The sequence below is a fragment of the Rhizobium sp. Root1204 genome, assembly GCF_001424965.1.
Lineage (GTDB): Bacteria > Pseudomonadota > Alphaproteobacteria > Rhizobiales > Rhizobiaceae > Pararhizobium.
This window is the reverse complement of the sequence record NZ_LMCZ01000007.1, coordinates 1-55,081: the sequence shown is the minus strand read 5'-3', so window position 1 is coordinate 55,081 and position 55,081 is coordinate 1. Positions and strand designations below refer to the sequence as shown.

The 55,081-nt window shown below is 59.9% G+C and carries 57 protein-coding genes (1 of these 57 cut by a window edge); 30 read left to right on the top strand and 27 right to left on the bottom strand.

The features are described from left to right. Positions 1-24: the 5' portion of an isochorismatase family protein gene (locus ASC96_RS10220; protein WP_060502936.1), read on the bottom strand. The gene continues 666 nt to the left of window position 1, outside the view; the window shows 24 of its 690 coding nt (coding positions 1-24); it begins with the start codon at positions 22-24; the stop codon falls past the left edge of the window. A gap of 221 nt (positions 25-245) precedes the next feature. Next, positions 246-1,112, bottom strand: a complete 867-nt coding sequence (locus ASC96_RS10210) for a pirin family protein (RefSeq protein WP_060502934.1) — start codon at positions 1,110-1,112, stop codon at positions 246-248. Between the two features lie 121 nt (positions 1,113-1,233). Between ASC96_RS10210 and ASC96_RS10205 the strand changes: the two genes are divergently transcribed. The 5 genes from ASC96_RS10205 (at position 1,234) to ASC96_RS10185 (ending at position 7,635) form a co-directional block, all read left to right on the top strand. Further along, positions 1,234-2,178, top strand: coding sequence for a LysR family transcriptional regulator (locus tag ASC96_RS10205; RefSeq protein ID WP_060502933.1), 945 nt, complete (start codon positions 1,234-1,236; stop codon positions 2,176-2,178). Positions 2,179-2,484: 306 nt separating this feature from the next. Next, positions 2,485-4,158, top strand: coding sequence for an aspartate-alanine antiporter (gene aspT / locus ASC96_RS10200; RefSeq protein WP_060502932.1), 1,674 nt, complete (start codon positions 2,485-2,487; stop codon positions 4,156-4,158). A 483-nt stretch (positions 4,159-4,641) separates the two neighbouring features. Further along, the gene (locus ASC96_RS10195) at positions 4,642-5,073 is read left to right on the top strand and encodes a MarR family transcriptional regulator (RefSeq protein ID WP_060502931.1); all 432 of its coding nucleotides are present in this window, start codon (positions 4,642-4,644) and stop codon (positions 5,071-5,073) included. Between the two features lie 105 nt (positions 5,074-5,178). Continuing rightward, a complete protein-coding gene (locus ASC96_RS10190; protein ID WP_060502982.1) occupies positions 5,179-6,567 on the top strand; it encodes a dipeptidase in 1,389 nt (462 codons plus the stop codon). Positions 6,568-6,672: 105 nt separating this feature from the next. After that, positions 6,673-7,635, top strand: a complete 963-nt coding sequence (locus ASC96_RS10185) for a lysylphosphatidylglycerol synthase domain-containing protein (protein WP_060502930.1) — start codon at positions 6,673-6,675, stop codon at positions 7,633-7,635. A gap of 13 nt (positions 7,636-7,648) precedes the next feature. On the opposite strand, the gene ASC96_RS10180 is transcribed toward ASC96_RS10185, so the two are convergent. From ASC96_RS10180 to ASC96_RS32555, 3 genes are all read right to left on the bottom strand, one after another. Then, positions 7,649-8,137: a hypothetical protein gene (locus tag ASC96_RS10180; protein ID WP_060502929.1), complete on the bottom strand. Its 489-nt coding sequence runs from the start codon at positions 8,135-8,137 to the stop codon at positions 7,649-7,651. A 244-nt stretch (positions 8,138-8,381) separates the two neighbouring features. Then, a complete protein-coding gene (locus ASC96_RS10175) occupies positions 8,382-8,591 on the bottom strand; it encodes a cold-shock protein (RefSeq protein ID WP_037103743.1) in 210 nt (69 codons plus the stop codon). 14 nt (positions 8,592-8,605) lie between these two features. Then, entirely contained in the window at positions 8,606-8,953 is a 348-nt protein-coding gene (locus ASC96_RS32555; protein ID WP_156393814.1) for a hypothetical protein, read from the bottom strand. 41 nt (positions 8,954-8,994) lie between these two features. Between ASC96_RS32555 and ASC96_RS10170 the strand changes: the two genes are divergently transcribed. Further along, positions 8,995-9,147, top strand: a complete 153-nt coding sequence (locus ASC96_RS10170) for a hypothetical protein (protein ID WP_060502928.1) — start codon at positions 8,995-8,997, stop codon at positions 9,145-9,147. 56 nt (positions 9,148-9,203) lie between these two features. Here the strand turns inward: ASC96_RS10170 and ASC96_RS10165 are convergent, their stop codons facing one another. Continuing rightward, positions 9,204-9,473 (bottom strand): DUF2934 domain-containing protein, encoded by a 270-nt coding sequence (locus ASC96_RS10165; protein ID WP_082512006.1) that lies wholly within the window; start codon positions 9,471-9,473, stop codon positions 9,204-9,206. 346 nt (positions 9,474-9,819) lie between these two features. Then, a complete protein-coding gene (locus ASC96_RS10160; protein ID WP_244481975.1) occupies positions 9,820-10,146 on the bottom strand; it encodes a hypothetical protein in 327 nt (108 codons plus the stop codon). Positions 10,147-10,806: 660 nt separating this feature from the next. On the opposite strand from ASC96_RS10160, the gene ASC96_RS10155 reads away from it, so the two are divergent. After that, positions 10,807-13,050, top strand: a complete 2,244-nt coding sequence (locus ASC96_RS10155) for a transglycosylase domain-containing protein (RefSeq protein ID WP_060502925.1) — start codon at positions 10,807-10,809, stop codon at positions 13,048-13,050. A 67-nt stretch (positions 13,051-13,117) separates the two neighbouring features. Here the strand turns inward: ASC96_RS10155 and ASC96_RS10150 are convergent, their stop codons facing one another. Continuing rightward, on the bottom strand, positions 13,118-13,486 hold the full coding sequence (locus ASC96_RS10150) for a hypothetical protein (protein WP_060502924.1): 369 nt from the start codon (positions 13,484-13,486) through the stop codon (positions 13,118-13,120). 1,164 nt (positions 13,487-14,650) lie between these two features. On the opposite strand from ASC96_RS10150, the gene dnaK reads away from it, so the two are divergent. From dnaK to ASC96_RS10135, 3 genes are all read left to right on the top strand, one after another. Further along, positions 14,651-16,573 carry a molecular chaperone DnaK gene (gene dnaK / locus ASC96_RS10145; RefSeq protein WP_060502923.1) on the top strand — a complete coding sequence of 641 codons (1,923 nt, stop codon included), beginning with the start codon at positions 14,651-14,653 and terminating at the stop codon, positions 16,571-16,573. Between the two features lie 321 nt (positions 16,574-16,894). Then, entirely contained in the window at positions 16,895-18,022 is a 1,128-nt protein-coding gene (gene dnaJ / locus ASC96_RS10140) for a molecular chaperone DnaJ (RefSeq protein ID WP_060502922.1), read from the top strand. 129 nt (positions 18,023-18,151) lie between these two features. Further along, positions 18,152-18,871, top strand: a complete 720-nt coding sequence (locus ASC96_RS10135) for a glutathione S-transferase (RefSeq protein WP_060502921.1) — start codon at positions 18,152-18,154, stop codon at positions 18,869-18,871. 6 nt (positions 18,872-18,877) lie between these two features. Here ASC96_RS10135 and ASC96_RS10130 read toward each other — a convergent pair whose 3' ends face one another. From ASC96_RS10130 to ASC96_RS10120, 3 genes are read right to left on the bottom strand one after another with little or no spacing between them, the layout of a single operon-like run. Further along, a complete protein-coding gene (locus ASC96_RS10130) occupies positions 18,878-20,419 on the bottom strand; it encodes a DHA2 family efflux MFS transporter permease subunit (protein ID WP_060502920.1) in 1,542 nt (513 codons plus the stop codon). Positions 20,420-20,424: 5 nt separating this feature from the next. Continuing rightward, positions 20,425-21,627 carry an HlyD family secretion protein gene (locus ASC96_RS10125; RefSeq protein WP_060502919.1) on the bottom strand — a complete coding sequence of 401 codons (1,203 nt, stop codon included), beginning with the start codon at positions 21,625-21,627 and terminating at the stop codon, positions 20,425-20,427. Next, on the bottom strand, positions 21,620-22,081 hold the full coding sequence (locus ASC96_RS10120) for a MarR family transcriptional regulator (protein ID WP_060502918.1): 462 nt from the start codon (positions 22,079-22,081) through the stop codon (positions 21,620-21,622). Before ASC96_RS10120 ends, ASC96_RS10125 begins: the two co-directional genes overlap by 8 nt. A 216-nt stretch (positions 22,082-22,297) precedes the next feature. Here ASC96_RS10120 and recF point away from each other — a divergent pair, with 216 nt between their 5' ends. From recF to ASC96_RS10105, 3 genes are read left to right on the top strand one after another with little or no spacing between them, the layout of a single operon-like run. Further along, positions 22,298-23,422, top strand: a complete 1,125-nt coding sequence (gene recF / locus ASC96_RS10115) for a DNA replication/repair protein RecF (RefSeq protein WP_060502917.1) — start codon at positions 22,298-22,300, stop codon at positions 23,420-23,422. A 12-nt stretch (positions 23,423-23,434) separates the two neighbouring features. Further along, positions 23,435-24,196, top strand: coding sequence for a molybdopterin-synthase adenylyltransferase MoeB (gene moeB, locus ASC96_RS10110; RefSeq protein ID WP_060502916.1), 762 nt, complete (start codon positions 23,435-23,437; stop codon positions 24,194-24,196). Further along, on the top strand, positions 24,193-24,663 hold the full coding sequence (locus ASC96_RS10105; RefSeq protein WP_060502915.1) for a GNAT family N-acetyltransferase: 471 nt from the start codon (positions 24,193-24,195) through the stop codon (positions 24,661-24,663). Before moeB ends, ASC96_RS10105 begins: the two co-directional genes overlap by 4 nt. A gap of 4 nt (positions 24,664-24,667) precedes the next feature. Here ASC96_RS10105 and ASC96_RS10100 read toward each other — a convergent pair whose 3' ends face one another. Beyond that, complete coding sequence (locus tag ASC96_RS10100) at positions 24,668-25,672, bottom strand: D-glycerate dehydrogenase (protein WP_060502914.1); 1,005 nt, start codon at positions 25,670-25,672, stop codon at positions 24,668-24,670. 197 nt (positions 25,673-25,869) lie between these two features. On the opposite strand from ASC96_RS10100, the gene ASC96_RS10095 reads away from it, so the two are divergent. Then, positions 25,870-26,409, top strand: a complete 540-nt coding sequence (locus ASC96_RS10095) for an SH3 domain-containing protein (RefSeq protein ID WP_244481973.1) — start codon at positions 25,870-25,872, stop codon at positions 26,407-26,409. A 22-nt stretch (positions 26,410-26,431) separates the two neighbouring features. Here the strand turns inward: ASC96_RS10095 and ASC96_RS10090 are convergent, their stop codons facing one another. Continuing rightward, entirely contained in the window at positions 26,432-27,424 is a 993-nt protein-coding gene (locus ASC96_RS10090; protein WP_060502912.1) for an adenosine kinase, read from the bottom strand. 117 nt (positions 27,425-27,541) lie between these two features. Here ASC96_RS10090 and ASC96_RS10085 point away from each other — a divergent pair, with 117 nt between their 5' ends. Next, positions 27,542-28,186: a TetR/AcrR family transcriptional regulator gene (locus tag ASC96_RS10085; RefSeq protein ID WP_060502911.1), complete on the top strand. Its 645-nt coding sequence runs from the start codon at positions 27,542-27,544 to the stop codon at positions 28,184-28,186. Positions 28,187-28,317: 131 nt separating this feature from the next. After that, positions 28,318-29,481 (top strand): MFS transporter, encoded by a 1,164-nt coding sequence (locus tag ASC96_RS10080; protein WP_060502981.1) that lies wholly within the window; start codon positions 28,318-28,320, stop codon positions 29,479-29,481. Between the two features lie 6 nt (positions 29,482-29,487). On the opposite strand, the gene ASC96_RS10075 is transcribed toward ASC96_RS10080, so the two are convergent. Then, positions 29,488-29,913, bottom strand: a complete 426-nt coding sequence (locus ASC96_RS10075) for a VOC family protein (protein WP_060502910.1) — start codon at positions 29,911-29,913, stop codon at positions 29,488-29,490. Positions 29,914-29,996: 83 nt separating this feature from the next. Here ASC96_RS10075 and ASC96_RS10070 point away from each other — a divergent pair, with 83 nt between their 5' ends. Next, positions 29,997-30,575, top strand: coding sequence for a TetR family transcriptional regulator (locus ASC96_RS10070; protein ID WP_060502909.1), 579 nt, complete (start codon positions 29,997-29,999; stop codon positions 30,573-30,575). Here ASC96_RS10070 and nth read toward each other — a convergent pair. Then, entirely contained in the window at positions 30,568-31,332 is a 765-nt protein-coding gene (gene nth, locus ASC96_RS10065) for an endonuclease III (RefSeq protein ID WP_060502908.1), read from the bottom strand. The two genes, ASC96_RS10070 and nth, sit on opposite strands and share 8 nt — an antisense overlap. A 22-nt stretch (positions 31,333-31,354) precedes the next feature. Between nth and ASC96_RS10060 the strand changes: the two genes are divergently transcribed. The 3 genes from ASC96_RS10060 (at position 31,355) to ASC96_RS10050 (ending at position 33,611) form a co-directional block, all read left to right on the top strand. After that, positions 31,355-31,852: a DUF2244 domain-containing protein gene (locus ASC96_RS10060; protein WP_060502907.1), complete on the top strand. Its 498-nt coding sequence runs from the start codon at positions 31,355-31,357 to the stop codon at positions 31,850-31,852. 64 nt (positions 31,853-31,916) lie between these two features. Beyond that, entirely contained in the window at positions 31,917-32,789 is an 873-nt protein-coding gene (locus ASC96_RS10055; RefSeq protein WP_060502906.1) for a bifunctional helix-turn-helix domain-containing protein/methylated-DNA--[protein]-cysteine S-methyltransferase, read from the top strand. A 225-nt stretch (positions 32,790-33,014) separates the two neighbouring features. Continuing rightward, positions 33,015-33,611: a DUF1629 domain-containing protein gene (locus ASC96_RS10050; RefSeq protein ID WP_060502905.1), complete on the top strand. Its 597-nt coding sequence runs from the start codon at positions 33,015-33,017 to the stop codon at positions 33,609-33,611. Between the two features lie 204 nt (positions 33,612-33,815). Here ASC96_RS10050 and ASC96_RS10045 read toward each other — a convergent pair whose 3' ends face one another. The 6 genes from ASC96_RS10045 to mepA form a co-directional block, all read right to left on the bottom strand. Next, entirely contained in the window at positions 33,816-34,451 is a 636-nt protein-coding gene (locus tag ASC96_RS10045) for a 2,3-bisphosphoglycerate-dependent phosphoglycerate mutase (RefSeq protein ID WP_037103805.1), read from the bottom strand. Between the two features lie 28 nt (positions 34,452-34,479). Then, a complete protein-coding gene (gene dapB / locus ASC96_RS10040) occupies positions 34,480-35,298 on the bottom strand; it encodes a 4-hydroxy-tetrahydrodipicolinate reductase (RefSeq protein ID WP_060502904.1) in 819 nt (272 codons plus the stop codon). A gap of 15 nt (positions 35,299-35,313) precedes the next feature. Beyond that, the gene (locus ASC96_RS10035; protein WP_060502903.1) at positions 35,314-37,125 is read right to left on the bottom strand and encodes an ABC transporter ATP-binding protein; all 1,812 of its coding nucleotides are present in this window, start codon (positions 37,123-37,125) and stop codon (positions 35,314-35,316) included. A gap of 102 nt (positions 37,126-37,227) precedes the next feature. Beyond that, positions 37,228-38,253, bottom strand: coding sequence for a glucokinase (locus tag ASC96_RS10030; protein ID WP_060502902.1), 1,026 nt, complete (start codon positions 38,251-38,253; stop codon positions 37,228-37,230). Between the two features lie 49 nt (positions 38,254-38,302). Next, entirely contained in the window at positions 38,303-38,683 is a 381-nt protein-coding gene (locus ASC96_RS10025) for a methylglyoxal synthase (protein WP_060502901.1), read from the bottom strand. A 114-nt stretch (positions 38,684-38,797) separates the two neighbouring features. Then, on the bottom strand, positions 38,798-39,862 hold the full coding sequence (gene mepA / locus ASC96_RS10020; RefSeq protein ID WP_060502900.1) for a penicillin-insensitive murein endopeptidase: 1,065 nt from the start codon (positions 39,860-39,862) through the stop codon (positions 38,798-38,800). 224 nt (positions 39,863-40,086) lie between these two features. Here mepA and ASC96_RS10015 point away from each other — a divergent pair, with 224 nt between their 5' ends. The 6 genes from ASC96_RS10015 to ASC96_RS09995 all read left to right on the top strand — a co-directional run bounded on the left by ASC96_RS10015 (position 40,087) and on the right by ASC96_RS09995 (position 47,010). Beyond that, positions 40,087-41,916 (top strand): extracellular solute-binding protein, encoded by a 1,830-nt coding sequence (locus tag ASC96_RS10015; RefSeq protein ID WP_060502899.1) that lies wholly within the window; start codon positions 40,087-40,089, stop codon positions 41,914-41,916. A gap of 124 nt (positions 41,917-42,040) precedes the next feature. After that, on the top strand, positions 42,041-42,163 hold the full coding sequence (locus tag ASC96_RS34245) for a hypothetical protein (RefSeq protein WP_277995987.1): 123 nt from the start codon (positions 42,041-42,043) through the stop codon (positions 42,161-42,163). After that, the gene (locus ASC96_RS10010) at positions 42,163-43,248 is read left to right on the top strand and encodes a microcin C ABC transporter permease YejB (protein WP_060502898.1); all 1,086 of its coding nucleotides are present in this window, start codon (positions 42,163-42,165) and stop codon (positions 43,246-43,248) included. Before ASC96_RS34245 ends, ASC96_RS10010 begins: the two co-directional genes overlap by 1 nt. Continuing rightward, the gene (locus ASC96_RS10005) at positions 43,248-44,402 is read left to right on the top strand and encodes an ABC transporter permease (RefSeq protein ID WP_060502897.1); all 1,155 of its coding nucleotides are present in this window, start codon (positions 43,248-43,250) and stop codon (positions 44,400-44,402) included. The genes ASC96_RS10010 and ASC96_RS10005 overlap by 1 nt, the downstream gene beginning before the upstream one ends. An 8-nt stretch (positions 44,403-44,410) precedes the next feature. Continuing rightward, positions 44,411-46,039 (top strand): ABC transporter ATP-binding protein, encoded by a 1,629-nt coding sequence (locus tag ASC96_RS10000; protein WP_060502980.1) that lies wholly within the window; start codon positions 44,411-44,413, stop codon positions 46,037-46,039. A gap of 11 nt (positions 46,040-46,050) precedes the next feature. Continuing rightward, on the top strand, positions 46,051-47,010 hold the full coding sequence (locus tag ASC96_RS09995; RefSeq protein WP_060502896.1) for a glyoxylate/hydroxypyruvate reductase A: 960 nt from the start codon (positions 46,051-46,053) through the stop codon (positions 47,008-47,010). 10 nt (positions 47,011-47,020) lie between these two features. Here the strand turns inward: ASC96_RS09995 and ASC96_RS09990 are convergent, their stop codons facing one another. From ASC96_RS09990 to xseA, 4 genes are all read right to left on the bottom strand, one after another. Beyond that, positions 47,021-47,875: an NlpC/P60 family protein gene (locus ASC96_RS09990; protein ID WP_060502895.1), complete on the bottom strand. Its 855-nt coding sequence runs from the start codon at positions 47,873-47,875 to the stop codon at positions 47,021-47,023. Positions 47,876-47,881: 6 nt separating this feature from the next. Then, positions 47,882-48,232: a MarR family winged helix-turn-helix transcriptional regulator gene (locus ASC96_RS09985; RefSeq protein WP_060502894.1), complete on the bottom strand. Its 351-nt coding sequence runs from the start codon at positions 48,230-48,232 to the stop codon at positions 47,882-47,884. Positions 48,233-48,303: 71 nt separating this feature from the next. Continuing rightward, positions 48,304-48,894 carry an NAD(P)H-dependent oxidoreductase gene (locus ASC96_RS09980; protein WP_060502893.1) on the bottom strand — a complete coding sequence of 197 codons (591 nt, stop codon included), beginning with the start codon at positions 48,892-48,894 and terminating at the stop codon, positions 48,304-48,306. 1 nt (position 48,895) lies between these two features. Continuing rightward, positions 48,896-50,488 (bottom strand): exodeoxyribonuclease VII large subunit, encoded by a 1,593-nt coding sequence (gene xseA, locus ASC96_RS09975; RefSeq protein WP_060502892.1) that lies wholly within the window; start codon positions 50,486-50,488, stop codon positions 48,896-48,898. Positions 50,489-50,674: 186 nt separating this feature from the next. On the opposite strand from xseA, the gene ASC96_RS09970 reads away from it, so the two are divergent. Continuing rightward, positions 50,675-50,905: a hypothetical protein gene (locus ASC96_RS09970; protein WP_060502891.1), complete on the top strand. Its 231-nt coding sequence runs from the start codon at positions 50,675-50,677 to the stop codon at positions 50,903-50,905. A 75-nt stretch (positions 50,906-50,980) separates the two neighbouring features. Here ASC96_RS09970 and ASC96_RS09965 read toward each other — a convergent pair whose 3' ends face one another. Further along, positions 50,981-51,967: a Gfo/Idh/MocA family oxidoreductase gene (locus tag ASC96_RS09965; RefSeq protein ID WP_060502890.1), complete on the bottom strand. Its 987-nt coding sequence runs from the start codon at positions 51,965-51,967 to the stop codon at positions 50,981-50,983. Between the two features lie 173 nt (positions 51,968-52,140). Here ASC96_RS09965 and ASC96_RS09960 point away from each other — a divergent pair, with 173 nt between their 5' ends. Next, on the top strand, positions 52,141-53,085 hold the full coding sequence (locus ASC96_RS09960) for an aldo/keto reductase (RefSeq protein WP_060502889.1): 945 nt from the start codon (positions 52,141-52,143) through the stop codon (positions 53,083-53,085). 126 nt (positions 53,086-53,211) lie between these two features. Then, positions 53,212-53,685: a GNAT family N-acetyltransferase gene (locus ASC96_RS09955; protein ID WP_060502888.1), complete on the top strand. Its 474-nt coding sequence runs from the start codon at positions 53,212-53,214 to the stop codon at positions 53,683-53,685. Here ASC96_RS09955 and ASC96_RS09950 read toward each other — a convergent pair. Next, on the bottom strand, positions 53,637-54,272 hold the full coding sequence (locus tag ASC96_RS09950; RefSeq protein ID WP_060502887.1) for a hypothetical protein: 636 nt from the start codon (positions 54,270-54,272) through the stop codon (positions 53,637-53,639). The two genes, ASC96_RS09955 and ASC96_RS09950, sit on opposite strands and share 49 nt — an antisense overlap. 149 nt (positions 54,273-54,421) lie before the next feature. On the opposite strand from ASC96_RS09950, the gene ASC96_RS09945 reads away from it, so the two are divergent. Beyond that, a complete protein-coding gene (locus tag ASC96_RS09945; RefSeq protein WP_037103863.1) occupies positions 54,422-54,781 on the top strand; it encodes a nuclear transport factor 2 family protein in 360 nt (119 codons plus the stop codon). Positions 54,782-55,081: the final 300 nt, after the last annotated feature.

Below are 55,081 nucleotides of genomic sequence, written 5' to 3'. Positions count from 1 at the left end.
TGCGGCGGTATTTTGCGTTGTCATTGAAATGTCCTTTCAGGGATGTGGGGCGGTTTCAGGCCCCATGTTCGGTCGGCTTTTAGGAAAACTGCATGCTGGCGGTTACGCCGGTTTTGATGAGCAGGGTCGTGAAGGCGGGTACGGTGGCCGAGCGTTTCCAATTGCGCTGGGCTTTGCCTTCGCCGCCCGGGGGCAGTTCCCCCAAGGCGGAAAAAGAAACCCTGTCCTGGTTCTGGAGATCGGCGTTAGGCTGCACTGATCGCGCCGAAGCGACCGCTTCGGAAATCGGCCATTGCCTGCCTGATTTCGTCGTTAGTGTTCATGACGAATGGCCCTTGCATCACGACCGGCTCGTCGATCGGCGTGCCGCCCAGGATCAGGACGGATGCATCGCTTGAAGCCTCCAGCGTGATGTCGCCGCCCGATCTGTCGAGGAGCGCGAACTGAGCTTCCCCGGCTGTAGCGCCGTTGATGGCGACCGTGCCCTTCAGGACGACCACTGCGGCAGTATATCCCTCTGGCATGGACACCGAAACGCTTCGACCCTCGTGCAGCCGCACATCCCAGAGATCGATCGGGGTGAAGGTTTGTGCCGGTCCGCGGTGGCCATCATAGGCGCCGGCGATCACCCGGAGAGAGCCGGCGCCGTCAGGCAGTTCCACGGAGGGAATGTCGCGGTCGAGCAGGCTCTGATATCCAGGCGTGGCATTCTTGTCCTTGGCCGGCAGGTTTACCCAGAGCTGAACCATCTCCAATTTCCCGCCCTTACGGGTAAAGGCCTCCGAATGAAACTCTTCGTGCAGGATACCGGCGGCGGCCGTCATCCACTGGACGTCGCCTGGTCCGATGATGCCACCGCTGCCGGTCGAATCCCGGTGTTCGACTTCACCGCGATAGACGATGGTCACGGTCTCAAATCCGCGGTGAGGATGGATACCGACGCCACGCGGCGTGTTCGTCGGCGCGAATTCCGCCGGACCGGCATAATCCAGCAGCAGGAAGGGGCTGACATGGTCGCCGTGCGTGGCATGTGAAAACAGCGAGCGTACCGGAAACCCGTCTCCGACCCAGTGCGGCGTGGGGTTGCTGTAAACTCCGAGAACCTTTCTCATGTGCTTCTCCTTTTCGCTTTGCCATTGAGGCTGTGTGTAAGGAGAAAATACTGCCGTGGCGGTGATAGCAGTAGACTGGCAAATCGGGTTACTCTGTCCTGAAAATAGGACAATCAAAGTCATGCAAGACCTCAATGACCTCCGGTTTTTTGTCGATGTGATCGAGCAGGGCGGCTTTGCTGCAGCCGCTCGAAAGCTCGGCGTGCCAAGATCGAAACTCAGCCGGCGCATAATCCAGTTGGAAGAGCGTCTCGGCGTTCGTCTGATTCAACGTTCCACGCGACAATTTGCGGTGACCGAGATTGGCCGCGAATACTACCGCCATTGTCTCGCCATGACGGTGGAGGCTGACGCGGCGCAAGAGGTTATCGACCGCACGCGCTCGGGGCCTCAGGGTATTGTGCGCATCAGTTGTCCTTCGTCGGTGATCTATTTTCAGCTCGGCGAGATGATTGCCCGTTTTATGGCCAAATATCCCAAAGTGGAAGTCCTGCTGGAAAGCACCAACCGGCGTGTCGACGTTATCCGTGAAGGTTTCGATCTCGCTGTCCGTGTGCGTTTTCCACCGCTGGATGACAGCGATCTGGTGATCCGCAAATTGGCCGACAGCACCCAGCGTCTGGTTGCCAGCCCGGTTCTTTTGCAAGGTTTATCCCGGTCTCCCGTTCCAGCCGATCTTGCCGTGTTGCCGAGCCTCGCCTGGGAACCGGCAAGATCCGAGCACGATTGGTGTCTTGATGGTCCAAACGGTGCCTCAGCCGTCGTTCGGCATAATCCCCGTCTTGTCACGGAGGATATGATGGCCCTGCGTTTTGCGGCGCTTCGCGGCGTTGGCGTCTGTCAGTTCCCGACATTCATGATCAGGGACGACGTGCAGGCCGGAAGGCTGGTGGATATCCTTCCCGATTGGGCTCCAAGGTCGGGCATCATCCACGCCGCCTTTCCATCGAGACGAGGGCTGCTGCCTTCCGTGCGGACGCTTCTGGATTTCCTTGCGGAGGAATATTCCAGTGTTGATCGATCGGAGGGTCCCAACGAACAGCTGCTTTCCGTCGACAATGAATGATGGCGGCTGCCCATCATCGAAAAGTTGGCCTCGGCAACCTGAGGGCGGTTTTTTAAGCAATCGCGTAAAATTCCTCACCACTGTGGAATGAGATATGGACGGCCACCACGGCCCGCGCTATCCCTTGTCTTCATGGAAAAAGGTGGCTCACCTTAACCGGAGGCTTCAGGGTGTAAGCGGCGGGCATCTCTGCGCAAGAGTTGAAACCGTGGCGGCGCCGGTCAATTTTTAATAGCTTGGCTTTTCAACTTCTACTTTTACTGCATGTCCCCCATCCAATCCCGCTCATAGGCACTGGATCTGTTCATGTCGTTCCTCACCGATCCCATCATCGCCCTGTTCCTGTCGCTTGCACTTGGTTTTCTGATTGGCAAACTACGCGTTGGCCCGATCCAGCTTGGTGGGACCTGCGGAACACTGTTTGTCGCCTTGGCAATCGGCCAATTCGGGGTGCGGGTTGATCCTGATCTGAAGAACGCGGCATTCGCCCTTTTCATCTATGCGCTTGGCTTCTCGGCCGGCCCCCAGTTTTTCACCAATATCCGCGGCGGATGGCGCTACGGTATTTTTTCGTTCATCGAGGTTATCTGTGTCCTCGTGCTGCTGGCCATCGCGGTACTTCTCTTCCATTTCGACGTCGGTACCGCATCAGGGCTTTTTGCAGGAGCCGCGACAGAATCCGCTGTTGTTGGCACAGCATCGGAAGCGATTGCCCGTCTTGCGATTTCTACGCCAGAGATCGAACAGCTGCAGGCCAATATCGCAACGGCCTACAGCCTCACCTATCTCTTCGGTCTCATCGCGATCGTGGTTTTCACGACGCAGATTGCCCCGTTGCTGTTGAAGATCGATCTGCGGAAAGAAGCGCAGGAACTCGCGCGCAAACTGGGATCGACCGACGATGATGAGGAGCAGGCAGAAGGCCTCCCGGCCTTTGTTGGCCGCGCCTATCGCGTTGGCGGTGCGGCCGGTCAGACAGTCGGAAATTTTGAAAAAAGCCGGGGATGGGCAATTGCCATCGAGCGTCTGCAGCGCGGCAGCGATATTCTTGAAACCACCCCGGACTTTCTGCTGGAGCCTGACGATATCGTGTTCGTCCGGGGGCGCCGCAACGCGGTAATTGCCGTGCGGGACAGGCTCGGTGACGAAGTACCCGTTCCGCAAGGCACAAACTTTACGCTTGCAACCCGCGATGTGGTTTTGGTGCGAAAGGAAGTTTTCGGCCGTCAGATTCGGCAATTGAGGCAAATGGCCTCGGCTGAATTGGAGCGCGGCATCTTCATATCCCATGTTCGGCGCATGGGGCAAAACATCCCGGCACTTTCCGGCACAATTTTGCAACACGGGGATATCGTCACTCTTTACGGCCCGGAACTTGCCATCGAACGCGCTGCGCACGAACTCGGAAAACCCGTGCCTCCGGGCGAGCGTACCGATTTCATATTTCTCGGCCTTGGGCTCGCAATCGGGCTCGTTATCGGGCATTTCCATTTTAAGATTGGCGCCCTTGAACTGGGGCTCGGTGCGGGCGGCGGCGCCTTGATTTCCGGGCTTGTCTTCGGTTGGCTGAATATGCGCAACCCGATGCGGGGTGGTCTGCCACCGGCCGCGGCCGAGTTCGCCAAGGAGTTTGGCCTCGCCACATTCATAGCAGCGATAGGCCTCAGTGCCGGCCCTGATGCCATCGATCTGATTATGGAATACGGCCTGATCCTGCCGGTGCTCGGAGTCCTTGTTTCGTTCCTGCCGGCCCTCGTTTCGCTGTTTGTTGGAACCAAGCTGATGAAGATCGAAGCACCGATTCTTCTCGGCATAATCGCCGGGCAGCATTGCAGCACCCCAACCATCAGCGCCCTCGTTTCGCAGGCCGGAAACTCTACGCCCGTGATCGGCTATACGGTCACATATGCGATCTCCAACGTTCTGCTGCCGCTGATGGGGCCGGTCGTGGTTGGGTTGGTCATGGCGCTGACAGGTTAGTTGGCGTCTGACGGATTATCTGTCGCGGTTGGCTGCGATACAAGGTCCCAGGGCGGGAGAACGGGCCGCGCGGCAAGGTGGCTTTCTCTCCCGGAACGACCCGCTTTTTCGGGCATGAATATCGCTATTCTCGATACTGAGGCCCCTCACGACAATGTTACGAATTTGTAATGCAGCGGCCGGTGCTTGCTCCCTTGAAAAGCCACATTTGGAACCACAAATGATAACCAACGGCACCTGAACGCGCCGTCATCTGGTTAAAGGCCTGTCCCCCGCCGAAGCCAGATGTAAGGACAAAGGCCTATCCCCCCTCTCCGGGCCTTTGTCCAATTTATAACAAAAACCGCCGTGGCCCCGCCTCCGCCATGGCGGTTTTTGTTTGCGCTCCCGGCAAGCATCACATCCGTGTGAAATCCTATTGTCTGCCGGTCCATCGCCCGCAATGTAACTTGTGTTCCAGCTTGGGGAGAGGTACCCATAGACATGGCCTTCGACCGTATGGATTCAGCAACATACCTGTCCAGCCTTCTGGCGAAAAGTTTCTCCCGCGCCCTGCAGGAGAGAGGCCAGAAACTCGGCTTTGCCCCCGGCCAGTTTCCGGTTCTTCTGGAGCTGTGGAGCGAGGAGGGGCTGACCCAGAAGCAATTGCTCGACCGCCTCGACATCGAGCAGGCAACGATGGCCAACACTCTGGCCCGGATGGAGCGGGACGGTTTGGTGTTGCGGAAAAAGCACCCGACCGACAAGCGCGCGCAGCAGATTTTCCTGACAGCCAAGGCAAGGGAGATGGAGCGGGAGGCGAAAGAGGCAGCACTCGCCGCCGATCAATCGTTGTTGTCCGGTTTTCGCCATTTCGAACGGGAACTCATGCTCGAATACATGCGCATGGCGATCGCCAATGGCGCCCAGAGCTGATGCTGTTTGCTGTTCCAGTACGGCTATGATCCATCGATCAAAATATTTTGCTTAAATCCGTCGCCAACTTTGTCTAGGTTCCGCCGCGATAACAAGGATTCGATCATGACAGCCACGGCCAGCATTCTCACCCGCGCGGACGATAATCTCCCCAAGAGCCTTGAACGGCTTTTCGATCTGGTTCGTATCCAGTCGATCTCGACCGATCCGGCTTACAAGGCGGAGTGCCGCAAGGCGGCGGAGTGGCTGGTCGCCGAGTTGACGTCCCTGGGTTTCGACGCTTCGGTGCGCGACACGCCCGGTCATCCGATGGTGGTTGCCCATCACGCGGCCGGCAAGGCCGGTGCGCCGCACGTGCTGTTCTATGGCCACTACGATGTCCAGCCGGTCGACCCGCTCAATCTGTGGGACACGGCTCCGTTCGAACCGTCGATCAAGGAATTGGACGGTGGCCGCAAGGTCATTACGGGCCGTGGAACGGCTGACGACAAGGGCCAGCTCCTCACCTTCGTCGAGGCCTGCCGCGCCTTCAAGGAGGTCAACGGCTCTCTCCCTTGCGAAGTCACGATCCTGTTCGAGGGCGAGGAAGAATCCGGTTCGCCGTCGCTGAAGCCATTCCTGGAAGCCAACGCCGCCGAGCTGAAGGCAGATTACGCGCTGGTCTGCGATACCAATATGTGGGATCGGGACACTCCGGCCATTTCGGCTGGTCTGCGCGGCCTCGTCGGCGAGGAAATCGTGATCACCGCCGCTGACCGCGATCTGCATTCCGGCTATTTCGGTGGTGCCGCTGCCAACCCCATCCATATCCTGTCGCAGATCCTCGCCGGTCTGCACGACGAGACTGGCCGCGTCACGCTGGACGGTTTCTACGAAGGTGTCGAGGAAACCCCGACACAGATCAAGGCCGCCTGGGACACGTTGGGCATGACGACGGAAAAATTCCTCGGCGAGATCGGCCTGTCGATTCCATCCGGCGAAAAGGGCCGTTCGGTCATGGAGCTGACCTGGGCAAGGCCGACGGCAGAAGTCAACGGCATCTGGGGCGGCTATACCGGCGAAGGCTTCAAGACCGTGATTGCGGCGCAGGCGTCCGCCAAAGTCTCCTTCCGCCTTGTCGGCGCCCAGAACCCCGACAAGATCCGTGCGGCGTTTCGCGCTTATGTCACGTCGAAAATTCCAGCCGATTGCTCGGTCGAATTTCACAAGCATGGCGGCTCGCCGGCAATCCAGCTGCCTTATGATTCCGCCCTGCTGAACACCGCAAAAACGGCGCTTTCCGACGAATGGCCGAAGCCGGCTGTTCTGATCGGCATGGGTGGATCGATCCCGATTGTCGGCGATTTCCAGAAGATGCTCGGCATGGAATCGCTTCTGGTGGGCTTTGGCCTGTCGGATGACCGGATTCATTCGCCAAACGAGAAGTATGAGCTGCAGTCCTTCCACAAGGGCATCCGCTCCTGGATCCGGATTCTCGACGCGCTTGCCGCTTGAGCATGACGTCTGTTAACGGTTAGCACCCTTGACCGGGCCGGTCGGGGGTGGTCTTTTCGTCCAGATGACATTTTGCCAGCTACAGATTTCAAGAATACTTGCCTCATGAAAACGGTACGCAAACTTGCCTGGCCGGTAATTGGGCTCGCCGCGATCGTGTTTTCGCTTTATGGCCTCTATCACGAGCTCCATGGCCTTTCGGCCGCCGATTTCATGGATAGCCTGAAGGCCGTATCGCTGAAGAGCTGGCTATTGGCCGCCGCCGCAACGCTTGCCGCCTATGCGGCGCTGGCAGCCTACGATCATCTGGCGCTTGAGCATCTCGGCCACAGGATTTCGCTCTGGTTCATCACCATCTGCTCTTTCACCGCCTATGCGCTGTCGCATACGGTGGGGGCGTCGGTCTTTTCCGGCGCCGTCGTGCGGTATCGCGCCTATGGATCGAAGGGGCTCACCGCCGGGGAGACCGGCATTCTCGTCGCGTTCTGCTCTTTCACATTCGCGCTCGGCACGCTGATGTTGGCCGCCATCGTGCTTTTGGTCGAGCCCGAAATCACCACCCGTTTCGCCGCGTTCCTGCCGATCGGCGCATCCATTTCAACTGGATTGATCATTCTTGCACTGATCGCGCTTTATGTCGTCGGTAGTCTTGTCGGGTTCCGGCCGCTGCATACCCGCTGGTTCCGGCTGGAATATCCGAAACCATCATTGGCGCTGCGTCAGCTGGTAATCGCCCCCGTCGAATTGATCGCCGCTGCCGCGATCATCTATTTCGCCCTGCCGGAGGCCGGAAATCCCGGCTACATGGTGATCCTCGGGGTGTTTCTCGCCTCGTTCTCGGCAGCGCTTCTGTCGCATGCGCCGGGTGGCCTTGGCGTTCTGGAGCTGGTGTTTATCGCAGCCCTGCCTGAAATGGATCCGGCTGGTGTGCTTGCCGGGCTTGCCATCTTCCGCCTGTTCTATCTGATCGTACCGTTCCTGATCGCACTCGCCGTCGTGGTCATTTTCGAGCGGGGCCAGTTCCTCGCGGGGCGCAAGGCCGAGGTGAGTGAAAAGAACGGCGGCTGAGCCGGCCCTTGTCCTATGACGGCGGGTGGCAGATTTTCGGCAGCGCGTTTTCCAAGGGGCCAGCGACTTTTTCAAGCTCGGCGCTTTCGATAAGCAGCGGCGAGAATGGCGGTTCCTGAATGGCGGCATTTGCGATGCGGGTAATGTAGCAGCCGGCGAAGATCTTTTCCTTGCCGCCTTTCTCCGTCGATTTGATCGCAACCGGCACTGGCGCATAGATGCTGCCGGCAGCCCCTTCCTGCGTCACGGAACCGGTCAGCACTTGAACGTCCACAGTCTTGGCATAGCCTTGTACGAACGACTCGTAGCTATCGGCTGGTTCGCTGAAATAGCTGTAGGCGCGGGCATATTCGTGGCGGTTGATGGCATTGTAGAGCGAGCGCACGAGAGCAGGGCCATCCGAGCGATCATCGACATAAGCTACCTGATCCTGAGCGCTGGCATACACGGCGGAGCTCGCCAGAACCGCTACCGTCGAAAGAGAAATGAGAATGGCTTTCATGCACACGCCTCCTGTTGTTCACAGTGAGTTTCAACGGGGATAAGGCGATTTGAAGGTGCAGGACGGTTTCAGCCAAACAAAACCGCGGAGCCTGAAAGCGGGCGCTGGAAAAGCACGGCCCAGAAAAACAAAAAGGCCGGGAAAACCCGACCTTTCACAACGCGCTTCGACACTCTGCCAGTACATCCGTGGTCAACCGCGGAAGCGCATTTCTCCGGCGCGGATTATCGCGCCAGATTTGGTATTAAGCAGCCTGCAGGTTGTCTGCAGACATCTTGCCGGACTTGCGGTCCTTGACGAGCTCGAAGCTGATCTTCTGGCCGTCATTGAGGCCACGCATGCCAGCGCGCTCGACAGCAGAGATGTGGACGAAAACGTCCTGGCTGCCGTCGTCCGGCTGAATGAAGCCGAAGCCCTTTGTGGAGTTAAACCATTTTACTGTGCCAGTGGCCATAACGATCCCTTTCTCTAGCAAATTATGTTGAACCATCCCGTAAACGTTACGGAAAAGCTTTTGTTCGAATCTGAAGGAAAGTTCGTCCGATTGCGCGCAAAGTCGCAAAAACCAAAGTCATCTAACAAATATCGACCAAAGCTCAGATAGGTTGCCGGGGTCAGATAGTCAAGTTTTATTATTCCTGTTTTGCATCGGCCATTGATTTCATTCAGTTTTATACGGCGCAGAGTCGAGATTTCATTGGGTTTATTTTTACATGAAGACACCGGTTGAGGTTGCATTTGTCCGGATGCGAAAAGGGTGACGATGTTTTTGCAGGTCTGGAGAATTGATTTTTCCTTGTCCCGCATCATGTTCATCGGAGGAGCTCATCCCATCGCTCCTTGATGGAGGACTGACGATGCCGAAATTGGTGATTGCCGCAGTGTGCGCGTCCCTGCTTGCCCTGTCCGGATGCGGCAATACAGTGCGGGGCATGAAGCAGGATGGTGTACAGACAAGCAATGCCTTGGATGACGCAACACACCGGATCGCGCGCGCCAACACCAACTGATGTTTCGCACGCGCTCTCTTCTGCTATTCAACCCCGGAAAAGCTCGTTCTGTCCGGCTATGGCTGTTCGCGCGTACCCGGCGTACTTTCGCGTTGATCCGCATCCTCAAGATCGGATTTCACGATAAATGTGTCGGCGTGTTCACGGGCTGCTTCGCGCATGACGCCGGGGCTTGCAGGATCACCAGTTCTGTTGCTGGTATCGAGGTCATCGATTTCGCGCTCGGCCTGCGCCCAGTGATCGTCCTGTTTTCCTTCCGGAGAACCTTCATCGAGCCATAGTTGATAGGCTCGCTGCCGGATTCTGCTTTCTCTGTCGATGTCCATGACTGCCTCCGGTGCGTTGCAAAAGGGGTTCAGCTCGGTTGATGGCGGAACGTGGGAACAAAAAGACCGGCAAGCCTCTTCAACGCCTGCGGCCGTCGCGGCGTTTCCGGCAATTCCCGTATATTTTTCAACATAGATCGCCGGCGCGCAGACAGATCAAACGCTTTTTCGGCTTCCGACAGAAGTTCGTCATTTTCTGAACTGAGATGATAGATTTGACCCACGGAACTCCCCTTGTCGTTTGACGCAAAACAGCTTTCGGACAGGAAAGTTCCATGACGCCATATGAAAAAGGCCTCAATGAAGAGGCCTTTCAGTCAGGTCGGCGCATTCGCCGGTTCGATCATTACCAATATCGGCGACGCACCGGCTCGGGCTCTTGCCGCGAGGCGGCACCCAGCAGAAAGCCAATCGCTCCGCCAACCAGCAACGCGACAGTCAGCGCGCTACCCGCGGCGGCCGGATGTTCACGTGCTGTCTGCGCAATGGCGCTGCCTTCCGCGCGCGCCACGTGTGCCGCCTTTTTCGCGATAGGTGTTGCGGCCTCCACGACGCCGGACGCACGTTCGCGAACGTCACTATAGGCCTGCGCGCTCTGAGCGCTGACGATTTTGGAAAGGCGGGCCACTTCGGCGCGCAATGATTCAAGGTCACTATTGGTTGGTTCGGCCATCATCGGTTCTCCTGTTGCCACCTGCCAAACGAATTGGCAGACGGAATGGTTCCCAAGAACGGAAAGCCTCTTGGGCGGCGCATCAATTCCGGCGCGCCGCCCACAGGGTGTCGCGGTTAAAGGCTCACGCGCCTTGCATGTTTGTCGGCGGTCTTTTTGTCGCCAGCTGCCTGGTCAAGGATATCTCGGGCATCCTCCACCGATATCCGGTGCTTCTTTGCGAAAGAGATCGGTTCGTATGGCTTGTCTGATGAAGTCGACATTGATGGTCTCCTTGGATCGTTGTTTTAGGCCCGCTTCACGTCACAAACGCGACCTTTCCGTCGGGAGACGGTTTAACTGCAGGGCAATAGGCTGGGTCGGGGAATTGAGGACACGCTTACCGCATGTCCCAAATCCGGTGCGCGGTTTTGAGTTGGCCGCGCTGAAGCGATGGAATTGCTTCAGGCACCGCAGTCGGTGCTGGATCATTACATGGCGATTGCTGCCGCATTCCGCAAGTGCACCTGCGCTTCCAGGATGTGGCGGTGCGTGATAGCGTGCAGTTAACGCCCCCTTAAATCGCCGCATTTACACTTCATCGCAGGGGGCGAAATCGTGCGTTGCGGCTTGTATGCTGTCTGCGCTCCCCAAGACAAGCTGGAGCAGACCCACCCCGACATGGCAGGAAACCGGACTTCAGAGCAGAGGATAGAACCTTCCTTCGAGGGTGGACGCGGTCGTGATGACGGCGAACTGCGCATGACTGCTGGTGAGCGTGTCAGTGGCGGCGGCAAAAAATCCACTGGGTCAAAGCCTGCGGCCAGGAAGGCCAAGGCACGGAAGGATCGCGGGCGTGGCGGGTCGCGTGGCGGCGGCGGTTTGACGGGCCTGATCCGGTCGCTGGTTTACTGGTGTGTCGTTATCGGTATCTGGGGCGCCATCGGCGTCGGCGGGCTGGTGCTCTATTACGGATCGCGCATGCCGAGCGCCACCACCTGGGCCATTCCGGACCGGCCGCCGAACGTCAAGATCCTCGCCGTCAACGGCGATATCATTGCCAATCGCGGTGCTACCGGTGGCGAGGCGCTGTCGCTCGAAAACATGTCGCCGTATATTCCGCAGGCGGTCATTGCCATCGAGGACCGGCGTTTCTACTCGCATTTCGGTGTCGATCCGCTCGGTCTGGCGCGCGCAATGCTGACCAATGTCACCACCGGACGCATGGTGCAGGGCGGCTCGACAATCACTCAGCAGCTGGCCAAGAACCTGTTCCTGTCGCCGGAGCGCACGCTGGAGCGCAAGGTACAGGAAGTGCTGCTCTCGGTCTGGCTGGAACAGAAATACACCAAGGACCAGATCCTTGCGATGTATCTCAACCGTGTGTTCTTCGGGTCGAACGCCTATGGCGTCGAAGCAGCCTCGCGGCGTTATTTCAACAAGTCCGCACGTGATGTGAACCTGGGCGAGGCCGCACTGCTTGCCGGGTTGCTGAAAGCGCCTTCGCGCCTGTCGCCGGCGCGTGATCCAAAAGCTGCGGAAGAGCGGGCTCAGGTCGTCCTCGGCGCCATGCGCGAGGAAGGCTTCATTACCGATAGCGAGATCAAGACTGCGATGTCGCAGACGCCGACCAAGGCGAAGAGCTTCTGGTCCGGTGCGCAATATTATGTTGCCGACATGGTCATGGACCAGCTGCCGGGCATGGTCGGCGAAATCAGCCAGGATCTGATCGTCGATACCACGCTCGATCTCAATCTGGAAAAGAAGGCCGAGGAAACGCTGGCTGAAAGCCTCGATGCATCGGGGCAGAAGCTGGATGTCTCGCAGGCAGCGCTGGTCTCGATCGATGGCACCGGTGCCATCCGCGCCCTCGTTGGTGGCCGTGATTATGCCGAAAGCCAGTTTGACCGCGCGGTCAAGGCGAGGCGCCAGCCGGGTTCGGCCTTCAAGCCCTTCGTCTATGCTGCCGCGATGGAAATCGGCCGCACGCCGATGTCGATCCGCAACGATGCGCCGGTCCGGATAGGCAACTGGACGCCGGAGAATTACGATCAGAAATATCGCGGCGAGGTTTCGCTCGCCAATGCTCTAGCCAATTCGCTCAACACCATCGCTGCCCAGCTGGTGATGGAAGTGGGGCCGCAGAATGTCATCAAGCTGGCGCGCCGGCTCGGCATCGAATCCGAAATGCAGTCCAATGCGTCGATCGCGCTCGGAACGTCGGAGGTCAGCCTTGTCGAATTGACGTCGGCTTATGCCCCGTTCATGAATGGCGGTTTCAAAGCGACGCCGCATGTGATCCGTCGGATTTCGACCGCCGACGGCACCGTGCTCTATGAAAATACCTATGACAATCCGCCAAGGGTCCTGGATCCGGCCGTTGTCAGCGAAATGAACCAGATGATGGTCGGCGTGATCGACCATGGCACCGGCAAGGCCGCCCGGCTGAAGGGCTGGCAGGCAGCCGGCAAATCAGGCACCACCCAGTCTTTCCGCGACGCTCTGTTCGTCGGCTTCACCAGCAACCTGACCACCGGCGTCTGGTTCGGCAATGATGACGGCAAGTCGATGAAGAAGGTCACTGGCGGCGGCCTTCCGGCCAAGGCCTGGCATGATTTCATGACGGCGGCCCACGAGGGCCTGTCGCCTTCACCGGTCTTTGGTACGACCGGGATCCAGCCGACATTCGACGACAATCAGGCCGCGCCCGAAAGCGTTGGCGATGTTATCTCCGGAACGTTCGGCAATGGAGCGGCGGATGAATTTCCGCAGGCACCCGTTGCCAACGGACAGACGGCTGGCACGCAGGATTTCGATCAGCCGGCGCAGGCGGCAAATTCCGGGCTTACGCCACCGGCCGATGTCGGCGAGACCACTGGTGCGACCCGACGCACGACGCTGTTCGACATCCTGACCGGCGGTTGAGCCGCAACCGCCGTTTGGTGCTCATGACGATGGGGACTATGTATGACCGAGGCAATTTGAACAGTCGCTATCCCCAGGCGATGATAACGTTTTCCGGCTCGCTGGGGTGATCGATCCAGACACGAATCCGAGTTTTCGCGGACGGTACGCGTGAAGCAGCGAATTGAGGGTTATTTGCATCAAATAAAATGATCTCGTTGTTGGGGGTGTTCAGAATGCCGTCGAAATCCGGATTTCTTGCCTCCGTGATCTCGGAGATTGGTCCGAACGTAACGTCCGTGTCCCCGTCGTTCCAATAGAGCGCGGGAATGAGAATGCAGTCTTTTGACGAAAGGACACCTCGCCTATCCATGTGCGTCGGAATATCGACATTTCGACGGCCTGCAACGTAAAAGCTCACATATTCCGGAGCGATCGACAGGTGTTGCACGGTCATGGTGTCAAAATCTCCTTTTCGATAAAAGTCCACCTTGTGATTGACTGCACGACCAGTAATGTGGGTAAATTCGACTCGGTCTGCCTACTGTTTTTGGGATCTGATGGTCGCCAATAAAATGACCGCGCTTGGTTCCCGATGTCCTTATACCACACCAGTGGCATCCGTAGGTACGGCCGATGCGGTCGATTTCCGCCTGTTCACTCCTGGTCAGCCGCCTGTTGGTTGCTGGCGCCACAATCCACTCCCTTGCAAAGGGTCCGATGCCGATCCGCGGCAGCCTCAACTGGAGTGCACGGAGCATCGCCTCCTGTGCTACGGATTCATTGGCTCGTATCAGCCCCTCGACCGTTTCGTAGGCTTGCGGGGGCGGCCGCCAGTTTGGCTCACGTCTTTGAACGGCGCGTAACGCTTCCTGCATCCGGCCGATACTGACCGCCAGCCGCGCTTCCTGCCCGGGCGTGACGGGATGCCATCTGTCGAGAATACGGACTTGTCCCGCGCCACGAGGCCCGCGGCGGCTGACGCGGATCGGGCGGCTTTCGGAGCCGTCTCCGACCCATTGCCCGCCGTCGGGATTGCCGGCCGGCACCCGCGGCTGCTCGGGGCGAAAACCGGCCTTCCATTCTAGGCATTAAGCCAGCGCTCGAAATTCGACGGCCATCGCCGCCTGCCGGTAGCTCAGTTGTCGCAGGCTCAGATCTGCCGGTTCTATCGAAATCATTGGCCACGCCATCCGCTTTCAATTCAGTCGGACAATTGTGCGTGGTGCAGAGACGGCGGGGATAAATTCAGGCTGGAAAAAAGGCGGTGAAACGCCTATCTTCCGGTCAACCCAATGAACCTGCGATGATTTTTCCGCAGCAGACGATCACGTCGATACCGCCATGTCTGCTGGACGTCCCCGCTGTTCTGGAGCGGGAACCGCAATCGCCTTGTAGAAAGGATTGCTGATTTCGGTAATGGCGCGCGATGCTTCGTCATAATAGACGTTGATTTCCTCGGCTTCGTGGCGTTCTCATGCCTTGCAGTCCGAAACACTGGTCCTTATATACGCCCCATCACCGCAGTTTTCGCTGCGAATATTCCACAGACCATCCCGTTAGGGGCTGTCGCATGAATGCCTGACCGGGTTCTGACAGTCCGCTGCAAGGAGAGAACGACATGGCTAAAGTAATCGGTATTGACTTGGGAACGACCAACTCCTGCGTCTCCGTCATGGACGGCAAGGACGCGAAGGTCATTGAGAATGCAGAAGGTGCGCGCACCACGCCGTCGATCATCGCGTTCAACGACGATGGCGAGCGTCTGGCAGGCCAGCCGGCCAAGCGCCAGGCCGTCACCAATCCTGAAAATACGCTGTTTGCCGTCAAGCGCCTGATTGGCCGCCGTTACGACGACAAGCTCGTTGAAAAGGACAAGGCCCTTGTGCCTTACAAGATCGTCAAGGGCGATAATGGCGACGCATGGGTTGAAGCGCAGGGCAAGGGTTATTCCCCCTCACAGATCTCCGCCATGATCCTTCAGAAGATGAAGGAAACCGCAGAATCCTATCTCGGTGAAAAGGTCACGCAGGCCGTCATCACCGTTCCGGCCTACTTCAACGACGCGCAGCGCCAGGCAACCAAGGATGCCGGCCGTATCGCCGGTCTTGAAGTGTTGCGTATCATCAACGAGCCGACTGCAGCAGCTCTGGCTTACGGCCTCGACAAGAAGGACGGCAAGACCATCGCCGTTTATGACTTGGGTGGTGGTACGTTCGATATCTCGGTTCTGGAAATCGGCGACGGCGTCTTCGAAGTGAAGTCCACCAACGGCGACACCTTCCTCGGCGGTGAAGACTTCGACATGCGTCTGGTCGAATACCTCGCAGCTGAGTTCAAGAAGGACCAGGGCATCGACCTGAAGAATGACAAGCTTGCTCTGCAGCGCCTCAAGGAAGCTGCCGAAAAGGCCAAGATCGAACTGTCCTCGTCGCAGCAGACCGAAATCAACCTGCCGTTCATCACGGCTGATGCGACCGGTCCCAAGCACCTGACCATGAAGCTGTCGCGCGCCAAGTTCGAAAGCCTGGTCGACGAGCTGGTTCAGCGCACCGTTGCACCATGCAAGGCAGCCCTCAAGGATGCCGGCGTGACGGCAGCCGAGATCGACGAAGTCGTTCTGGTCGGCGGCATGAGCCGCATGCCGAAGGTACAGGAAGTCGTCAAGCAGCTGTTCGGCAAGGAGCCGCACAAGGGCGTCAACCCGGATGAAGTCGTCGCCATGGGCGCCGCCATCCAGGCCGGCGTTCTGCAGGGCGACGTCAAGGACGTTCTGCTGCTCGACGTGACCCCGCTGTCGCTCGGCATCGAAACGCTCGGTGGCGTGTTCACCCGCCTGATCGAACGCAATACGACGATCCCGACGAAGAAGAGCCAAACCTTCTCGACGGCCGAAGACAGCCAGAATGCCGTCACCATCCGCGTTTCACAGGGCGAGCGCGAAATGGCTGCCGACAACAAGCTGCTTGGCCAGTTCGACCTGGTTGGCATTCCGCCGGCACCGCGTGGCGTTCCGCAGATCGAAGTCACCTTCGATATCGACGCCAACGGTATCGTGCAGGTTTCGGCCAAGGACAAGGGTACCGGCAAGGAACATCAGATCCGGATCCAGGCATCGGGCGGTCTGTCCGACGCGGATATCGAGAAGATGGTCAAGGACGCCGAGGCCAATGCCGAGAACGACAAGAAGCGCCGTGAAGGTGTAGAAGCGAAGAACCAGGCTGAAAGCCTGATCCATTCGTCGGAAAAGTCGCTGAAGGAATTTGGCGACAAGGTCACGGAAGCCGAGCGCACTGCGATCTCCGATGCGATCGCTTCGCTGAAGACGGCCGTCGAAGCCTCCGAGCCGGACGCTGAAGACATCAAGGCGAAGACCCAGACGCTCCTCGAAGCCTCGATGAAGCTGGGTCAGGCAATGTACGAATCGCAGCAGACCGAAGCGGCCAATGCTGATGCACAGGCTGATGCGGCCCGCGACGGCGATATCGTCGATGCCGACTATGAAGAAGTCAAGGACGAGGACGACCGCAAGAAGTCCGCCTAATTCTTCTTCGAATACCTCTCGAAAGCCCGGAGCCGCAAGCTCCGGGCTTTTCTGTTTTCGGCATCTATCGTGCCACAACGGGACCAGCGATCGGCATGATTAGGCGTTAAAGTCGCGAGGGGAGCCGGGCCCAACCTTGCGGCAAGGCAAAAGCCAAAGATAAAGCCGCCTGATTCTGTGCTTTTCCGACAAAAAGCGGCCGGGATCGTGTATTGCCTATGGTATCGCGCTTGAAGGTTTACTAAATCCTGTTGCAAGGAAATTTGGCGACCGCCGGGCAGCCGGTTTTGACGCGCCTATTCAACAGGACAATCTGCAAGTATGAAACGTGATCTTTACGAAACGCTCGGCGTTGCGAAAACAGCAGACGAGAAAGAGCTCAAGAGCGCTTTCCGCAAACTCGCAATGAAGTATCATCCGGACAAGAACCCTGGCGATGCGGAAGCTGAAAAGACGTTCAAGGAGATCAGCCTCGCCTATGAGATGCTCAAGGACCCGCAGAAGCGGGCAGCCTATGACCGTTATGGCCATGCGGCGTTCGAACAGGGCGGCATGGGTGGCGGTGGCGGCATGGGCGGTGGCGCCGGCGGTTTCTCCGATATCTTCGAAGACATCTTTGGCGAGATGATGGGCGGCGGCCGCCAGCGGCGTTCGTCCGGCGGCCGCGAGCGCGGTGCCGATCTTCGCTACAATATGGAAATCTCGCTGGAAGAGGCCTATGCCGGCAAGACGGCGCAGATTCGGGTTCCAACCTCGATCACCTGCGATGTCTGCACCGGCTCGGGCGCCAAGCCCGGCACCAAGCCGACAACCTGCGCCACCTGCCAGGGCTCCGGCCGCGTGCGTGCCGCTCAGGGCTTCTTCTCGATCGAGCGCACCTGCCCGACCTGTCAGGGCCGCGGTCAGACGATCGCTGATCCGTGTGGCAAGTGCCATGGCCAGGGCCGGATCACCGAAGAACGTTCGCTCTCGGTCAATATCCCGGCCGGCATCGAAGACGGCACCCGTATCCGTCTCTCTGGTGAAGGTGAAGCCGGTCTTCGCGGCGGGCCTTCAGGCGATCTCTATATCTTCCTCTCGGTCAAGCCGCATGAGTTCTACCAGCGCGATGGCGCCGATCTCTATTGCAGCGTGCCGATTTCGATGACGACAGCAGCCCTTGGCGGCAAGTTCGACGTGGCGACGCTCGACAATACCAAGTCGCGCGTCTCTGTGCCGGAAGGCACCCAGGCCGGCAAGCAGTTCCGCCTCAAGGGCAAGGGCATGCCGGTGCTGCGCTCCAGCCAGGTCGGCGATCTCTATATCCAGATCCAGATCGAAACGCCGCAGAAGCTGACCAAGCGTCAGCGCGAACTGCTGCGCGAATTCGAGGAACTGTCTTCCAAGGAAAACAATCCGGAATCAGCGGGCTTCTTCTCCCGCATGAAGGATTTCTTCGACATCGAGTAAGCACCGCGCTCGGCGACTGGCCGAACGGATAATCGGCCATATATGTTAGCCGGGGGCAGTCATGCCTCCGGCTTTTTCGTATGTGGCCTGCGGCGCAGGCGCGACATATCCCAACGCGAAAGGTGCATCATGACCTATGAGCTCTATTATTGGGATGGCATCCCCGGCCGGGGCGAGTTCGTCCGCCTGGCGCTGGAACAGGCCGGTGCTGATTATATCGACGTCGCCCGCAACGATGGCGGCATGGCCCGGATGATGGCGATGATGAAGACCAAGACGGCGGGTGTCACGCCGCTTGCTCCGCCCTTCCTGAAGGATGGAGATCTTGTCATCTCCCATGCCGCCAATATCCTGCTCTATCTCGGAAACCGGCTCGATCTCGGACCCGAGGACGAAGCCGGGCGGATAACGGCGCATGGCCTGCAGCTCGGCATCACCGATTTTGTCGCTGAAATCCACGACACCCACCATCCGATCGGCGTGTCGCTCTACTACGAGGACCAGAAGGACGAAGCGTTGCGGCGTTCCGAGAACTTTCGTGAAGAGCGCCTTCCGAAATTTCTTGGCTATTTCGAAAGGCAGCTCGCGAAGAACAGGCAAGGTGAGGTCCATGCCCTCGGCGGCACACTCACCTATCTCGACCTGTCGCTGTTCCACCTCATCGAAGGCCTGCGCTACGCTTTCCCAGCCGAGATGGAGGCGGTGGAACCGGATTACCCGCTTCTCGTGGCACTCAACGCGCAAGTCCGCGAACTACCGCGGATCAAGGCCTATCTGGCTTCAGAACGTCGGCTTGCCTTCAACGAGCGAGGTATCTTCCGCTATTATCCGGAGCTTGACCGGCAATAGGACCGGTCACTCCATGACCGCGCTATGGTCGATCGCCGGTGGCGCCTTCGGTTTGCGCAACAGGAAGACCAATGGCATCACCGCCAGCGACATGATCATCAAGAGCTTGAAGTCGTCCATATAGGCGATGATTGTCGCCTGTAGTGTGACGATACTGTCGAGTGAAGCGCGCCCGACGGCGGTCATCGGATCGAGCCCTGCAGCCGCCGGGGCCTGGAAGGCATGGTTGAACGGCGTCACATAGGCTGCAATCGATGCGTGGTTGATCTGGGTATTCTCGATCAGCAAGGCCGAGACGACGGCGATACCGACGCTGGAACCGATATTGCGGGAGAGATTGTAGAGCCCGGTGCCATCGCCGCGCATCTCGGCGGGCAGCGTCGCAAAGGCGATCGTGGTCAACGGCACAAACAGAAAGCCGAGACCAGCGCCCTGCACGAAGCCCACGGAAATGATCGTCCATTGCGAGACATTGGGTGTCCAGCCGATCATGTCATACATCGCCCAGGCGGTGATCGCGAGGCCGGTGAACAGCAGGATACGGGTATCGACCTTGCCGATCAGGCGGCCAACGACGAACATGCAGACCATGGTGCCCAGTCCGCGCGGCCCCATGACGATACCGGCGGTGACGACCGGATACCCCATCAGCGACTGCAGATAGGGCGTCATCAGCGCCAGCGAGGCCAGATAGGTAACGCCGACGACGAAGATGAACAGCATGCTGACGGCAAAGTTCTGATCGAGAAACAGGCGTGGGTTGATGAAGGATTTTTCCGTGGTCAGCGTGTGAATGATCAGCAGATAGAAAGCGCTGGCGCAAACGATGGCCTCGATCAGGATTTCGCCGGAGGAAAACCAGTCGAGCTGGCCGCCACGATCGAGGAAAAGCTGCAGCGAGGCGATGGCAAGACTGAGCATGCCGAAGCCGAACCAGTCGAGCTTCGCCTGCGTATCCAGCTTGGTTTCCTTGACGAAAATGCTGATACCGGCAAAGGCCAGCGCGCCGATCGGCACGTTGATGTAGAACACCCAGCGCCAGCTGATGTTTTCCGTCAGCCAACCGCCGATCACCGGCCCGAGCACCGGCCCGACCATGACCGAGACACCGAACAGCGCCATCGCCGAGCCACGCTCTTCGGTCGAATAGATGTCGAGCAGGATGCCTTGCGACAGGGGAACGAGCGCTGCGCCGAACAGGCCCTGCAGCAACCGGAAACCGACGATCTGCGGCAGCGATTGCGCGAGGCCGCAAAGCACGGAAGCGACGACGAAGCCGACGATCGCCACCAGCAGCACGCGCTTGCGGCCGAATTTTGCGGCCAGAAACCCGGATGGTGGCGTCATGATCGCGGCCGCGACGATGTAGGAGGTCAGCACCCAGTTGATCTGGTCGGCGCTTGCCGCCACGCTGCCCTGGATATAGGGCAGCGCCACATTGGCAATGGTCGTATCCAATGCCTGCATGATCACCGCAAGGATGATGCAGGCCGTGATGGCGCCGCGATTGGCGACAGGCGCCGTTGCCGCAGAAGCGATGCTGCTCATGGCAGTTACTCTTGCGCGTGGGCGGTCGAAAGGCCGAGAAGTTTCTGGATCATGTCCGGCAGGCCACGGGCACGGCCGGTATCGACGGCGACGAGCGTGCTCATGCCGACGCGCAGCGGCGGTTTGCCGGCGGTGTCATCGATGGTAACACGCATCGGAATGCGCTGCACGACCTTCACCCAGTTGCCAGACGTGTTCTGCGCCGGCAGCAGAGCAAAGCTCGCGCCGGAAGCCGGGCTGACGCTGGCGACCTTGCCCTTCCACTCGACACCCGGATAGGTATCGACCGTAATCGTCACTGGCTGGCCGGGTTTGACATAGGTAAGCTCGGTTTCCTTCGGATTGGCCGCGATCCACATGTTCTTGGTGGAGACCAGCGAGAAGGCCTGTTGCGCGGCCTCCAGATAGCTGCCGGGCTGCAGAGCGTTGACATTGGTCACCACACCGTCAAACGGTGCGCGCACCGTCGTGTCGTCCAGCTGGCGCTGCGCATCATCCACGGCTGATTTGGCTTCCAGATAGAGCGGGTTCTGTTCGATCGGCTGGTTGGCATCGCCACCCAGCTGCGCCAGCGTCGTTTCGGCCTGGGCCTTGGCGACAGTCACCTTCTGCTTGGCGGCGTCCAGATCATGCTTGGCCTGGTCATAGGTCGCGTGCGATGCGGCGGAGTTGGACATCAGCGTCTGCTGCCGGTCGAAGGCGGTCAGGTAATAGGGAACATCGGCCTCGACCTGGGCAATCTGCGCCAGTGTCTGGGCGTAGCTGGCCTTGAGGTTCAAAAGTTCGTTGCGGGAAGCGGCAAGCTTGGCCTCGGCGCCTTCCAGCGCAATGCGGAACGAATCCGCCTTGAGCTGGAACAGCACCTGCCCGGCCTTGACCTCTTCGTTCTCGTGCACATTGACGGAGGCAACCGTACCGGCGACGTCTGTGGAAACGCCGACCATGTCTGCCTGCAGGTAGGCGTTGTCGGTTTCCATGATCTGGCCGCCGGTCACATAAAAATAGCCGCCGGCAACGAGCGCGACTGGCAGCAGTGCAAACAGGATCGGGCGTTTCAGGCTGCGGCGGCGGCGAACGATGCCGGCGGCGGGCGCGGGGGCGGCCGATGCCGGAGGCGCGGTGTTGATCTTTGCTTCGGCCGTCACGCCTTCGGATGTTTCAAGCGCAGTGACATTGGCATTGGCGGGTACGCGGAGGGAGTCAGCCATGGTGAGTTTCTTTATCGGCCGGCGCGCGGCAGGCCTGCAGGAGGTTGGATTTCATCAGGTCGAGAATGGCGACGAGTTTTTCACGATCCTCGTCGGGTATGTCTTGCAAGGCTTCGGACCGCGTCGCGTCGCCAATGGCGCGCATGTCGGCCAACAGGCCGCGGGCGGGTTCGGTGGTGTAGAGAAGCGCGATACGGCGGTCTGTCTCATGCCGCCGACGCTCAACGAAGCCGCGATCGACAAGCTTGTCGAGCACCCGCATCAAAGTAATCGGTTCCACTTCCAGAAGTTCGGCAAGGCCGCTCTGGTGGATGCCTTCGTTGCGCGCCAGATAGGCGATCGTCTGCCATTGCGAGCGCGTCAGACCCATATGTTTCGCGCGTTGCTCGAACCGCTTGCGTAATAGCCGGGCGACATCGTGAAGCAGAAAACCCAGGGTAGGGGTGAGGTTCATGGGCTGTGCGCCATATTGTTAGCATGCATAAGATAAGCAATCTTATTTGAGTATTCGCACCTGCGCAATTAGGCATGTGTGCGATGCGGCAATTTTTCTGTCACAGTTCGGTGATGCGCGCCCCCATCGCCTTCTGTTTGGCGCGCTACGATGTTCCGCCTTGCCATCGGTCTCCTCTCGGCTTAGCTCTCACCGGAACACGCAACCGGATTCCCCATGCCGCATAAGGTTTCTCTTTCCCGTCTGAAGCTCAGCGATTTCCGCAATTATGCGGGACTGTCGCTCGACCTCGACACCCGTCATGTGGTGCTGACCGGCGAGAACGGGGCGGGCAAAACCAACCTGATGGAAGCCGTCTCTTTCCTGTCTCCCGGGCGCGGGCTGCGCCGTGCCGCCTATGCGGATGTGGCGCGGGTCGGTGCCGACACCGGATTTTCAGTGTTTGCAGAACTGGAAGGCATGGATGGCCCGGTCGAGATCGGTACGGGAACGGCAGGCGCCGAGGAAGGCCAGGCACGCCGTCTGCGCCTGAACGGCACACCGGCAAAGACGGTGGATGAATTGCTCGATCATCTGCGCGTGCTCTGGTTGACGCCGTCGATGGACGGCCTGTTCACGGGCGGCTCGGGCGATCGCCGCCGCTTTCTCGACCGGCTCGTCCTGTCGCTCGATCCGGAGCATGGCCGCCGCGCCACCGATTATGAGCGGGCCATGCGCAGCCGCAACAAGCTTTTGTCCGAGGGGCGTCCCGACCCGGTCTGGTTGACAGGCCTTGAACGGCAGATGGCCGAACTTGGTATCTCGATGGCCCTGGCGCGGCAGGAAATGCTCGGGCTTCTGGCCGGACTGGTCGACAAGAACCATGAAGGTGGCGTGTTCCCGGCCGCCGATCTGGCGCTCTCCGGCTTCTTCGATCGCGAATGGCATCGCCCGGCTTTCGATCTGGAAGAACAATATCTGGAGATGATGCGGGTTGGCCGATACCGCGACGCTGCCGCTGGCCGCACACTCGATGGCCCGCACCGCAGTGATCTGTTGATCCGCCATCGTGCCAAGAACATGGAGGCCGCGCGTTGCTCCACCGGCGAACAGAAAGCGCTTCTCGTCGGCCTGATCCTTGCGCATGCCCGTCTGGTCGGCAATATGACCGGCCACGCGCCGGTCCTGCTGCTCGATGAAATCGCTGCCCATCTCGACGAGGGCAGGCGGGCAGCGCTGTTCGATCTGGTCGACGATCTCGGCGGTCAGGCCTTCATGACCGGCACCGACCAGTCGATGTTTTCAGCTCTTGGCGAACGCGCGCGTTATCTCAACGTTGCCAACGGCACCGTTTCCGGGTGAGAGTTCGATATCATGAGCAAACAGCCTTTGAACTCTGAAGAAATCCAGCGTTACGCCCGCCATATCATCCTGCCGGAAATCGGCGGGGCGGGGCAGCAGGCGCTGAAGACGGCGCGTGTGCTGATTATCGGCGCCGGCGGCCTTGGTGCGCCGGTGCTGCAATATCTCGCCGCCGCCGGTATCGGCACGCTGGGTATTGTCGATGACGATACGGTGTCGCTGTCCAACCTCCAGCGTCAGGTGATCCATGGAACGCCGGATATTGGCCGCGTGAAGGCCGATAGCGCCAAGGATGCGCTGCAAAGGATCAATCCACATGTGGATGTGATCCAGCATGTGGAACGCCTTGAGGAGGCGAATGCGGGAGCCCTGTTTTCCGCCTATGATATCGTGGTGGATGGTTCCGATAATTTTGCCACGCGTTATCTCGCCGCCGATACGGCCGAGCGCATGGAGGTCACGTTGGTAACCGCCGCCGTCGGCCGCTTCGATGGTTCCCTCACGGTTCTCCAGCCTTGGAAAACATCAGCCGATGGCCGGCGGAACCCGGGCTATCGCGATCTCTTTCCAGAACCGCCACCGCCGGGCGTGGTGCCTTCCTGCGCAGAAGCAGGCATCGTTGGCGCACTGACCGGTGTCCTCGGTACATTGCAGGCTATGGAAGTCATCAAGATCATTACAGGCGCCGGTGAGCCGTTGATCGGCCGCTTGCTGATGTATGACGGGCTGGCGGCGCGCTTTGAGACCATCAAGTACAGCCGGAAAACGCGATGAACCTTCAGCCGATCGATGAAACGTTCGGTGATTGGCACGGGCTACTGGAGCTTATCCTTGCTTCCTTCGCCTATATGCAGCCCCGCATCGATCCGCCGTCGTCTGCCCTGTTGCTGACGCTTCCGTCGTTGCAGGAAAAGGTGCAGCGTGAGAAGGGCTACGTTGCGATCGAAAATGGCCGTTTGCTCGGCTGTATCTTCTGCAAGCCGGAGCCGCCGGATTGTCTGTATATTGGCAAACTAGCCGTCATTCCGGATGCACAGGGCAGGGGCGTCGGCCGCTTGTTACTCCAGGCTGCCGAAACCTATGCCGCCGAATGCGGCCTTTCGTGTCTCCGCCTGGAAACGCGGATCGAGCTGACGGAAAACCACCGTGCCTTTGGAAAATGGGGCTTCGTCCAAACCTTGGAAGGCTGCCATCCCGGCTTTGCCCGTCCAACCTTTGTCGAGATGCGCAAGACGCTCTGAGGGATCAATCCCGGCCGGGCAGGACGCGGTCTGGCGGGCGGTGCCCGTCGAAGAACGTGCGGATGTTGATCACCACCTTGTCGCCCATGTCGACACGTCCCTCGAGCGTCGCCGAACTCATATGCGGCAACAGCACGACCTTGCCTTCGCTGGCCAGCTTGACGAGCTTCGGGTTGACGGCCGGTTCGTTCTCGAACACGTCGAGCCCGGCGCCGGCGATCTTGCCTTCCCGCAGCGATTTGATCAGCGCCGTCTCATCGATGATGCCGCCGCGCGCCGTGTTGACGATGTAGCTAGTCGGCTGCATCAGCGCCAGCCGCCGTGCCGAAAGCAGGTGGTAGGTTGCGGGTGTCGACGGACAATTGACCGAGACGATATCGACGCGGGCAAGCATCTGGTCGAGGCTGTCCCAATAGGTCGCCTCCAGCTTTTCCTCGGTCTCGGTGCTGACGCGATGACGGTTGTGATAGTGGATCGACAGTCCGAAGGCCTTGGCGCGGCGGGCAACGGCGGTGCCGATCCGGCCCATGCCGACAATGCCGATGCGTTTGCCGGAAATGCGGCGCCCGAGCATCCAGGTCGGCGACCATCCGGCCCATTCCTCTTTCTTGTCGGTGAGGATCCGCGAACCTTCGGCCAGGCGGCGCGGCACGGCAAGAATGAGCGCCAGCGTCATGTCGGCCGTATCTTCGGTCAGGACGTTCGGCGTGTTTGTCACGGTGATACCGCGGCGGGCGGCTGCATCGACATCGATATGGTCGACGCCGTTGGAAAAGCTGGCGATCAGTTTCAATTGCGGCCCGGCCTGCTCGATCAGCGCTGCATCGATCCGGTCCGTGAGGGTCGGAACCAGCACGTCGGCCCGCTTCACCGCAGCTACGAGTTCAGGCTGCGTGCGTGGTGTGTCATCAATGTTCAGTTCTGCGTCAAACAGTTCGCGCATGCGCGTCTCGACGACATCCGGCAGTTTGCGGGTGATGTAGACCTTCGGTTTTTTCTTCGCGGTCATTGCTGCCTGCTTCGCCTTGTTGACGGGTTTTTAACCAAGATGAGTGATCGTTCTCCCTGCAGTTCCATTTTCTACCAGACCCGGTGGGGAAGACAAACAAAACTCGAGATGTTCCCGGACGATTTGCTTGTCTTCGATTGGGCCGGTCAGAGATTTAACTGCAAGCTTCTGAATCTTTTTGGAAAATGGATTTTGTCATGCGTCAGTTCCTTTCCAGGCTCGCTTTCGTCGCCGCAGTCACCCTGTCCCTCGTTGCAATCGAGGCGGCACCGGCCTTTGCCCAGGCAGCCAAGGGGGCCAGCGGCCTGCCATTGCCGCGCTTCGTCAGCCTGAAATCCAAGAGCGTCAACCTGCGCGTAGGACCGAGTGTCGATTATGCGGTTGCCTGGCGCTATCTCAAGTCTGGCGTGCCGGTTGAAGTGACACAGGAATATGACAACTGGCGCAAAATCCGCGATGCCGACGGCACGGAAGGCTGGGTCAATCAGGCGCTGCTTTCGGGTGACCGGACGGCGGTTGCAGCCCCTTGGATGCGCGGCAAGGGCGAGGGCGTTTTTGTCAACATGCGGCGCGATCCGCAGGCAGGCGGCGCCATCGTCGCCCGCATCGAGCCGGGCGTTGTCGTTCATGTCGGCGAGTGCAACGGCGAATGGTGCCGCGCCGAGGCGCAAGGCGCGGAAGGCTGGATTTCACAGGGTGAAATCTGGGGCGCTTATCCGGGCGAAGCTTTCAAGTAGGATTTTTGCTCCGGCAAGCCGGTCAGAGCAGACCGGCTTCCTTTACTGCGGCGGACAGCGAGATCATCGGGCGCGGACCGACCTGCTCGATGACGATACCCGCCGCCAGGCTGCCGAGCTTGCCGCAATCGGCCAATGTCCGTCCCGTCGTGTAGCCGTGCAGGAAGCCGGCCGCATAGAGGTCGCCTGCACCTGTCGTATCGACAACGCGGCTAACCGTCGTCGCCTCGACCTTGACGCGCTCGTCGCCCTTGACGACGATCGAACCTTCTTCGCTCAACGTGACAGCAGCCAGCTTGCAATCCTTTGAGATCATCGACAGAGCGTGCTCGAAGTCTTCCGTCTCGTAGAGTGCCAGTGCTTCAGCCCGGTTGGCAAAGACGATATCGACGGTGCCGGAGCGCATCAACTCGAGGAATTCCGCCCGGTAACGATGGACACAGAAACTGTCGGACAGCGTCATCGCCACTTCGCGGCCGTTCTCATGAGCGATGCGGGCGCATTCGCGGATGGCGTCCTTGGCGAGCGGCGGATCCCACAGATAACCCTCGAAATACGTGACGGCCGCTTCCGCAACCACGGACGGCTCGACATCCTTGGGGCCGAGTTCGACGCAGGCGCCAAGATAGGTGTTCATCGAACGCTCGCCGTCCTCGGTGACGAAGATCATCGAACGGGCTGTCGGCGGAAGATCATCGAGCGGCTTCGTCTCAAAATGCACGCCCTGGGCGCGAATGTCATGGGTGAAGATTTCGCCCAGCTGGTCGTTGGCGACCTTGCCGAAATAAGCGGCCCGGCCGCCCAGGTTGGCAATGCCCGCCGCCGTATTGCCGGCGCTGCCGCCGGAGGCTTCGAGTGCCGGTCCCATGCGCGAGTAGAGCAGCTCGGCCCGATCGGCGTCGATCAGGTTCATCGCGCTTTTGATAATGCCGTTGTGGACAAGGAATGCGTCGTCGCAGCGCGCAATGATATCCACAATCGCATTGCCGATCGTGAGCACGTCGAATTTTGTCATCCGGAAACCGCCTGGATTGTTTGTGTCAGTCGGTGTCCGGTAATAGCGGATTTCCGGCAGTTTGGAAGTGGAAAGCGAAAAACAGCCGCCACACGCAAATTTTACTTGATATAGGAAATGATCGTTTCCTATATAGCCTGCATGGAAACAAGAGCTAGAACTCAGCACGACCAACGCCAGCGGGGCCGTCCCCGCGAGTTTGATGCCGATAGCGCGCTTGAGCGGGCCATCGATATTTTCTCGATGCGCGGCTATCACGGAACGTCCATCAACGATCTTGCCGATGCGATGCAATTGACCCCTGGCAGCCTCTACAAGGCCTTCAAGGACAAGCGTGGCATCCTGCTTGCGGCGTTCGACCGGTACCGGGTCCTGCGCAGCACGAAGCTGAAGGCGGCGATCGCGCCGCATGCGCTTGGCAGCGACAAGATCAGGGCAGCGCTGCAATTTTACGCCGCGGCCGCCTGCGGCGAGCTCGGCCAGCGCGGCTGTCTCGTTATCGCAACGGCAGCAGAACTGGCCGCATCCGATCCGGTTGCCGCAGAGCGCGTCGATGTCGCACACGCGGCCAATGAAGCGGTGATGAAGGATTGCATTCTGCATGGCCAGGCGGATGGATCGGTGCCCGCAGGCATTGATGCCGCCGATACCGCACGTGCGCTGCTTTGCCTGGTGCAGGGCGCGCGTATTGTCGGGAAAACCGGCCGCAGCCGCGCAGAAATGATGGCTGTCGCCGATGTGGCGATGAAACTGCTCAGCTAACCAGTTTAAGACATGGAATTGAGACGATCATGACCTGTATCGCAAGACCGGCAGATTTTGCTGCCAAGACCCCAGAACCCCAAGCCCTTAAATTGAGGCCCTCTGAATTCAAGGCCGTGGAACCGCAGGCGATGTCATCGGGAATGATGTTCCTTCTGGCCGCCGCCTGCGGCCTGATTGCCGCCAATCTCTATTATGCACAGCCGCTGATCGGCCCGATCAGCGCCTCGCTGGGCCTGTCTCCAGGTGCGGCAGGGCTGATCGTCACACTGACGCAGATCGGTTATGGTCTCGGTCTCCTGTTGATCGTGCCGTTGGGTGATCTCTTTGAAAATCGCAAGCTGATCCTGACGGTCATGGCGCTTGGAACGCTCGCCGTGGTCGGGGCGGGCCTCGCCTCGACGCCGCTGCCGTTTCTCGCCTCGGCGTTCTTCATCGGGTTAGGCTCGGTCGCCATCCAGATCATCGTGCCCTATGCGGCGCATATGGCGCCGGAGGCGCATCGCGGCCAGGCTGTCGGCAATGTCATGAGCGGCCTGATGGTCGGCATCATGCTGGCACGGCCAGCCTCGAGCTTCATTGCTGAATTCCTGCCCTGGCATATGGTTTTCTTCATTTCGGCAGCGGCGCTGGTGGTGCTCGCCCTTGTTCTCGCCCGCGCCCTGCCGCCGCGCATTCCGGAGGCGGGTTTGAGCTATGGCGCCCTGCTCGCCTCGATGGGCCGGCTGGTCGCCAACACGCCGATCCTGCGCCGCCGCTCACTTTATCACGCTTTCATGTTCGCGGCCTTCAGCCTGTTCTGGACGACAACGCCGCTTTTGCTGTCGGGGCCGGAGTTTGGCCTGTCGCAAGGGCAGATCGCGCTGTTCGCGCTGGCAGGCGCCGCCGGCGCCATCGCCGCTCCGATCAGCGGCCGCCTCGCCGACAAGGGCTGGAGCTATGCGGCAACGCGCTTGTCGATGGTCTCCGTCGCGGCCGCCTTCCTGGTCACGCATGTCGCTCCGGTGGGGTCGGTGTGGGCGCTCGGCCTTCTCACCTTCGCCGCCATCCTGCTTGATTTTGGCGTCGTTACCAATCTGGTTCTTGGCCAACGCGCCATTTTCGTGCTGGGCGCCGAATATCGCAGCCGTCTGAACGGGCTCTATATGGCCGCGTTCTTTGCCGGTGGCGCCGCCGGTTCGGCGCTTGGTGGTTGGCTTTATGCACAGGGAGGTTGGTGGGCCACCTCGATGCTTGGACTTGCACTGCCGGTCTCGGCGCTCGCTTATTCGCTAAGCGAGCGCAAGACGGCTTGATCCGGATCAAGCTGGTAGAATGGATGTTTCATAGTGTACCGCAAATTCCGCGGTTGGCGGGATCGGCTTGATCACATCGATCAGCACGCCGTTCGGATCAGCAGTGATGAAATGCCGCTGGCCGAAATCCTCATTGCGCAGTGTGAGGAGGATTGGCAGCCCCGCCGCCTGAAACTCCATATAGAGCGCATCCGGATTCTCGACTTCGAAATTGAGGAGAAGCCCGGCAGCGGTGCCGCGTGATTTTTCAGGGATCGTCTGGTGGCTGCCGTCAAGAATGGCGAGTGTCACATGCTCGTTCTCTGTGGATTGCAGGTGAACATACCAGTCGGTCGTAAACTGCGCTGTGAAGCCGAAATGCCGGACGTAGAACTTGGTGGTGCCCAGAACGTCGCGGGTCATGATGACAGGATAGTAGCTGGTGATTTTCATCTCTTTTCCTCCGTGTGAAATTATCATACAGTCTGTATGTTTGTGCAAATAACATACATTCAGATTGTATGTAAAGGTGGGAAATGCGACGGACCAACAAGGAACGAACCGAAAGCATGCGTCTTGCCCTGATGGCGGCAGCGCGGCAGCTTTTTGTCGAGAAAGGCTATGCCGAGACGGCGACGCCTGACATCGCCAGCGCAGCCGGTGTCACACGCGGCGCGCTCTATCATCATTTCGAGGACAAGAAGGCGCTGTTTGCAGCCATCGTCGCAGACGAGGCGCGTCAGGTGGGGGCAGAGATCGAGGCCTCGGCCGCTGGCTTGAGCAATGCGCGGGACGCTCTCCTCACGGGTGCACGCGGTTATTTCGATGCAATGGCCGTGCCTGGCCGCACACGGCTTCTCCTGCTCGATGGGCCTGCCATTCTCGGCCTGCCCAACCTGCAGGTTATCGATGCGGAGCATGTCGAGGCAAGCCTGAAGGCTGGCCTGGCAGATCTGTTTTCGGCCAACGGCAAGGACGTCGCACTGCTTGACGCCTTCGCCCAGCTATTGTCCGCATCCTTCGACCGGGCGGCGCTGGCCATCGAAGCAGGCGGCAGGCGCGACCACTATGAGGCGGCGATCGCCGCCCTGATTGACGGCATTTCCATCAGATGATCTGAGCTGGCAGCTCGACCAGCGGTGCGGGCATCTCGCTGGTCTTCTCCGCCGCCTTGCAGATATCGGCAATCACGCAACGCTGGCATTCCGGCTTGCGCGCCTTGCAGCAATAGCGCCCATGCAGGATCAGCCAATGATGCGCATGGTAGAGATAGTGATCGGGGATGATCTGCATCAACTGGTGCTCAATCTCGTCCGGGGTTTTCCCCGGCGCTAGACAGAGCCGGTTGGCGATGCGGAAAATATGGGTATCGACAGCCATGGTCGCCTGCCCGAAGGCCATGGAGAGAACCACATTGGCAGTCTTGCGGCCAACCCCAGGTAACGTGATCAGTTCCTCGCGGGTGCGCGGCACTTCGCCGCCAAAATCCGCGATCAGTTTTTCACTGAGCGCAATGACGTTCTTGGCCTTGTTGCGATAAAGCCCGATGGTCTTGATGTAGTCGCGAACGCGCTCCTCTCCCAGATCAACCATCTTTTGCGGTGTGTCGGCGATGGCAAAAAGCGCCCGCGTCGCCTTGTTGACCCCTGCGTCGGTCGCCTGCGCCGATAGCGCCACCGCAACGACCAGCGTAAACGGATTGACGTGCTCTAGTTCACCCTTCGGCTCGGGCCGCTGGATCGAGAAACGCCGGAAGATCTCCTCGATTTCCGCCTTGCTGTATATCGTTTTCGGCTTCGTTCTGGAGCGGCCGGTTGTCGCAGATTTTGCTTTCGCCGGCTTGATTGCTGATTTTGGCTTCACGTTTTTCATCCTGCATCTATAGTCATTCGTCATGAACGATGGCAACGCCGAGAGTGTCAGGGAAGAACAGCCGGTTTTCGCAGCCGAGCTGACGCCGTACCGCTCGCTCGGGATCAGGGGCTTCAAGGTCTTCCTGTTCATCGCCGCCCTGATGTGTCTCGTCCATATCTTCGTTTTCGTCGTCATCGGCGCCTGGCCGATCGTCTTTTTCTTCGGGCTGGATTTCCTGCTTCTGTTCGGCGCCTTCTGGCTGAACTACCGCTCCGCCTGCGCCCGCGAGGAAATCCGCGTGTCCCGCACCGATGTCTGCGTACGCAAGTTCAACCCGGCAGGCCGGATGACCGAGCATCGGTTCAATCCCTTCTGGACGCGGTTTAACATTTCGCGCCATCAGGAGATCGGCATCGTCTCGATGCAGCTCAGCGACCGGCAGCGAACCACCGATATCGGCTCCTTCCTCAACCGCGACGATCGCGAGACATTTGCCACGGCCTTTTCCGGTGCGCTGGCGACGGTGAAACGCCGGTAGATCAAGAATCGGGTGGCGATACCCTGGTTGGAATGATTATCTCTGGCATCAAGGAGATACGACCATGGACATCAAGACATCGAAGCCTACCGATATCACGCCGCACGGCAGCGATTACGAGACGGTCAGCCGTGTGGTCGAGTTGCTGACCGAAAATTACCGCGATCAACCATCCCTCGATGCCATTGCCAGTGATCTCGGCCAGTCGCCGACGCAGCTGCAGAAAACCTTTACGCGTTGGGCGGGCTTGTCGCCCAAGGCCTTCCTTCAGGCTGTGACGCTCGATCACGCCAAGCGCCTGTTGCGTCAGGAGGAACTGCCGCTTCTGGAAACCAGTTTCGAACTCGGCCTGTCAGGCCCGTCACGCCTGCATGACCTGTTCGTCACGCATGAGGCGATGTCGCCCGGCGAGTGGAAACTACGCGGCGGCGGTCTAACCATCCGTTACGGGTTCCATCCGTGCCCGTTCGGCGTGGCGCTGGTGATGGTCACCGATCGCGGCTTGGCCGGTCTGGCCTTCAACGATGCCGGCGATGAGAAGGCCAGCTTCGAGGACATGGCCAGCCGCTGGCCGAATGCGCAGTTCATAGAAGACAGTGCGGCGACCGCGGGTTACGCGGCCCGGATTTTCGATGCCAGGGAATGGAGTGCTGAGGAACCGCTGCGTGTCGTGTTGATCGGCTCCGACTTCCAGATCCGCGTCTGGGAATCGCTGTTGAAGATCCCGATGGGCAAGGCCGTCACCTATTCCGACATCGCCTGCGATATCGGCCAGCCCACCGCCTCGCGCGCTGTCGGTGCTGCCGTCGGCCGCAACCCGATCTCGTTCGTCGTTCCTTGCCACCGGGCGCTCGGCAAAAGCGGCGCCTTGACCGGCTATCACTGGGGTCTTACCCGCAAGCGGGCGATGCTCGGCTGGGAGGCCGGCAAGGTCTGACATGAAAAGGGCCGCTTGCGCGGCCTTCAGCCAAATCAGGAGAACATAAACGCATCAAGCGCGATCCGCCGGAGGCAGGGGCGTTGCCGGTGCGTTAACTTATTGGACATAATCCATGAGGCATTCTCCTGATGGTTGTAAATCGTTCGGTGCTGATGGTGCAACTATCGAGCAAGAAACCTAGTCAAAACACTCCAGTTTTGCGCCAGGTAGAGCAGGAGCGGCATGGTCTATTTTCTCAGCCACAAGAGCGAAGAGGTTTACAGTTACATTTACCGAGCCCTGGATGGTGATGTTGACAAGATTCGGCCCATCGATGTCACGCGGGATGTTGGCGTTCGCATTCGGCCCAACTACTCGTATTACGGCCGGCCGATCGAGGTGGCACATGTTCCAACGAAGATCGAACTCTCAGGGCCGAAGCGGCCGATTCTGGATATCTACGATGCCTTTGGATTGGCCGTGAGTGTGAAGATCAAGGACGTCATCGAGAACTTTGAACCAAACGTCCATCAGTTCTTTCCCATCGAGTTTGTATGGGAGGATGGCAGTCATGCGGCGCACCGCTTCTGGTTTGTTCCCTGCAACCGCCTGGATACGGTTGATCGCGCCAAGACGACATTCGAGTTTCGCAATCTCTGGTTCCTGGACGGCAGCAAGAAAGAACTGGTCTTCAACCGGTCGCAGATTGGCGGCCACCATGTCTGGATTGATAAGTTCATCGTTATGCCGAACCCGGGAATCAGCGAGGCACTGAAAGCAGCCTTTGATGCAGCCGGCATTACCGGCGCGCACTATCAGCATTTTCCTGAGACTGACTGACTTAAGGACAAACAGGAGCGTGTCATTCGCGTCCGTAAAATTGCGGAACCCGCGGCGGAACGCGAACGATACCAAGTCAGCGCATTTCCGTCGCAAAAAGTCAGGCGCCAAAACCCGGTTTTTGCGACGAAGTGACGTTCACATTCAAGTTAAGGGCCAGCCTTTCGAGCGGCCCTTTTCAGTGAATTCATCCAATCGCAACGCTCAATGGGCGCCGGACATGTCGCCGAGCACTTCCTTGGAAGCGACAGTGGAATCCGCCTTCAGCTTGTAGACCATCGGCACGCCGGTCGCGAGATTGACCGAGAGGATCTGTTCGCGGTCCAGCCGGTCGAGAACCATCAGCAGCGAGCGCAGCGAGTTGCCGTGTGCGGCAACCAGCACCTTCTCGCCGGCCAGCACGCGCGGCAGGATGTCGGTCATGTAATAGGGCCAGACGCGGGCGCCGGTATCCTTCAGGCTTTCGCCGCCTGGCGGCGGGACGTCATAGGAACGGCGCCAGATATGCACCTGCTCTTCGCCCCACTTGGCGCGGGCATCGTCCTTGTTGAGGCCGGAGAGATCGCCATAGTCGCGCTCGTTGAGCGCCTGGTTCTTGATGGTTTCCAGATCGGGCTGGCCGAGATTGTCGAGGATGAGTTTCAGCGTGTGTTGGGCGCGGGTGAGCACCGATGTGAAGGCGACGTCAAACTTGATGCCATAATCGGCGAGCGCCTTGCCACCGGCATTGGCTTCTTCGATGCCAAGCGGCGTCAGGTCAGGATCCTTCCAGCCGGTAAACAGGTTCTTCAGGTTCCAGTCGCTCTGGCCGTGACGCACAAGGACGAGGGTGCCGCTCATAGAAATTCCTCCGGGGAGTTTTAAGGGATCAGGACAGCCCGAGCACGTCGAGCATGGAATAGAAGCCGGGTTTCTGGCTGCGTGCCCAGAGCGCGGCTGTAATGGCGCCACGGGCAAAGATCGCCCGGTCGGTCGCAGAATGGGACAGCGTCACCTGCTCGCCTTCGCCGGCAAGGATGACGGAATGTTCGCCGATGACGGAACCGCCGCGTAGCGTGGCAAAGCCGATGGTCCCGGCGACGCGGGCGCCGGTATGGCCGTCGCGCACCCTGACCGAATGGTCTGCGAGGCCGATCTCGCGGCCCCTGGCGGCCGCTTCACCAAGCAGCAGCGCCGTCCCAGAGGGCGCGTCCACCTTGTGCCTGTGGTGCATCTCAAGGATTTCGATATCCCAGCTTTCCGGCCCGAGCGCGCGGGCGGCCTGTTGCGTCAGCACGCCGAGAAGGTTGACCCCGAGGCTCATATTGCCGGATTTGACGATGCGGGCATGGCGGGCGGCAGCCTTGAACTTTTCTTCATCCTCCACCGAGCAGCCGGTGGTGCCGATGACATGAACGATGCGGGCCTGGGCTGCGAGACCGGCAAAATCCACGGAGGACGCAGGCGCGGTGAAGTCGAGTACGCCTTCCGCTTCGACAAAGGCTTCGAGCGGCTTGTCGGTAATCACGACGCCGGTTGGTCCAAGCCCGGCAATCTCGCCGGCGTCACGGCCAATGAAAGGCGAGCCCGGTCGCTCGACGGCGGCAAAAACGGCCGCGCCCGGCATGGCATTGATGGTGCGGATCAGCGTCTGGCCCATCCGGCCGGCGGCTCCAACCACAACAAGTTTCATGTCTGTCCCGCTCATGCCAGTCTCATTTCCTCAAATCAGTGTTTCGGCGTCCGCAACCGGTTGTGGCCCTGCGCTGCCTTGCAGATTATGCAGGCGAGCGTAGAGGCCGTCACTGCGCCGCGCAAGCGCCTCATGCGTGCCTTCCTCGGCGACGATCCCGTCCTTCATGACGATGATCTTGTCGGCATTGACGACGGTCGACAGGCGGTGGGCGATGACCACGACGGTACGGCCGCTCATGGCGTGATCGAGCGCCTTCTGCACCGCTGCTTCCGATTCGGTATCGAGCGCGGAAGTTGCTTCATCAAGAAGCAGGATAGGGGCGTTTCGCACCAATGCGCGGGCGATCGAAAGCCGCTGCCGCTGGCCGCCGGAGAGAGTCACCCCGTTTTCACCGACTGCGGTGTCGTACCCCTGCGGCTGCATGCGGATGAAGTCATGCGCATAGGCCAGTTTCGCGGCTTCCTCGACTTCCGCATCCGTGGCTGTGGGGCGGCCATAGCGGATGTTGTCGCGGATCGAGCCTTCAAACAGGTAAGGCTGCTGCGAAACATAGGCGAGCCCGTTGCGCAGCGATTGCTTGGTGACATGGGCGATGTCCTGCCCGTCGATCAGGATCTCGCCGCCGGAAGGATCGTAGAAACGTGGAATGAGACTGATGACGGTCGATTTGCCGGCGCCGGATGGCCCGACAAGCGCTGTCGTCTTGCCGCCTTCTGCGACGAAGCTGACACCCTTGAGGATTTCGTCACCGTTGTTGTAGGAGAAGCGGACGTTCTTGAATTCGATAGCCGCCGCTGCGAGCTGCAGAGGGCGAGCATCCGGAAGGTCTCGCTGATGCGGGACCATATCGAGGATTTCGTAGATCATCCGCGCATTGACAACGGCGCGCTCCAGCGAAACCTGTAGCCGTGCCAGGCGCCGGGCCGGGTCATAGGCCATCAGCAGCGCCGTCACGAAGGAGAAGAATGCTCCGGGCTGCACGTCGTCATAGATCGACCGGAAGGCGGCGTAGGCCAGCACGCTGGCAATCGCAAAGCCGGCAAAGGTCTCGGTCATCGGCGCGGTGCGTTCGCTGAGGCGGGCAATGCGGTTGGCCCGGTTTTCGGCCCGGTCGATGATCGTCTCGACCTTGGTTCTCAGTTGATCTTCCATCGTAAACGCCTTGACGATGGTGATGCCCTGAATGGTTTCCTGCATGGCGCCGAGCACGTGGCTATTGATCTCGACCGATTCGCGGGTCGCCTGCCGCAGCCGGCGCGAAATGTAGCGAAGACCGATCAGCAAAGGCGGCGCCACGACGAAAACGATCAGCGTCAGCAGCCAGTCCTTGCTGATCATCACGCCGATCAGGGCCACCAATGTCAGAAAGTCGCGTGCGAGCGACGTGACCGTCATGTTGAGCACGTCGCGAATGCCGGAAACGTTCTGGCTGATCTGGGCGGAGATGCGGGCCGAGCGCGTATCGCTGAAGTAACCGACACTCAGTGCCATCAGGTGCGAGTAAAGCCGCCGCTGGTAGCTGGCGACGATATTGTTGCCGATCTTCGATAGCGCAACGGCCTGACCGTATGTGGCAAAGCCGCGCAGCACGAAGGCAAGAAAGATCGCACCGCAAATATAAACGACGATGTCTGCGCGCTTGTTGGCGAAGGCTTCGTTGACGACCGATTCCATGATCCAGGCGGTAAAGGCGGTCGTGCCGGCGACGACGGCGAGGCAGATGATGGCGAAGATATAGCCACGCAGATGAGCGCGCCCGTTTTCAGCGATCACGCGCTTGAGGACGCTGGTAATGGTCTCACGATCGACTGCTGGGAGCTTTGTCTTGGCTTGCTTCAAGCTGGTTTCCTTAAAACCCGGCGCGCCTCTGAGGCGCCTTATTTCACCGGGCTCTATAGTACCTTGATCCCCGTTTGGCGAGTCTGGGCCGCTGTGGCGGCATCAAGTTCTCCAGCGCCGTCCCTCCGTTGCCACACCGAAGCGTGACGGCGTGCGCGAATAGGCGGCAAGACCGGAAAGGGCTGCGGTCGGATGGGTGACCACGAAGGTTGGGATGGTCTTGAGCAACGCCGAATGGGGTGCCTTGTCTTCGAAGGCCTGGCGGAACTCCGGTTTCTTCAATGCCGGCAGGATCTTTTGCGAAATGCCGCCGGCAAGGAAGACGCCGCCGCGCGCCATGAAAATCATCGCCATGTCACCGGCGACGCGGCCGAGATAGGTCGAAAACAGCGAGATGGTCTCTTCCGCTGCCGCATCGGTGCCGGCCAGTGCATTGGTGGTCACAGCGGCCGGATCGGCAAGTTTTGGATCCCACGCCTTTGATTCGCAGACGGCGCGGTAAATGTTCATGATGCCACGGCCGCAGAGCAGTTGTTCGGCGGAAATGCGTCCCTCGATCGGCTCGAGGAAAGGCCAGATCTGGTAGTCGCGTTCCGTACGCGGGCCGACATCCACGTGGCCGCCTTCGCCGGGAACCGGAAACCAAGTGTGCTGGGCGTGGACAAGGCCTGCGACGCCAAGACCGGTCCCTGGCCCAAGCACGGCGCAGGAGGCGGATTCGAGAATAGAGCCGGGGCCGATCTGTTCCCGGCCCTCGTCGCCGATCGAAGCGATGGCAAGCGCCTGCGCCTCGAAATCGTTGATGATGATCACGTCTTCCAATGATAGCGCCGTCAGCATGTCCTTCGGCTTGATCACCCATCCGGCATTGGTAAGCGGGATCTCGTCGCCTTTGACCGGGCCTGCCACCGCGATGATCGCCGAGCGCGGCTGGACGGAGGTCTTGTCCAGAATGCTGGTCTGCAGCGCTTCCTCGATGCTGGCGTAGCTGGTCGTTGGAATGATCGGAAACAGCTTCGGTTCGGCAAAGGCGTCGATCAACAGCGCGAAACGGGCATTGGTGCCACCAATGTCGCCGATCAGGATCGGAAAGGTGAGGCCGCTGTCGGTATCTGGGAGCGTGGACATGGAAGGTTCCGTTATGATCGTGCGGACTGAAGGCTGGAAAAGAGCTGTATCAGGGTTGGTTGAAGTCGATCAACCGTTCTGCCGTCGCCCGGTTCAGCGCCATCGGGATGTCGTAGACGGTGGCAAGCCGCATCAGCGCCTTGACGTCGACATCATGCGGCATCGCGGTCAGGGGATCGGTGAAGAAGATCAGCATCTGCACGTCGCCGGTGGCGATCATCGCCCCGATCTGCTGGTCGCCGCCGAGCGGGCCGCTTTTCAGCCGAGTCACGTCAAGGCTTGGACAGGCCTCCTGTACCCGGCCGCCGGTCGTGCCGGTAGCAACGATTCTCCAGCCGGCAAAGACGGCTTCATTGGCCTGCGCAAACGCGGCCATGTCGTCTTTCTTCTGATCGTGCGCAATCAGCGCCACGCATTTCTGGCTGGTCATCACAGAACTCCCGGCGTCATCCAGATCAAGAAAAGTCTCGAATTAAATCGATTTGATTTTCTCTATAGCACTGCTCGGCAGTTGAAAAGCACCGAACTGTACAGTGCCCTAAGCCTATTGCAGGGCAGGACGGGCCATGGGAACTGGAATGTCGTTGTCCGGCAGGTCGTTGTTGGCAGCATGAATGGCCTGCTGGATCGCCGCGTCGCCGGCCGTTGGCTGCGGTGCCACATAGGCCGAGCCGAAGGTGGCCGCCTGTTCCGAGGCCGCGGGCGCTGCGAGCAGGGCCGTGCAGGCTTTCGGCAGGTCCGACAGGGTTGTGAAGCGCGGCTTCACCGGCTTTGCATTCGGGTCTTTTTTAGGTGCTGCCCACGGCTCCTTGGTAAACCACCAGGCAAGTGATTTGTCGCATCCGTCACCGCTTGCAACAGGCGCCTGCGCTTTGCAGCTCGGCGTGCCCGGCGGGCAGAACATACGAATATGGAAATGCTCGTCATGGCCATAAACGGGGCGCACTTTGCCGAGCAGGTCGCGATCGCCGGTCCATGTATCACAGAGCTTCTTCTTGATCGCCGGGTTGACGAACACGCGCTCCACCTGCGGATAGCTTGCCGCCTGCATCACCAGTCTGGCATGGGTCGGCGTCCAGCGGTCGGGATTGACGGTCAAGAATTTCTTCTTGTCGAGCATCGAGATGAACGGCATGTCCTCGCGTGTCTGCGCGGAAAGCGGCTGTGAGGGCTTGGGCTGAAACCAGATATCCGCGTCGAGCCCGATCTGGTGCGAGGCGTGTCCGGTAATCATCGGCCCACCGCGCGGCTGCGAAATGTCGCCGATCAGGATACCGGAGCCCCAGCCGAGCTGGACGGCGTCTTGCGAAAATTTCTCCAAGAGCTGGATCATTGCCGGATTGCCCCAGCGGCGGTTTCGCGACAGGCGCATCGCCTGCCAGGTCGGCCCATCGGTCGGGATCGCCACGGCCCCGGCCATGCAGCCCTTGGCGTAAAATCCGATCGGGTTTGGCGCTGCTTCGCTTGGGAGCTGAACCTTGCCGAAAATCTGCTTGGCCGGCGTATCGTCAGCCGCCGCTGTATCGCCTGCAACAAGGCTCAGCCCGATCATCCCTGCCAGCGCCGCCGATCCGAGATGCCGAAGAAAACCTGCCTTTGTCGATGTCATATGCCGTCCGTTTCCTGATAGCGCGTGGCCGTCCGCGCAGAAGCGGCGCCAGCTGCGATTTGCGTGCCAACCCTGACACACTGTCTTTGTGTCAGCCTTGCGGGACACGCAACCGTGACCCAAAAAAACGGTCCGATTTGAGGCAGCTTCTGTCAATTGCCTGCATTTTGCCTATTCTGTCGTTCAAGCAGCGAAAAAATGAAAAACGGAAGAGGCGAATTGGCATGATTCTCAGACGCGCATTGGCTTTGGCAGCAACCATCCTTCTGGCAACGGGACCGGTGGTGGCTCAAGAGCCAGTCTGGCATGGCGGCATTTCCACGATCGGTGAGCTGAAGCACAAGGACGGTTTTGCCCGCTTCGATTATGTCAATCCAGATGCGCCCAAGGGGGGCGAGCTGAAACTTTCCGAAACCGGGACTTACGACACGTTCAACCCGATCCTGTCCAAGGGCGAGGCGGCGTCCGGTGTCGCGTCGCTGGTCTTCGACACGCTTTTAAAATCCGCTGAGGACGAGATCACCGCTTCCTACGGACTGCTCGCCGAGGGCGTCGCGTATCCGGACGACTTTTCCTCCGCCACGTTCCGGTTGCGTGCTGAAGCCAAATGGGCGGACGGCAAGCCGGTGACGCCGGAAGACGTCATTTTCTCCTTCGAGATGTCGAAGGAACATAACCCCCTTCTTTCCAACTATTACCGTCATGTGATCTCGGCTGAAAAGACCGGCGAGCGCGACGTTACCTTCCGCTTCGACGAGAAGAACAATCGCGAACTGCCAAACATTCTCGGCCAGTTTTCGATCGTGCCGAAACATTGGTGGGAGGGCGAGGACGCGAAGGGCAACAAGCGCGATATCAGCCGTACGACGCTGGAACCGGTCATGGGCTCCGGACCTTACAAGATCGCGTCGTTCGACGCGGGCAATTCGATCCGCTTCGAATTGCGTGACGACTATTGGGGCAAGAACCTGAACGTGAACGTTGGCCAGAACAATTTTGCCGCGATCACCTACACCTTCTTCGGCGACAGGACCATCGAGTTCGAAGCTGTCCGCGCCGGCAATGTCGATTTCTACCGGGACAACAGCTCCAGCCACTGGATGACGGCCTATGATTTTCCCGCCGTGAAGGATGGCCGCATCATTCGCGAGGAAATCGCAAATCCCCTGCGCGCCACCGGCATCATGCAGGCCTTCGTACCGAACATGCGCCGCGAAAAATTCAAGGATCAGCGGGTGCGCGAGGCGTTGAACTACGCCTATGATTTTGAGGGTCTCAACCGCACTCTCGCCTATAACAGGCTCAATCGCATCGACAGCTATTTCTGGGGCACCGAGCTTGCCTCCTCAGGCTTGCCGGAGGGCCGCGAGAAGGAAATCCTGGAGGAGTTGAAGGACAAGGTTCCTGCCGCTGTTTTCACCACGCCCTATACGAATCCGGTGGCCGGCGATCCGCAGAAGGCGCGCGAGAACCTGCGCAAGGCCATGATGCTCTTCAAGGAGGCGGGCTACGAGCTGAAGAACAGGAAGCTGGTGAACACAAAGACCGGGGAACCTTTCGGTATCGAGATCCTCCTGTCCAATGCGTCCCAGGAGCGCACCGTCCTGCCCTACATCAAGAGCTTGAATGATATCGGCATCGATGCCCGTATCCGCACGGTCGACGCCTCACAATATACCAATCGCGTCAGAAGCTTCGACTATGACATGATCTACGGCATCTGGGCGCAGACGCTGGTGCCGGGCAACGAGCAGAGCGACTACTGGGGCTCCGCCTCTGTCGATCAGCAGGGCTCAAGAAACTATGCGGGCATCGCCGATCCGGCAATTGACGAACTCATCCGCAGGATCATCTTCGCGCCAAACCGGGAAGAGCTGGTGGCAACCACCCACGCACTCGACCGTGTGCTGCTCGCCCATCATTATCTGGTACCGATGTTTTATTCCAAATCGGTGCAGGTCGCCTATTGGAACCACCTGACTCATCTGCCGGATTTACCCTACTACAGCATGGGATTCCCGGATGTCTGGTGGTCGAAAAATGCCGCAAAATAAGCTGGGGGTTGCGCCGGAAGGCTGGCTGGGTTCCATATAGCGATGACGAATCACCCCCGCCGCTTGCCGGCGGGGCCTGCCGGTCCGCAAGCTATGCGCGGCGGCAAAACGGGAAGGGTTGGGCTTGACCGACTTGAAATCCACGCGGCGTGCGAAAGCACTTCCAGCAAAAGGGCGCAACGGTTTTGCGTTCGCGATTGCACCGGCACAAAAAGACCGGCAGCAAATCCTGGCGGGTAGCCGCTGATGGGTGCCTATATCCTGCGACGCCTTCTCCTGATGATCCCGACGATCGTCGGCATCATGGCCATTTCCTTCGCCGTCATCCAGTTCGCGCCTGGCGGGCCCGTCGAGCAGGTGATTTCCGATCTGACGGGCCAGCAGGGCGGCGACCGGTTGTCCGGGAGCAGTGGTGATTTCGGGCAGTCGTTCTCCGATGATTCCTCGGGTCGGTATCGCGGCGCGCAGGGCCTTGACCCGGAATTCATCAAGAAGCTGGAAAAGCAGTTCGGCTTCGACAAGCCACCGCTCGAGCGCTTCGGCGAGATGATGTGGAATTATATCCGCTTCGATTTCGGCGAAAGCTTCTTCCGCAACACGTCTGTGGTCGATCTGATCCTCGACAAGATGCCTGTCTCGATCTCGCTCGGCCTGTGGATCCTGTTGTTTTCCTACGCGATTTCCATTCCGCTGGGGATCAAGAAGGCCATTTCCGATGGTTCGACCTTCGATGTCTGGACGTCAGGCATCATCATCGTCGGCTATGCGGTGCCCGGCTTCCTGTTCGGTATCCTGCTGATCGTGCTGTTTGCCGGCGGTTCGTTCCTTGACTGGTTCCCCTTGCGCGGCATCGTCTCGGATAATTTCGCCCAGTTGAACTGGTGGCAGAAGATTCTCGACTATTTCTGGCACATGACCCTGCCGCTGATCACGCTGTTGATGTCGGCATTCGCGACGACGACGTTGCTCACCAAGAATTCCTTCATTGATGAGATCAAGAAGCAGTATGTCACGACTGCGCGGGCGAAGGGGCTTAATGAGCGCCAGGTTCTCTACGGTCACGTCTTCCGCAATGCCATGCTGATCATCATCGCCGGTTTCCCCGGAGCGTTCATCACCGCCTTCTTCACCGGCTCGCTTTTGACGGAATATATCTTCTCGCTCGATGGCCTCGGCCGCCTCGGCTATGACGCCGTCGTCAAGCGCGATTATCCAATCGTCTTTGCAACGCTCTACATCTTCTCGCTGATGGGCCTGTTCGTCAGCCTGCTGTCTGACCTCGTCTATACCTGGGTCGATCCTCGCATCGATTTCGATAGGAGGGACGTCTGATGGCTGCTGACATCGTCTCCACCGATCCAATTCTTGCGACCGGCCGCACCGGCCGTCTGTCGCCGGTCAACCGCCGCCGCTGGGATAATTTCAAGGCCAACCGTCGCGGCTTCTGGTCGTTCTGGATCTTCCTTGTTTTGTTCGGCCTCAGCCTGTGCGCCGAGTTCATCGCCAACGACAAGCCCATCCTGGTGTCCTACAAGGGCGAACTGCTGGTCCCGGCGCTGGTGCAATATCCGGAAGAGAAATTCCTCGGCGACATGGGGTTCCTGGCGATCACCGATTACGGCTCGGCGGAAATCTCAGATGAGATCAAGGCCAACGGCTGGATGATTTGGCCACCGATCCGCTATTCCTACCAGACGGCCAATTCCAACATTCCTCACTCGGCGCCTACCAAGCCGTTCTGGCTGATGGACAAGGCCGAGCGCTGCTCCGGCTATCCACAAGGCGAAAACGATCCCGGCTGCACGCTCGGCAATCTCAATTGGCTGGGCACCGACGATCAGGCGCGCGACGTGGCAGCGCGGATGATCTACGGCTTCCGCATCTCCGTGCTCTTCGGCCTGTGCCTCACGATCGCGTCCGCCATCGTCGGCGTTACTGCTGGCGCCGTGCAGGGGTATTTCGGCGGCTGGACGGATCTTCTCTTGCAGCGCTTCATCGAAATTTGGTCGTCTATGCCAGTGCTCTACATCCTCTTGATTATCGCCGCGATCCTGCCGCCGGGCTTCTTCATCCTGCTCGGGATCATGCTCCTGTTCTCGTGGGTTGGCTTTGTCGGTATTGTCCGGGCCGAGTTTCTGCGGGCGCGAAACTTCGAATATGTGCGCGCCGCCCGCGCGCTCGGCGTCAACAACCGGACGATCATGTTCCGTCATCTTCTGCCCAATGCCATGGTGGCAACACTGACTTTCTTGCCGTTCATTCTCTCCGGCTCGATCACGACGCTGACGTCGCTGGATTTCCTCGGCTTTGGCATGCCGCCGGGTTCTGCCTCGTTGGGCGAGTTGATCAGCCAGGGCAAGTCCAATCTGCAGGCGCCGTGGCTCGGGTTGACCGCCTTCGTGGTGATGTCGGTGATGCTGTCGCTGCTGATCTTCATCGGCGAAGCCGCCCGCGATGCCTTCGATCCAAGGAAGACTTTCCGGTGAGCGCGACGATGACAGACACACTCCTTTCCGTGCGCAACCTCTCTGTCGCCTTCCATCAGGGCGGCAAGACGACGACGGCCGTTGATGGCGTTTCCTTCGACATCAAGCGTGGCGAAGTGGTCGCGCTGGTCGGCGAATCCGGCTCGGGAAAATCGGTCTCGGCCAATTCCATCCTCAAGCTTCTGCCTTATCCGTCGGCCAGCCATCCGAGCGGTGAAATCCTGTTTAATGGCAAGGACCTGATGACGGCGTCCGATGCGGACCTGCGCCAGGTGCGCGGCAACGACATCACGATGATCTTTCAGGAGCCGATGACGTCGCTCAATCCGTTGCATTCGATCGAGCGGCAGATCGCCGAAATTCTTGATTTGCACCAGGGCATCACGGGAGCGGCAGCACGCGCCCGGGTGTTGGAATTGCTCAATCAGGTCGGCATTCGCGAGCCGGAAAAGCGCCTTGCCGCCTATCCGCATGAGCTGTCGGGCGGCCAGCGCCAGCGTGTGATGATCGCCATGGCGCTCGCCAACCGTCCGGAGCTTTTGATCGCCGACGAGCCGACCACCGCGCTCGACGTGACGGTGCAGGCGCAGATCCTGGCGCTGTTGAAGACGCTCAAGGATGAGCACGGCATGTCGATGCTGTTCATCACCCATGATCTTGGCATCGTCCGCAAGATCGCCGACCGTGTCTGCGTCATGACCAAGGGCAAGATCGTCGAAACCGGCCCGACGGCGGAGATTTTCGCCAATCCGCAGCATGCCTATACCCGCCATCTGCTCGCCTCCGAGCCGAAGGGCGTGCCGCCGGTCTCCGATACGTCGAAGCCGGTGGTGATGCAGGCTGAGGATATGAAGGTTTGGTTCCCGATCAAGGCCGGCTTCCTGCGCAAGGTCGTCGATCATGTCAAGGCCGTCGATGGTATCGACCTGACGCTGCGCGCCGGCCAGACCCTTGGCGTCGTCGGCGAATCCGGTTCGGGCAAAACGACGCTCGGTCTCGCATTGACACGCCTGATCTCGTCCAAGGGCCGTGTGAGCTTTATCGGCAATGACATCGCCGGCTATTCGTTCAAGCAGATGCGCCCGTTGCGCAATCGGATGCAGATCGTTTTCCAGGATCCCTTCGGTTCGCTCAGCCCCCGCATGGCCGTCAGCGATATCATCGCCGAGGGTCTGAAGGTGCATGAGCCGTCGCTTTCCGAAAAAGAACGCGATGCGCGCGTGGCTGCGTCGCTCGAAGAGGTGGGTCTCGACGCGGCAACCCGCTGGCGTTATCCGCATGAGTTCTCCGGCGGCCAGCGCCAGCGCATCGCCATTGCCCGCGCCATGGTGCTGAAACCGCAATTCGTCATGCTCGATGAGCCGACCTCCGCTCTGGACATGAGCGTGCAGGCGCAGGTGGTTGATCTCTTGCGCGATCTGCAGGCCAAGCATTCGCTCGCTTATCTCTTCATCAGCCATGACCTCAAAGTCGTCCGCGCCCTTGCCAATGACATGATCGTCATGCGGCTTGGCAAAGTGGTCGAGCAGGGCCCTTCCGAGCGTATCTTCACCGCGCCGCAGGAAGATTACACCAAAGCGCTGATGGCTGCCGCCTTCAACATGGAGGCGGTCGATGTGCCCGCCGTCCGCCAATAGAGACCGTTGTCATGTCCGCAAAAAGCCCCGTCATCGTCGATCTGAAGTTCATTCCGCGTGAAGTCGAGGACGGCCTGAAGGGTGCGTTCCCGGGACGCGAGGTTCTGAACCTCGCCGATCCCCAGCATAAGGGCCGCGATCTCTCCGGCATCGATTACGCGGTCGTCTGGAAATCCGATCCGGATCTGTTTTCCCGCGCACCGGATCTCAAGGTGGTGTTCTCGGGCGGTGCCGGCGTCGATCACGTGCTGACACTGCCGGGCCTGCCCGATGTGCCACTCGTCCGCTTCGTTGACCGCAGCCTGACGACGCGGATGAGCGAATGGGTCGTGATGAACTGCCTGATGCATCTGCGCCAGCACCGGGCCTACGAGGCGCGTGCCAAGGCGCATGTCTGGGAGGATCTCAGCCAGCCGGAAGCCGCTGATGTGACCGTCGGTGTCATGGGTCTTGGTGTTTTGGGGCAAGATGCCATCCGCAAACTCGGTGTCATGGGCTTCAGGACGATCGGCTGGTCACGCTCGAAGAAGACGATCGATGGCGTTGAAACCTTTGATGGCTACGCGCTGGATGCCTTCCTGGCCAGAACCGATTTCCTCGTCAGCCTGTTACCGCTGACGGCCGAGACCAGGGGCATCCTGAATGCATCGCTGTTTGCCAAGCTCAGCCGCAAGGGGCCTTTGGGCGCACCGGTCGTGATCAACGGCGGCCGTGGCGGCAGCCAGGTCGGTACCGACATCATCGCTGCCCTGCAATCCGGCGTATTGGGCGGCGCCTCGCTCGATGTGTTCGAGCAGGAGCCGTTGGATCGCGACAGCCCGTTCTGGGAGATGGAAAACGTCTATGTCACGCCGCACGTGGCGGCATCCTCGGATGTGAAGGCGCTGTTTGTCCATGCCGAGCAGCAGATGGACCGCTTTGAAAGCGGCCTGCCGCTGGAGCATCTGGTCGATCGCAAAGCCGGCTATTGATCTCTATCGATCAGGGCCGGCGGAAACCCGTCGGCTTGTTGTAGAGCCAGCCGATCCGCTGGATCGATTCTTCAAGACCCTCATGCGAAACGGTCATCGTATGGCCGTTGGCATGCAGCAGCGTCTTGTCGTCCTCCATGATCGCCACGTGGCCTTTCCAGAACACCAGGTCGCCGCGGGTAAGCTCGCTACGGTCGATTTCGGTGCCAAGGCCCTTGGCCTGCATGTCGGTGTCGCGCGGCGCGGTCTTGCCCGCCATCATCATTGATAGCTGCACCAGGCCCGAGCAATCGATGCCGAAGCCGGAGCGGCCGCCCCAGAGATAGGGAGTTTCAAGAAACCGTTCGGCAATGGCGACGTAATCGCCCGACAGCGGCTGGCCCACTTCGGCGCAATGGTTGGCAATCACCGCCTGTCCGCCTTCGAGCAGGAAATAGCGCGTGCCGCGGGTTTCGCGCTCATCGATGACGGCGATCCGGTTGCCCATCGACAAGGCCTGCACGGTCGGGAATTTCAGGTCCGGCCCGGAATAGATGAAGGTGCGCGGGGCGGTGATAATATGTGTCAGGCTGCGTACCACCGGCGAGACCGCATAGTCCGGGATGTAGCCGACATAACCGTCGAAATCCGCCTTCACCCAGGCCCAGCCCGCATCCGTGTCGAGCACCCGCACGGTCTCGCCCAGCAGCAGTTCGGTATCGGTGCCGCATTCGAGCTCCGGCCTTGCCCGCATCTGCACAACGGGCACACAAATCAGCCCCGGAGAGCCGCTGACATAGCTGGCGGCTTCGACGGTGCCACGCAGGCCTTCCTCGGCAAGGTCGGTACGGTAGGCGTTCAGGCGGCGGTCTGGAAGATCAAGCATGGGTTCTCAGATAGACAGTTTGCGTCCCTGATCAATGATCAGATCGCCAAGTTTTTCAAGATAAAGCGCACCTTCGACCGTGCGCTTGATGATCACATTGCGTTTGTCGCGCTCGTCGCGGCTCCGGGTCACGAGCCCGAGATCGCCCATCGTGTCGAGCGCCCGGGTGATGACCGGCTTGGTCACACCCAGAATTCCGGCAAGGCCGCGCACCGTGTGCGGCGGCGGAACGAGATAGATGTGCAGGAGAATGGAAATCTGCCGGAGCGTCAGGTCGCGATTGTCGATCCGCACCTGTTCCAGCGAGACGCTGTGCCAGAGGTTCAACGCCTGCGAGGCTGATAATTCCACCGGCATCGGACGCCCTCGGTTCAATCGGCGAGAATTTTAGCCCCAGACCGTTACGGAACCGTTTCTTTTCGTGGCACTCAAATCCGCGTGAGCGCCTTTTCGATCCTTGCCAGATGCGCCGCGCGTTGCGCCGGTGTTACCCGGTCCATGTCGTGCAGAGAGAGCATCCGGAACTGGACATCCTTCGCGCAGAAGGCGGCAATGCCGCGCTTCAGCAGGCGGCGCACCGGGTTGCCCATATAGAGCTTGACCACCCACCAGGGCGAACCGGTCGTCGTCAACGCCCAGAACTGCTTGATATTGGTGAGGCGCGGTATGATCCGTCCGCCAGCCTGATCGTGATCGAAGGCGACACCGGGCGCAAAGACCCGGTCGAAGAAGCCCTTGAGAATGGCCGGAAAATTGAACCACCATTGCGGAAAGACGAGGATCAGCCCGTCGGCCGCCCTCAGCCGCGCAACGATGGCATCGACGGCAGAGGTGTCATAGGGCATGTCGAAGTAACCGCGCCGTTCCTGTTCTGTCAGCCGTGGATCGAAACCCTCCCGGTAAAGATCGAGCAGATCGACACTGTGGCCGGACTTCTCCAGTGCAGCTTTCGCCGTTGTAGCAACGCTTGCGGCAAAACTGTCGATCAGCGGATGGGCGAGAACGAGGAGAATGCGCATGCTAGAACAGGCTACCCTGTTTCGGCGGTGCCGCAGCCACCGGCTTTTCGGCGCGTTTCTTTGCCGGCTGAGGCGGCGGCGTAGCGCTCCCTTCGGTCGTCAATGCATTGATAGTGTCGTCTGCGAATTGAATTTTAATAGCTTGGTTCAAAGAGAGCGCAGAGGCGGCTCCGATAAGTGCCCCAGTTTCGTCGCGGATAAGCGCATAGCCGCGCTTCAAAACACTTCCGTACGACATTGATTGCAACATGCGGCCATGTGCCAATAGGATACTGCGGCGACGCCGCAGGTCGGCCAGAAGCGCGCTGTCGGCTCTGCCGGAAAGGCTTGTGAGGCGATCCTGCGAGCGGTGAATCTGGCCCAACAAACGGGCGGGCAGGGTGCGCAGGGCCGCATCGGCGGAAGAGACCCGCGAGGCGGATCTCTGTAGCAAACGCTCGACGATCCGTTCGGCGCGGATCATCCGCTCAGTGAGCTTCTGCCGCCGTTCATTGATCCGGGTTGAAAGAACGTCGGGCCGCAGATGCGCGGCAATGCGCTCGAAACTCCGCCGCTTGTTGGCGGTGTTCATCTGCAAGCCGCGGCCGAGTCCCGCCGAGGCTTCATCGAACCGGCGGCGCGGCAGAGCCAGCAATTGATCGAGCGAGGGCAGCGCACGGGTGAGCGCCCGCACGCTCTGGCGGCGATTGTCCATCTGCCGCCCGACAGCAGATTTGAGGCGGGCAGACAGTGCCGAAACAGCAGCTTCCAGATCGGCCTTCACCGGTACGGCCATTTCCGCCGCCCCGGTCGGTGTCGGCGCCCGCTGGTCGCTGGCATAGTCGATCAAGGTCCAGTCGGTCTCGTGGCCGACGGCGGAGATTAACGGGATCTGCGAATTTGCCGCCGCCCGCACCACGGCCTCGTCGTTAAAACTCCAGAGATCCTCGAGGCTGCCGCCGCCACGCGCAACGATGAGCAGATCGGGCCGGGCGATCGGCCCACCCGGCGTAAAGGCATTGAAGCCTTCGATCGCCGCAGCCACCTCATTGCCGGAGCCTTCGCCCTGCACCCGCACCGGCCAGACGATGACATGCACAGGAAACCGGTCGGAGATGCGGTGAAGGATATCGCGGATGACAGCGCCGGTGGGCGAGGTGATGACGCCGATGACTTTCGGCATGTAGGGCAGCGGCCGCTTGCGCGCCGGATCGAACAATCCCTCGGCGCCGAGTTTGCGCTTGCGCTCCTCGATCAGCGCCATCAGCGCACCGGCGCCTGCGGGCTCCAGCGTTTCGATGACGATCTGGTATTTCGACGAGCCGGGGAACGTTGTCACCTTGCCGGTGGCAATCACTTCCATGCCCTCTTCCGGCCGGAACTTCAGCCGGCTCATCGTGCCCTTCCAGATGACGGCATCGATCCGCGCCTTGTCGTCCTTCAAGGCGAAATAGGCATGGCCGGAGGAATGCGGTCCGCGATAACCGGAAATTTCGCCACGTACCCGCACTTGGTCGAAAGCCTGCTCGACCGTGCGCTTGATCGATCCGGATAGTTCGGAGACCGAATACTCGGCGAGATTGGAGGGCGAATCGGATTCGAAGAAGGAGCTCATTGTTCTATTTTGCCGCGCCGGGCAGCGGATGGCCAGTCTCTGACACCGATCTCAACAAAGCTTTCACCATACCTGTCTTTTCTCAGGTTCCAGGCTGGCCTCATCGGCACCGGAACGTTGAATTTTAAGGCAATTTTAGCGCCTCCGCCCCAGTGTCGCCGCATTGAGTTATAGGCGGAGGGTCGGATGATCATCTTGACCGCATTTGCAATCGGATTGTTGGCAGCGGCCACGCGCTCGCTGATCTGTTATGTGATGACACCCTGGCTGATCATCGCAGCCTTTGCTCTGGCGGCGGTCTGTTCGTTGGGGAACGTGTCGCTGCTCGCACTGGTTCTGGCGATCCTGTCGTACAATGCAGGTGTCGTGGCGACGTTGCTGATGGCGCTGGTTGTGGAACTTCGCACCGAGGCATAGACCGCGCGGTCAGGACACGGCGGATGAAAACCCGCCGCGTTGCCACCGGCGGGTTTACGCTTGTCGGGAAGTGGCTCAGACAGGCTCCCAGCCATCCTTCTCACTGGCGCGGTAGATGGCGTCGATGAGCTTCTGGTTGTTGACCGAGCTTTCCAGCGTCACCACCTCTTCCTTCTCCCCCTTTGCCGCACGCGAAAAGGCCTCGGCCTCCAGCTTGTACTGACGCGCATCCTGGAAGCGGAAAAGCTGCGACTGTGAATGGTTCTGGTTGGTCAGTTCCAGTTCCTCAGCGCCGTAACGGTCGGCGTTGAACGGTGACTTGACCTCGATGAACCCCTTGTCGCCGTGGAAGACCATGATCTGGCGGGCGGCGAGCTGGGTGGAGATGTAGAAGCTCAGTTCGAAATCGCCGAAATCGGCGCGCACGCTCGAATAGATGTCGGTGCCGAACTCCGGATCGCGGTCGGTGTTCGCCTGGACACGAAGCGGCTCCTTGCCCGTGACGAAGCGGGTCGAGATCGTCGGGTAGACGCCGATATCCGGCAGTCCGCCGCCGCCCAGTTCCGGCTTGTTGCGCATGTTGCCGGCATCACGGTTGTAGTAGGTGAAGGCACCCTGGACATGCCGCAGCTTGCCGATAGCGCCTTCGGAAAGCAGCGAGCGAACCTTGCGCCAAACCGGGCTGTAGGTGACCATATAGGCTTCCGAGACCAGCACCTTGTTGCGGTCGCGCGCCTCGATCAGGGCATCGATCTCAGAGGCTTTCAGGGCGATCGGCTTTTCGCACAGCACATGCTTTCCGGCATTGGCAGCCTTGATCGTCCATTCGACATGCTGCGAGGTCGGCAGCGGAATGTAGACGGCGTCGATCAGATCGGAGGCAAGCATGTCCTCGTAGGAACCGAAGGCATGCGGCACCGAAAAGCGGTCTGCCATCTCACGCGCCTTGGAAAGGTCGCGGCTGGCGATCGCCGTCACGACGCAGTTTTCAGCGTCCTGAATGGCTGGAACAACGAGTTCACGGCCGATCTTGGCCGTCGATAGAATCCCGAAACGCAACATGATTTTGTCCTCTCCGTTTGGCGGCACAGTATCCCCGAGGTACGTGCCTATCAAGCTGCCCCGGCCGGAATAAAATTGCCGTCCGTCCTGTAAAAGCGCTGTACCCGGGCTATGTCCTTGGTGCAGACTTCACGCCTCCCAAGCGATGATCCCAAACAATCTGGAGCGACCTCATGCAAAAGCGAACCCTTGGCCGCACGGGCCTGCCTATCGCGCCGCTGGTTTTCGGCGGCAATGTCTTCGGCTGGACCGCCGACGAAAAGACCTCCTTCCAGTTGCTCGATGCTTTTTTCGACGCCGGCTTCAATGCCATCGATACCGCCGATGTCTATTCCTCCTGGGTTCCGGGCAACGCGGGCGGCGAGTCCGAGACGATCATCGGTAAATGGCTGAAGGGTCGCGCCCGCGACGAAGCCGTGATCATCACCAAGGTCGGCTCCGAGATGGGGCCGGGCAAAAAGGGCCTGTCGGCCAGCTGGATCGTGCAGGCGGTGGAGGATTCGCTTCGCCGGCTTCAGACTGATCATATCGATGTCTATCTCTCCCATTGGCCGGATGAGGAAACGCCGTATGAGGAAACGCTTGGTGCCTATGACAAGCTTCTGCAGCAGGGCAAGATTCGCCATGCGGGCGCCTCCAATCTGAATGCGGAGCAGCTGCGGGCAGCCCTCGATGTTTCCGCGGCAAAAAGCCTGCCGCGCTACGATGTGCTGCAGCCGGAATATAATCTTTACGACCGGCCCTCGTTCGACGGGCCGCTGCGCAATCTCTGCATCGCCGAGAATATCGGCGTGATCAGTTATTTCGGCCTGGCGCGCGGCTTCCTGTCGGGCAAGTACCGCTCGCACAAGGATCTCGAAGGCTCGGCGCGCGGCAGCGGTGTCGGCAAATATCTCGATGGGCGCGGCATGCGCATTCTCGGCGCGCTTGACGAAGTGGCGGCCGATACCGGCAATACGCAGGCGGAAATTGCGCTTGCCTGGATCATGGCGCGCAAGGGCGTGACCGCCCCGATCGCCAGCGCCACCAATCTGAAGCAACTGGAAAGCCTGACGAAATCGGCTTCGATCACGCTTTCGGATGACGCCTGCCGGCTGCTCAACGAGGCAAGCCAGTAAGCGCAGGTTCAGCGCCCCGGTGTCCTGTCTGCAACCCGGCAAGATATTGGCGGCGGACTGTGCATCGTCTTTCCCAAAAGGCGCTTCGGCTGCTACACGAAGCCGGAGATTGCGGGAGGGACCGACATGGCGATCGAAATACGCGCGGCGGGGCCGCAAGATGAGCACGACTGGCGCAGACTTTGGGCCGGCTATGCCGCCTTTTCCGGCACCACGCTGGCGGCCGACATCATCGACCGGACCTGGGCGCGGCTGATGGATGACGCCACGCCGTTGTTTGCGCGGCTGGCGATACTGGACAACGCCGTCGTGGGTTTTGCCATCTGCCAGAAGCAGTTCGCCACCTTCTTTCGCGAACCGGTCTGCTACCTGGAAGATCTGTTCGTCGATCCGGCAGCACGGGGGAGCGGCGTTGCCAAGGCGATGATCGACGATCTGATCGCGCTGTGCGAGGCAAACAATTGGGACCGGCTCTACTGGTACACCGAAGCCGGTAACGCACCGGCAAGGCGGCTTTACGATCGCTATTCCGGCACTGACGACCATGTGCGCTACAAGATCACGTTCGGCACGTTCACCAGTTCGGGAAATCCAACGTAGGCGTCTGCATGGCTGCCGGAATGATTGGCCATGCCCGCTTTTGTCAGCAGACCTGCGGGCGCGACATAACTGCGGATGCGCCGGACGGGGCGCTCGTGCCACTGGATGTTGACGGCCCAGAGTTTTGGGAAGAAGCAGAGCGACGCATAGGGCAGGTGATCATGGATCCACCAGGCGAGCGATTGCCAGCCGCCAAGGGTGGCGCGGCGGTCCCAGACCCAGGGGATGACGATGCAGGCGGTTGCGCCCATGCAGCCGTCGGCGTCGCGCATGTCCCAGATATGATCGGCGGCCGTTGCTGCATTGGTCGAGCAATTGAGCTTGTTGCGGTTGCCGAACTCGTTGACGGAACGTGACCGGTAGCCCGAGCGGATATGCAGCCGCCCGAAGGTCCGCTGCAGCGGCTCCAGAAGCTCTTCGCAGAGTTTTGTGCCCGCCGCGATCGTCAGGTCCGGATCGTCGGGAATGTTCGGCATGCCATAGAAATCGGCGATCTCCGAATGCAGGAAGTCGCGCAGGAAAAAACTCTCCGACAGCCGCGCCCGGCCCATATCTTCCAGCGCTTTCATCGATCCTGGCTTTTTCATCGGATGCTCCCCGGTTTTGATGAAGACTATGCCGCAGACAGCTGGCGTGCCACCCGTTTTCCGTGCGCCGAGACCGGAGCAATCCACCCTCTCGCCTTCATTCGACCGCGTCATCGTGTTAAGATCGGCGGTCAGCTAGGGAGAGAAGCATGTCCGACGAGCAGGCAATAGGCGCGGTCGTTCACCTCTATGTCGATGGTATGGCGTTCTGCAACGAAGCGGCGCTGCGCAAGGCTTTCCATCCGGATGCCAAGATCATCGGCCATTATCAGGGTGCCGTCGAATGGATGTCCCGCGACGATTTCATTGCTGCCACCCTCGCCGAACCGCCGGCCCCTCCCGGAACGCAGCCGCTGATGGATATCGAGATCACCGACATCGAGGGCGAAGCCGCCTTCGTCAAAGTTGCCGATGAATTCGCCGGCATGCGGTTCAGCGATTACCTGTCGCTCCTGAAGATCGATGGCCGCTGGGTGATCGTCAACAAGCTGTTTCATCTGCACCGGTAGGACTTGGCCAAGGGACTGCTGTTTAGCTCTCCCGCTGAGAGGGCGGCGGCGCTTTCTCTTCTCCCCAGCGGGGAGAAGGTGCCCGAAGGGCGGATGAGGGGGCGGTCCGGCATGAATGTGCGAGTCTTTCATTGCAGTGGGCTCCAGATTCCGTTTGCTCAAGCTCTCTTCTTCAAGGGTGGCTTCGCCCCCCTCATCCGGCCCTGCGGGCCACCTTCTCCCCGATGGGGAGAAGAGGGAGATCGTCGCCTTCCTCAACGGTCTATAACCACGCCCGGAAAATCCGCCGTGGTTTTCTCT

Coding starts and splice junctions, on each gene's coding strand:
- ASC96_RS10045 (WP_037103805.1), bottom strand. CDS start 34,451: ATGAGCGGCACCCTCGTCCTTGTGCGTCACGGCCAGAGCGACTGGAAC.
- ASC96_RS10025 (WP_060502901.1), bottom strand. CDS start 38,683: ATGACCAGCCAGAAATGCGTGGCGCTGATTGCGCACGATCAGAAGAAA.
- ASC96_RS10050 (WP_060502905.1), top strand. CDS start 33,015: ATGGTCTATTTTCTCAGCCACAAGAGCGAAGAGGTTTACAGTTACATT.
- recF (WP_060502917.1), top strand. CDS start 22,298: ATGCCGCATAAGGTTTCTCTTTCCCGTCTGAAGCTCAGCGATTTCCGC.
- aspT (WP_060502932.1), top strand. CDS start 2,485: ATGTCGTTCCTCACCGATCCCATCATCGCCCTGTTCCTGTCGCTTGCA.
- ASC96_RS10125 (WP_060502919.1), bottom strand. CDS start 21,627: ATGGCTGACTCCCTCCGCGTACCCGCCAATGCCAATGTCACTGCGCTT.
- dnaJ (WP_060502922.1), top strand. CDS start 16,895: ATGAAACGTGATCTTTACGAAACGCTCGGCGTTGCGAAAACAGCAGAC.
- ASC96_RS10085 (WP_060502911.1), top strand. CDS start 27,542: ATGATCGTTTCCTATATAGCCTGCATGGAAACAAGAGCTAGAACTCAG.
- ASC96_RS09960 (WP_060502889.1), top strand. CDS start 52,141: ATGCAAAAGCGAACCCTTGGCCGCACGGGCCTGCCTATCGCGCCGCTG.
- ASC96_RS10165 (WP_082512006.1), bottom strand. CDS start 9,473: ATGGACATCGACAGAGAAAGCAGAATCCGGCAGCGAGCCTATCAACTA.
- ASC96_RS09985 (WP_060502894.1), bottom strand. CDS start 48,232: ATGCCGGTGGAATTATCAGCCTCGCAGGCGTTGAACCTCTGGCACAGC.
- mepA (WP_060502900.1), bottom strand. CDS start 39,862: ATGACATCGACAAAGGCAGGTTTTCTTCGGCATCTCGGATCGGCGGCG.
- ASC96_RS10210 (WP_060502934.1), bottom strand. CDS start 1,112: ATGAGAAAGGTTCTCGGAGTTTACAGCAACCCCACGCCGCACTGGGTC.
- moeB (WP_060502916.1), top strand. CDS start 23,435: ATGAGCAAACAGCCTTTGAACTCTGAAGAAATCCAGCGTTACGCCCGC.
- ASC96_RS09990 (WP_060502895.1), bottom strand. CDS start 47,875: ATGCTTGATCTTCCAGACCGCCGCCTGAACGCCTACCGTACCGACCTT.
- ASC96_RS10130 (WP_060502920.1), bottom strand. CDS start 20,419: ATGAGCAGCATCGCTTCTGCGGCAACGGCGCCTGTCGCCAATCGCGGC.
- ASC96_RS10015 (WP_060502899.1), top strand. CDS start 40,087: ATGATTCTCAGACGCGCATTGGCTTTGGCAGCAACCATCCTTCTGGCA.
- ASC96_RS09945 (WP_037103863.1), top strand. CDS start 54,422: ATGTCCGACGAGCAGGCAATAGGCGCGGTCGTTCACCTCTATGTCGAT.
- ASC96_RS10170 (WP_060502928.1), top strand. CDS start 8,995: ATGCCGAAATTGGTGATTGCCGCAGTGTGCGCGTCCCTGCTTGCCCTG.
- ASC96_RS09955 (WP_060502888.1), top strand. CDS start 53,212: ATGGCGATCGAAATACGCGCGGCGGGGCCGCAAGATGAGCACGACTGG.
- ASC96_RS10160 (WP_244481975.1), bottom strand. CDS start 10,146: ATGGCCGAACCAACCAATAGTGACCTTGAATCATTGCGCGCCGAAGTG.
- ASC96_RS10180 (WP_060502929.1), bottom strand. CDS start 8,137: ATGAAAGCCATTCTCATTTCTCTTTCGACGGTAGCGGTTCTGGCGAGC.
- ASC96_RS09965 (WP_060502890.1), bottom strand. CDS start 51,967: ATGTTGCGTTTCGGGATTCTATCGACGGCCAAGATCGGCCGTGAACTC.
- ASC96_RS09970 (WP_060502891.1), top strand. CDS start 50,675: ATGATCATCTTGACCGCATTTGCAATCGGATTGTTGGCAGCGGCCACG.
- ASC96_RS10155 (WP_060502925.1), top strand. CDS start 10,807: ATGGCAGGAAACCGGACTTCAGAGCAGAGGATAGAACCTTCCTTCGAG.
- ASC96_RS10080 (WP_060502981.1), top strand. CDS start 28,318: ATGTCATCGGGAATGATGTTCCTTCTGGCCGCCGCCTGCGGCCTGATT.
- ASC96_RS10135 (WP_060502921.1), top strand. CDS start 18,152: ATGACCTATGAGCTCTATTATTGGGATGGCATCCCCGGCCGGGGCGAG.
- ASC96_RS10105 (WP_060502915.1), top strand. CDS start 24,193: ATGAACCTTCAGCCGATCGATGAAACGTTCGGTGATTGGCACGGGCTA.
- ASC96_RS09995 (WP_060502896.1), top strand. CDS start 46,051: ATGTCCGCAAAAAGCCCCGTCATCGTCGATCTGAAGTTCATTCCGCGT.
- ASC96_RS09950 (WP_060502887.1), bottom strand. CDS start 54,272: ATGAAAAAGCCAGGATCGATGAAAGCGCTGGAAGATATGGGCCGGGCG.
- ASC96_RS10175 (WP_037103743.1), bottom strand. CDS start 8,591: ATGGCCACTGGCACAGTAAAATGGTTTAACTCCACAAAGGGCTTCGGC.
- ASC96_RS10195 (WP_060502931.1), top strand. CDS start 4,642: ATGGCCTTCGACCGTATGGATTCAGCAACATACCTGTCCAGCCTTCTG.
- ASC96_RS10075 (WP_060502910.1), bottom strand. CDS start 29,913: ATGAAAATCACCAGCTACTATCCTGTCATCATGACCCGCGACGTTCTG.
- ASC96_RS10055 (WP_060502906.1), top strand. CDS start 31,917: ATGGACATCAAGACATCGAAGCCTACCGATATCACGCCGCACGGCAGC.
- dapB (WP_060502904.1), bottom strand. CDS start 35,298: ATGAGCGGGACAGACATGAAACTTGTTGTGGTTGGAGCCGCCGGCCGG.
- ASC96_RS10030 (WP_060502902.1), bottom strand. CDS start 38,253: ATGTCCACGCTCCCAGATACCGACAGCGGCCTCACCTTTCCGATCCTG.
- ASC96_RS10090 (WP_060502912.1), bottom strand. CDS start 27,424: ATGACAAAATTCGACGTGCTCACGATCGGCAATGCGATTGTGGATATC.
- ASC96_RS10095 (WP_244481973.1), top strand. CDS start 25,870: ATGCGTCAGTTCCTTTCCAGGCTCGCTTTCGTCGCCGCAGTCACCCTG.
- ASC96_RS10010 (WP_060502898.1), top strand. CDS start 42,163: ATGGGTGCCTATATCCTGCGACGCCTTCTCCTGATGATCCCGACGATC.
- ASC96_RS10100 (WP_060502914.1), bottom strand. CDS start 25,672: ATGACCGCGAAGAAAAAACCGAAGGTCTACATCACCCGCAAACTGCCG.
- dnaK (WP_060502923.1), top strand. CDS start 14,651: ATGGCTAAAGTAATCGGTATTGACTTGGGAACGACCAACTCCTGCGTC.
- ASC96_RS10185 (WP_060502930.1), top strand. CDS start 6,673: ATGAAAACGGTACGCAAACTTGCCTGGCCGGTAATTGGGCTCGCCGCG.
- ASC96_RS10060 (WP_060502907.1), top strand. CDS start 31,355: ATGAACGATGGCAACGCCGAGAGTGTCAGGGAAGAACAGCCGGTTTTC.
- ASC96_RS32555 (WP_156393814.1), bottom strand. CDS start 8,953: ATGAACATGATGCGGGACAAGGAAAAATCAATTCTCCAGACCTGCAAA.
- ASC96_RS10005 (WP_060502897.1), top strand. CDS start 43,248: ATGGCTGCTGACATCGTCTCCACCGATCCAATTCTTGCGACCGGCCGC.
- ASC96_RS10205 (WP_060502933.1), top strand. CDS start 1,234: ATGCAAGACCTCAATGACCTCCGGTTTTTTGTCGATGTGATCGAGCAG.
- ASC96_RS09980 (WP_060502893.1), bottom strand. CDS start 48,894: ATGCGCATTCTCCTCGTTCTCGCCCATCCGCTGATCGACAGTTTTGCC.
- ASC96_RS10190 (WP_060502982.1), top strand. CDS start 5,179: ATGACAGCCACGGCCAGCATTCTCACCCGCGCGGACGATAATCTCCCC.
- ASC96_RS10000 (WP_060502980.1), top strand. CDS start 44,411: ATGACAGACACACTCCTTTCCGTGCGCAACCTCTCTGTCGCCTTCCAT.
- nth (WP_060502908.1), bottom strand. CDS start 31,332: ATGAAAAACGTGAAGCCAAAATCAGCAATCAAGCCGGCGAAAGCAAAA.
- xseA (WP_060502892.1), bottom strand. CDS start 50,488: ATGAGCTCCTTCTTCGAATCCGATTCGCCCTCCAATCTCGCCGAGTAT.
- ASC96_RS10120 (WP_060502918.1), bottom strand. CDS start 22,081: ATGAACCTCACCCCTACCCTGGGTTTTCTGCTTCACGATGTCGCCCGG.
- ASC96_RS10150 (WP_060502924.1), bottom strand. CDS start 13,486: ATGACCGTGCAACACCTGTCGATCGCTCCGGAATATGTGAGCTTTTAC.
- ASC96_RS10070 (WP_060502909.1), top strand. CDS start 29,997: ATGCGACGGACCAACAAGGAACGAACCGAAAGCATGCGTCTTGCCCTG.